52 protein-coding genes, 4 tRNA genes and 2 pseudogenes (1 of these 58 running past the window's edge) are annotated in these 57671 nt (G+C 54.4%); 54 read left to right on the top strand and 4 right to left on the bottom strand.

The window, feature by feature from the left end; genetic code table 11:
• The 24 genes from ACK8P7_RS08420 to ACK8P7_RS08305 all read left to right on the top strand — a co-directional run.
• Positions 1–52, top strand: the 3' end of a protein-coding gene (locus tag ACK8P7_RS08420; protein ID WP_410043767.1) for an IMP cyclohydrolase. The gene continues 677 nt to the left of window position 1, outside the view; only the last 52 of its 729 coding nucleotides appear in the window; its start codon lies beyond the left edge, outside the window; it ends in the stop codon at positions 50–52.
• 15 nt (positions 53–67) lie between these two features.
• A complete protein-coding gene (locus ACK8P7_RS08415) occupies positions 68–1252 on the top strand; it encodes a phosphoribosylaminoimidazolecarboxamide formyltransferase (RefSeq protein WP_410043766.1) in 1185 nt (394 codons plus the stop codon).
• Positions 1253–1322: 70 nt separating this feature from the next.
• Positions 1323–1925 carry a phosphoribosylglycinamide formyltransferase gene (gene purN, locus ACK8P7_RS08410; protein WP_410043765.1) on the top strand — a complete coding sequence of 201 codons (603 nt, stop codon included), beginning with the start codon at positions 1323–1325 and terminating at the stop codon, positions 1923–1925.
• Positions 1926–1928: 3 nt separating this feature from the next.
• Entirely contained in the window at positions 1929–3194 is a 1266-nt protein-coding gene (gene purD / locus ACK8P7_RS08405; protein WP_410043764.1) for a phosphoribosylamine--glycine ligase, read from the top strand.
• A 15-nt stretch (positions 3195–3209) separates the two neighbouring features.
• Complete coding sequence (locus tag ACK8P7_RS08400) at positions 3210–6962, top strand: phosphoribosylformylglycinamidine synthase (protein ID WP_410043763.1); 3753 nt, start codon at positions 3210–3212, stop codon at positions 6960–6962.
• Positions 6963–7455: 493 nt separating this feature from the next.
• Positions 7456–8145: an FMN-binding protein gene (locus tag ACK8P7_RS08395; RefSeq protein WP_410043762.1), complete on the top strand. Its 690-nt coding sequence runs from the start codon at positions 7456–7458 to the stop codon at positions 8143–8145.
• 304 nt (positions 8146–8449) lie between these two features.
• The gene (locus tag ACK8P7_RS08390) at positions 8450–9016 is read left to right on the top strand and encodes an RNA polymerase sigma factor (protein ID WP_410043761.1); all 567 of its coding nucleotides are present in this window, start codon (positions 8450–8452) and stop codon (positions 9014–9016) included.
• Positions 9010–10107: a hypothetical protein gene (locus ACK8P7_RS08385; protein WP_410043760.1), complete on the top strand. Its 1098-nt coding sequence runs from the start codon at positions 9010–9012 to the stop codon at positions 10105–10107. Before ACK8P7_RS08390 ends, ACK8P7_RS08385 begins: the two co-directional genes overlap by 7 nt.
• Before the next feature lie 34 nt (positions 10108–10141).
• Positions 10142–11257 carry a DUF4349 domain-containing protein gene (locus ACK8P7_RS08380; protein ID WP_410043759.1) on the top strand — a complete coding sequence of 372 codons (1116 nt, stop codon included), beginning with the start codon at positions 10142–10144 and terminating at the stop codon, positions 11255–11257.
• A 733-nt stretch (positions 11258–11990) separates the two neighbouring features.
• Positions 11991–13829, top strand: coding sequence for a glutamine--fructose-6-phosphate transaminase (isomerizing) (gene glmS, locus ACK8P7_RS08375; RefSeq protein WP_410043758.1), 1839 nt, complete (start codon positions 11991–11993; stop codon positions 13827–13829).
• 324 nt (positions 13830–14153) lie between these two features.
• Complete coding sequence (gene rsxC, locus ACK8P7_RS08370) at positions 14154–15542, top strand: electron transport complex subunit RsxC (protein WP_410043757.1); 1389 nt, start codon at positions 14154–14156, stop codon at positions 15540–15542.
• A complete protein-coding gene (locus ACK8P7_RS08365; RefSeq protein WP_410043756.1) occupies positions 15542–16495 on the top strand; it encodes an RnfABCDGE type electron transport complex subunit D in 954 nt (317 codons plus the stop codon). The genes rsxC and ACK8P7_RS08365 overlap by 1 nt, the downstream gene beginning before the upstream one ends.
• Positions 16492–17100, top strand: coding sequence for an FMN-binding protein (locus tag ACK8P7_RS08360; RefSeq protein WP_410043755.1), 609 nt, complete (start codon positions 16492–16494; stop codon positions 17098–17100). Before ACK8P7_RS08365 ends, ACK8P7_RS08360 begins: the two co-directional genes overlap by 4 nt.
• 13 nt (positions 17101–17113) lie before the next feature.
• Positions 17114–17803: an electron transport complex subunit RsxE gene (gene rsxE, locus ACK8P7_RS08355; RefSeq protein ID WP_410043754.1), complete on the top strand. Its 690-nt coding sequence runs from the start codon at positions 17114–17116 to the stop codon at positions 17801–17803.
• A 2-nt stretch (positions 17804–17805) separates the two neighbouring features.
• Positions 17806–18420 carry an electron transport complex protein RnfA gene (locus ACK8P7_RS08350; RefSeq protein WP_410043753.1) on the top strand — a complete coding sequence of 205 codons (615 nt, stop codon included), beginning with the start codon at positions 17806–17808 and terminating at the stop codon, positions 18418–18420.
• Positions 18421–18436: 16 nt separating this feature from the next.
• Positions 18437–19339, top strand: a complete 903-nt coding sequence (locus ACK8P7_RS08345) for an RnfABCDGE type electron transport complex subunit B (RefSeq protein WP_410043752.1) — start codon at positions 18437–18439, stop codon at positions 19337–19339.
• 263 nt (positions 19340–19602) lie between these two features.
• Complete coding sequence (locus ACK8P7_RS08340) at positions 19603–20163, top strand: hypothetical protein (RefSeq protein WP_410043751.1); 561 nt, start codon at positions 19603–19605, stop codon at positions 20161–20163.
• A 15-nt stretch (positions 20164–20178) separates the two neighbouring features.
• Positions 20179–20703: a hypothetical protein gene (locus ACK8P7_RS08335; protein WP_410043750.1), complete on the top strand. Its 525-nt coding sequence runs from the start codon at positions 20179–20181 to the stop codon at positions 20701–20703.
• 25 nt (positions 20704–20728) lie between these two features.
• Complete coding sequence (locus ACK8P7_RS08330) at positions 20729–22459, top strand: V-type ATP synthase subunit A (RefSeq protein ID WP_410043749.1); 1731 nt, start codon at positions 20729–20731, stop codon at positions 22457–22459.
• An 8-nt stretch (positions 22460–22467) separates the two neighbouring features.
• Complete coding sequence (locus tag ACK8P7_RS08325; protein ID WP_410043748.1) at positions 22468–23760, top strand: V-type ATP synthase subunit B; 1293 nt, start codon at positions 22468–22470, stop codon at positions 23758–23760.
• Between the two features lie 11 nt (positions 23761–23771).
• Positions 23772–24386, top strand: a complete 615-nt coding sequence (locus ACK8P7_RS08320) for a V-type ATP synthase subunit D (RefSeq protein WP_410043747.1) — start codon at positions 23772–23774, stop codon at positions 24384–24386.
• Positions 24383–26239 carry a V-type ATP synthase subunit I gene (locus ACK8P7_RS08315; protein ID WP_410043746.1) on the top strand — a complete coding sequence of 619 codons (1857 nt, stop codon included), beginning with the start codon at positions 24383–24385 and terminating at the stop codon, positions 26237–26239. Before ACK8P7_RS08320 ends, ACK8P7_RS08315 begins: the two co-directional genes overlap by 4 nt.
• Before the next feature lie 30 nt (positions 26240–26269).
• Positions 26270–26722, top strand: coding sequence for a V-type ATP synthase subunit K (locus ACK8P7_RS08310; protein ID WP_410043745.1), 453 nt, complete (start codon positions 26270–26272; stop codon positions 26720–26722).
• A 310-nt stretch (positions 26723–27032) separates the two neighbouring features.
• A complete protein-coding gene (locus tag ACK8P7_RS08305; protein WP_410043744.1) occupies positions 27033–29015 on the top strand; it encodes an LCP family protein in 1983 nt (660 codons plus the stop codon).
• Between the two features lie 208 nt (positions 29016–29223).
• Here ACK8P7_RS08305 and ACK8P7_RS08300 read toward each other — a convergent pair.
• Positions 29224–29311: transfer RNA gene (locus tag ACK8P7_RS08300), tRNA-Ser, on the bottom strand.
• Positions 29312–29354: 43 nt separating this feature from the next.
• Positions 29355–29440: transfer RNA gene (locus ACK8P7_RS08295), tRNA-Leu, on the bottom strand.
• A gap of 186 nt (positions 29441–29626) precedes the next feature.
• Here ACK8P7_RS08295 and ACK8P7_RS08290 point away from each other — a divergent pair.
• From ACK8P7_RS08290 to ispF, 20 genes and pseudogenes are all read left to right on the top strand, one after another.
• Positions 29627–29785: a hypothetical protein gene (locus tag ACK8P7_RS08290; RefSeq protein WP_410043743.1), complete on the top strand. Its 159-nt coding sequence runs from the start codon at positions 29627–29629 to the stop codon at positions 29783–29785.
• A gap of 26 nt (positions 29786–29811) precedes the next feature.
• Entirely contained in the window at positions 29812–30213 is a 402-nt protein-coding gene (locus tag ACK8P7_RS08285; RefSeq protein WP_410043742.1) for a NifB/NifX family molybdenum-iron cluster-binding protein, read from the top strand.
• Positions 30214–30539: 326 nt separating this feature from the next.
• Complete coding sequence (rbr, locus tag ACK8P7_RS08280) at positions 30540–31082, top strand: rubrerythrin (protein WP_410043741.1); 543 nt, start codon at positions 30540–30542, stop codon at positions 31080–31082.
• Positions 31083–31273: 191 nt separating this feature from the next.
• Complete coding sequence (locus ACK8P7_RS08275; protein ID WP_410043740.1) at positions 31274–31648, top strand: desulfoferrodoxin family protein; 375 nt, start codon at positions 31274–31276, stop codon at positions 31646–31648.
• Positions 31649–31780: 132 nt separating this feature from the next.
• Positions 31781–31984, top strand: coding sequence for a ferredoxin-thioredoxin reductase catalytic domain-containing protein (locus ACK8P7_RS08270; RefSeq protein ID WP_410043739.1), 204 nt, complete (start codon positions 31781–31783; stop codon positions 31982–31984).
• Between the two features lie 132 nt (positions 31985–32116).
• Positions 32117–32434 (top strand): thioredoxin, encoded by a 318-nt coding sequence (trxA, locus tag ACK8P7_RS08265; RefSeq protein ID WP_410043738.1) that lies wholly within the window; start codon positions 32117–32119, stop codon positions 32432–32434.
• 131 nt (positions 32435–32565) lie between these two features.
• On the top strand, positions 32566–33663 hold the full coding sequence (locus tag ACK8P7_RS08260; protein ID WP_410043737.1) for a GNAT family N-acetyltransferase: 1098 nt from the start codon (positions 32566–32568) through the stop codon (positions 33661–33663).
• 198 nt (positions 33664–33861) lie between these two features.
• Positions 33862–34971, top strand: coding sequence for an FAD:protein FMN transferase (locus ACK8P7_RS08255; protein WP_410043736.1), 1110 nt, complete (start codon positions 33862–33864; stop codon positions 34969–34971).
• A gap of 203 nt (positions 34972–35174) precedes the next feature.
• Positions 35175–35246: transfer RNA gene (locus tag ACK8P7_RS08250), tRNA-Gln, on the top strand.
• A gap of 162 nt (positions 35247–35408) precedes the next feature.
• On the top strand, positions 35409–36227 hold the full coding sequence (locus ACK8P7_RS08245; RefSeq protein ID WP_410043735.1) for a hypothetical protein: 819 nt from the start codon (positions 35409–35411) through the stop codon (positions 36225–36227).
• Between the two features lie 53 nt (positions 36228–36280).
• Complete coding sequence (mscL, locus tag ACK8P7_RS08240; protein ID WP_410043734.1) at positions 36281–36760, top strand: large conductance mechanosensitive channel protein MscL; 480 nt, start codon at positions 36281–36283, stop codon at positions 36758–36760.
• A 281-nt stretch (positions 36761–37041) separates the two neighbouring features.
• A complete protein-coding gene (locus ACK8P7_RS08235; protein WP_410043733.1) occupies positions 37042–38442 on the top strand; it encodes a cation diffusion facilitator family transporter in 1401 nt (466 codons plus the stop codon).
• 3 nt (positions 38443–38445) lie between these two features.
• Positions 38446–39177: an acyl-[acyl-carrier-protein] thioesterase gene (locus tag ACK8P7_RS08230; protein WP_410043732.1), complete on the top strand. Its 732-nt coding sequence runs from the start codon at positions 38446–38448 to the stop codon at positions 39175–39177.
• 104 nt (positions 39178–39281) lie between these two features.
• Entirely contained in the window at positions 39282–39932 is a 651-nt protein-coding gene (locus ACK8P7_RS08225) for a S1-like domain-containing RNA-binding protein (RefSeq protein WP_410043731.1), read from the top strand.
• Positions 39933–40096: 164 nt separating this feature from the next.
• The gene (locus ACK8P7_RS08220) at positions 40097–41209 is read left to right on the top strand and encodes an ABC transporter ATP-binding protein (protein WP_410043730.1); all 1113 of its coding nucleotides are present in this window, start codon (positions 40097–40099) and stop codon (positions 41207–41209) included.
• Positions 41210–41487: 278 nt separating this feature from the next.
• A complete protein-coding gene (locus ACK8P7_RS08215) occupies positions 41488–42579 on the top strand; it encodes a PucR family transcriptional regulator (protein ID WP_410043729.1) in 1092 nt (363 codons plus the stop codon).
• Between the two features lie 264 nt (positions 42580–42843).
• Positions 42844–43497 (top strand): annotated as a pseudogene (gene ftsE / locus ACK8P7_RS08210) (cell division ATP-binding protein FtsE); the annotation flags it as partial.
• Positions 43498–43742: 245 nt separating this feature from the next.
• Positions 43743–44651 carry a cell division protein FtsX gene (locus ACK8P7_RS08205; RefSeq protein WP_410043728.1) on the top strand — a complete coding sequence of 303 codons (909 nt, stop codon included), beginning with the start codon at positions 43743–43745 and terminating at the stop codon, positions 44649–44651.
• Between the two features lie 100 nt (positions 44652–44751).
• A complete protein-coding gene (locus ACK8P7_RS08200; protein ID WP_410043727.1) occupies positions 44752–46080 on the top strand; it encodes a murein hydrolase activator EnvC family protein in 1329 nt (442 codons plus the stop codon).
• Positions 46081–46091: 11 nt separating this feature from the next.
• Entirely contained in the window at positions 46092–46559 is a 468-nt protein-coding gene (gene ispF, locus ACK8P7_RS08195) for a 2-C-methyl-D-erythritol 2,4-cyclodiphosphate synthase (RefSeq protein ID WP_410043726.1), read from the top strand.
• A 62-nt stretch (positions 46560–46621) separates the two neighbouring features.
• Here the strand turns inward: ispF and ACK8P7_RS08190 are convergent, their stop codons facing one another.
• Positions 46622–47557, bottom strand: coding sequence for a diacylglycerol/lipid kinase family protein (locus ACK8P7_RS08190; RefSeq protein WP_410043725.1), 936 nt, complete (start codon positions 47555–47557; stop codon positions 46622–46624).
• 392 nt (positions 47558–47949) lie between these two features.
• Between ACK8P7_RS08190 and ACK8P7_RS08185 the strand changes: the two genes are divergently transcribed.
• The 9 genes from ACK8P7_RS08185 (at position 47950) to ACK8P7_RS08145 (ending at position 56029) form a co-directional block, all read left to right on the top strand.
• Entirely contained in the window at positions 47950–49395 is a 1446-nt protein-coding gene (locus ACK8P7_RS08185; protein ID WP_410043724.1) for a S1C family serine protease, read from the top strand.
• Positions 49396–49957: 562 nt separating this feature from the next.
• Complete coding sequence (gene cysS, locus ACK8P7_RS08180) at positions 49958–51367, top strand: cysteine--tRNA ligase (protein ID WP_410043723.1); 1410 nt, start codon at positions 49958–49960, stop codon at positions 51365–51367.
• Complete coding sequence (locus ACK8P7_RS08175) at positions 51367–51813, top strand: Mini-ribonuclease 3 (protein ID WP_410043722.1); 447 nt, start codon at positions 51367–51369, stop codon at positions 51811–51813. The genes cysS and ACK8P7_RS08175 overlap by 1 nt, the downstream gene beginning before the upstream one ends.
• Positions 51814–51978: 165 nt before the next feature.
• Positions 51979–52722 carry a 23S rRNA (guanosine(2251)-2'-O)-methyltransferase RlmB gene (rlmB, locus tag ACK8P7_RS08170; RefSeq protein ID WP_410043721.1) on the top strand — a complete coding sequence of 248 codons (744 nt, stop codon included), beginning with the start codon at positions 51979–51981 and terminating at the stop codon, positions 52720–52722.
• A gap of 109 nt (positions 52723–52831) precedes the next feature.
• Positions 52832–53809 (top strand): quinate/shikimate dehydrogenase, encoded by a 978-nt coding sequence (locus ACK8P7_RS08165; protein WP_410043720.1) that lies wholly within the window; start codon positions 52832–52834, stop codon positions 53807–53809.
• A gap of 213 nt (positions 53810–54022) precedes the next feature.
• Positions 54023–54095, top strand: a tRNA-Thr gene (locus ACK8P7_RS08160).
• Between the two features lie 586 nt (positions 54096–54681).
• Entirely contained in the window at positions 54682–54894 is a 213-nt protein-coding gene (locus tag ACK8P7_RS08155; protein ID WP_410043719.1) for a helix-turn-helix domain-containing protein, read from the top strand.
• A 2-nt stretch (positions 54895–54896) separates the two neighbouring features.
• Positions 54897–55136 (top strand): HipA N-terminal domain-containing protein, encoded by a 240-nt coding sequence (locus ACK8P7_RS08150; protein WP_410043718.1) that lies wholly within the window; start codon positions 54897–54899, stop codon positions 55134–55136.
• Between the two features lie 74 nt (positions 55137–55210).
• A complete protein-coding gene (locus ACK8P7_RS08145) occupies positions 55211–56029 on the top strand; it encodes an HAD-IIA family hydrolase (RefSeq protein WP_410043717.1) in 819 nt (272 codons plus the stop codon).
• Between the two features lie 157 nt (positions 56030–56186).
• Here the strand turns inward: ACK8P7_RS08145 and ACK8P7_RS08140 are convergent, their stop codons facing one another.
• On the bottom strand, positions 56187–57011 hold the full coding sequence (locus ACK8P7_RS08140; protein WP_410043716.1) for an AraC family transcriptional regulator: 825 nt from the start codon (positions 57009–57011) through the stop codon (positions 56187–56189).
• Between the two features lie 217 nt (positions 57012–57228).
• On the opposite strand from ACK8P7_RS08140, the pseudogene ACK8P7_RS08135 reads away from it, so the two are divergent.
• Positions 57229–57576, top strand: a pseudogene (locus ACK8P7_RS08135) (sulfatase-like hydrolase/transferase); the annotation flags it as partial.
• Positions 57577–57671 lie beyond the last annotated feature (95 nt).

Genomic DNA, 57671 nt, shown 5'->3' with positions numbered 1-57671 from the left:
CGGTAGCGTAACAAACAGAATGATTAACAAGTTCACAAAGGTGAACGCATAAGAGGAGAGGGCAGCGATGAAAGAGTTTGAATTAAAGTATGGTATGAACCCGAATCAGAAGCCGGCGAAGATCTACATGCACGACGGCTCTGATCTTCCGATCGAGATTCTGAATGGCCGTCCTGGCTATATCAACTTCCTCGACGCACTGAACAGCTGGCAGCTGGTTTCCGATCTCAAGGAAGCCACCGGCATGGTCGCCGCCGCATCCTTCAAGCACGTTTCTCCTTCCGGTGCCGCGATCGGACGGAAGCTTTCCGACAAGCTGAAGAAGGCCTGCTTCGTAGACGATATCGAAGGACTCGACGAGTCTCCGCTGGCCTGTGCGTATGCGAGAGCACGTGGTGTCGATCGTATGTCTTCTTACGGTGACTTCATCGCCCTGTCGGATACCTGTGATGCGACGACCGCACGCATCATCCACCGCGAAGTGTCGGATGGCGTCATTGCCCCAGGCTACACGGAGGAAGCGCTCGAGATCCTGAAGACGAAGAAGAAGGGAAACTACAATATCATCAAGATCGACCCGAGCTACCGCCCGGATCCGGTCGAGCACAAGCAGGTATTCGGTGTGACCTTCGAGCAGGGCCGCAACGAGTACAAGGTGACCGAGGAGGCCTTCGCAAACATCGTGAGTGCGAACAAGGAGCTCACCGAGGAGGCGCGTCTCAACATGACCATCGCCCTCATCACCATCAAGTACACGCAGTCCAACTCCGTAGCGTATGCAGAGGATGGTCAGGCCATCGGTGTCGGTGCCGGACAGCAGTCCAGAGTGCACTGCACACGTCTCGCAGGTGATAAGGCGGATCACTGGCACCTTCGTCAGACCGACCGCGTCCTGAACCTTCCGTTCAAGGAGGGCCTCCGTCGTGCCGATCGGGACAATGTCATCGACGTATACCTCTCCGAGGAGTGCGAGGATGTCCTGAAGGATGGCGCATGGCAGCAGTACTTCACCGAGCAGCCGGCTCCATTTACGAGAGCAGAGCAGAAGGCGTACCTCGCTACACTCACCGGAACGGCCCTCGGCTCCGACGCGTTCTTCCCGTTCGGTGACAATGTCGAGCGTGCACGGAAGTCCGGTGTCAGCTACATCGCAGAGCCGGGCGGATCCATCCGTGATGACAATGTCATCGAGACCGCGGATAAGTACGGTATGGTGCTGTGCTTCACCGGCATGCGTCTCTTCCACCATTAATCACATGGGGTGCGCCCGAAGGCGCATATAATGGCATTGTCTCCTTGTAGATTGAGAGGGATATATACAAATGAAGAATAAAACTAGAATTGCCGTGCTGGTCAGCGGCGGTGGTACCAACCTCCAGGCGCTGATCGATGCACAGCATCGTGGTGAGATCCCGGATGGCGAGATCGTCCTCGTCGTCGGCTCCCGTGAGGGGATCTATGCACTGGAACGTGCAGAGAAGGCCGGCATCGAGCATACCGTCGTGCATAAGGATGAGCCGAAGCTGATCGAAACCTTACAGTCCCACAGCATCGACCTCGTCATCCTGGCCGGCTATCTGACGATCCTGGGCCCGGATTTCATCCATGCGTATGCGGATCGCATCATCAACATCCATCCGTCCCTGATCCCGAGCTTCTGCGGCAAGGGCATGTACGGGCTTCGCCCGCATGAGGCCGCACTCGCCTACGGTGTGAAGGTGACCGGTGCAACCGTACATCTCGTAAACGAAATTCCGGATGGCGGACGTATCCTTCTCCAGAAGGCCGTCGCGATCGAGGAAGGCGATACGCCCGAGATCCTTCAGAAGCGCGTGATGGAGCAGGCGGAGTGGAAGCTTCTGCCGGCCGCAGCCGAGCTGATGAGTAAGGAAATCCGTGAACAGAAGCGTGAACAGGAGGCATAAACGATGAGAATTGGCGTCGTAGGTGGTGGCGGACGTGAGCATGCCATCATCAAAGCAATCAAGAAGAATCCTTCGGTCGAGAAGCTCTATGCGATCCCTGGCAACGGCGGTATCGCAAGAGACGCCGAGTGCGTACCAGAGATCAAGGCAACCGATGTCGAGGGCGTCGTAAAGTTCGCCGTCGAACAGAAGCTGGATTATGTGGTCGTCGCACCGGATGATCCGCTCGTTGCGGGCATGGTCGATGCACTCGAGGCAGCCGGCATCCCGGCCTTCGGACCGGAGGGCAAGGCAGCGATCATCGAGGGCTCGAAGGTATTCTCGAAGAACCTGATGAAGAAGTACCACATCCCGACCGCGGGCTATGAGGTATTCACCGATATTCATGCTGCAGAAGCATATGTCGAGACCTGCCCGATCCCGACCGTCATCAAGGCGGACGGACTCGCACTCGGAAAGGGTGTCATCATCGCGATGACCCGTGAAGAGGCGATCGAAGGCATCAAGACCATCATGGCAGAGCACAAGTTCGGCCACTCCGGCGACCAGATCGTCATCGAGGAGTACCTCGAGGGTCCGGAGGTCTCCGTCCTCAGCTTTACCGACGGTAACGTCGTCGTGCCGATGATCAGCTCCATGGATCACAAGCGTGCCAATGACAACGATGAGGGCCTCAATACCGGCGGTATGGGCACCATCGCACCGAACCCGTACTACACGAAGGAGATCGCCGCTGTCTGCATGGAGACCATCTTCAAGCCGACCATCGAAGCGATGAAGAGTGAGGGCCGCACCTTCAAGGGCTGCCTCTACTTCGGTCTCATGCTGACGAAGGATGGCCCGAAGGTTATCGAGTACAACTGCCGTTTCGGCGATCCGGAGGCGCAGGTCGTACTGCCGCTGCTGGATTCTGACCTGCTGACCATCATGCAGGCCGTCACCGAGGGCAGACTCGCGGATGTCGAAGTGAAGTGGAAGGATGAATCCGCCTGCTGTATCATCGAGGCATCCGGCGGATATCCGGTGGCGTACGAGTCCGGCTTCGAGATCACGGGTGTCGATCAGGTGGATCATGTCTACGTCGCAGGTGCAGACCTCCGCGATGGAAAGCTCTATACCCACGGCGGTCGTGTGCTCGGCGTCGTTGAGACCGCACCGACCCTGAAGGAGGCCATCGATAAGGCGTATGCAAGTGCAGCGAAGGTCAGCTTCGAAAAGATGCACATGCGGAAGGACATCGGACAGCGTGCACTGAAGGCACTGAGTTAAGGAGGATTACGATCCATGGTAAATAGAATTTATGTTGAGAAGAAGCAGGGTCTCCGCCACGAGGCACAGGGACTCCGCCATGATATCCGTCACATCCTTCTGATCAAGAACCTCACGGACGTACGGCTTCTGAACCGTTACGACGTCGAGGGACTGGACCAGGAGACCTTTGATAAGGCTGTACAGCTCGTCCTCAGCGAGCCGCAGCTCGATGATGTATCGACTGAGCTTCCGAAGCAGGACGGTGCGTATGTGTTTGCCGTCGAGTTCCTGCCGGGTCAGTTCGACCAGCGCGCAGACTCTGCCGCACAGTGTATCCAGATCCTCACCCAGGGTGAGCGCCCGAAGGTACGTTCCGCGAAGGTGTACCTCCTCTACGGAGAGCTCAGCGCGGATGAGATCGCAGAAATCAAGAAGTATGTCATCAACCCGGTAGAGTCGAGAGAGGCTTCCCTCGACACCTATGCGACCCTGGATGTAAAGTATGACATCCCGACCGAGGTCGAGACCCTCACGGGCTTCATCGATGCACCGAACGAGGAGCTCGATGCCTTCCGTCAGGAGAAGGGCCTCGCGATGGACCTCGACGATCTCGAGTTCTGCCGTGATTACTTCAAGTCCGAGCATCGTGATCCGAGCATCACGGAGATCCGCATGATCGATACCTACTGGTCCGATCACTGCCGTCATACCACCTTCCTGACCACGATCGATCATGTCGATTTCGCTGATCCGGCGCTCCAGAAGGCATGGGATCGTTACATCGCAGCCCGCAAGGAGCTGAACCGCACGAAGCCGATCAACCTCATGGATATCGGTACCCTCGCTGCGAAAGTTCTGAAGAAGGAAGGAAAGCTCCAGAAGCTCGATGAGTCGGAGGAGATCAATGCCTGCACCGTAAAGATCAAGGTCAATGTCGATGGCGAGGATCAGGACTGGCTCCTGCTCTTTAAGAACGAGACCCATAACCACCCGACCGAGATCGAGCCGTTCGGTGGTGCGGCCACCTGTATCGGTGGCGCGATCCGTGATCCGCTGTCCGGCAGAAGCTATGTATATCAGGCGATGCGTGTCACCGGTGCCGGCGATCCGACCGTACCGGTACAGGAGACCATGAAGGGCAAGCTGCCACAGCGTAAGCTCGTGACGACCGCGGCCAACGGTTACTCCAGCTATGGTAACCAGATCGGCCTCGCGACCGGTCTCGTCGATGAGATCTATCATCCGGGCTATGTCGCTAAGCGTATGGAGATCGGTGCCGTCGTCGCAGCCGCACCGGCAGAGAACGTACGCCGTGAGGTTCCGGCACCGGGTGATGTCGTCATCCTCCTCGGCGGTCGTACCGGCCGTGATGGTATCGGTGGCGCTACCGGATCCTCCAAGTCGCACAATGTGGAATCCCTCGAGAAGGACGGCGCAGAGGTGCAGAAGGGTAATGCACCTGAGGAGCGTAAGCTGCAGCGTCTCTTCCGTAATCCGGAGGCAAGTAAGCTGATCAAGCGCTGCAACGACTTCGGTGCTGGCGGTGTATCCGTCGCGATTGGTGAGCTCGCGGATGGTCTCGACATCAACCTCGATAAGGTTCCGAAGAAGTATGCCGGTCTCGATGGCACAGAGCTTGCGATCTCCGAGTCGCAGGAGCGTATGGCGGTCGTGGTCGCGCCGGAGGATATGGAGCGCTTCCTTGCGCTCGCACATGAGGAGAACCTCGAGGCGACCCACGTGGCAGACGTCACCGACACCAATCGTCTCGTCGCCCACTGGAACGGAAAGAATGTCATCGATCTTTCGAGAGACTTCCTGAACAGTAACGGTGCCGAGAAGCACATCAGCGTGACGACTGCGGCGGGCGAGCACATTGCCCGTGAGGTGAGGGGCAGCTTCGCCGAGAACTATGAGGCACTGGCCGAGGATCTCAACGTGGTCAGCAAGCGTGGTCTCAGCGAGCGCTTCGACTCCACCATCGGTGCAGGTACCGTGCTGATGCCGTTCGGCGGTAAGAATCAGCGTACACCGGTACAGGCGATGGCGGCGAAGATCTCCGTTGAAAAGGGTCATACCGATGACACATCCGTCATGGCCTATGGATATAACCCGTTTATCACTGAGAAGAACTGCTACAAGGGTGCGTACCTCGCCGTCGTTGAGTCTGCGGCGAAGCTGATTGCAACCGGCGCAGGCTTCGAGGATACCTACCTCACCTTCCAGGAGTACTTCGGTAAGCCGGGTCGTACGCCGGAGCGCTGGGGACAGCCACTCGAGGCACTGCTCGGTGCATTTAACGCACAGCTCGACCTCGGTATCGCTGCAATCGGTGGTAAGGACTCCATGTCTGGAACCTTCGAGAAGCTCGATGTTCCGCCTACGCTCGTTTCCTTCGCCATCACCACAGAGGATGCGAAGAACATCGTGAGCCCGGAGTACAAGGCAGCCGGTCATCCGGTGCTCTGGCTGAAGCCGCAGTACCGTGATGAGCTTCCGGTGAAGGAGTCCCTCCTCGCCCTGTTCGCGTACGTACATCAGCTCGTGCTCGACGGTAAGCTCGCGTCCATCTACACCCCGACCTACGGTGGTGCCGCCGAGGCGGTACTGAAGCAGTGCATGGGTAACGACATCGGCTTTGATTTCGCACCGAGCCTGAGTGTCGAGGACATCTTCGGCTATCAGTACGGCAGCTTCCTGCTGGAGCTCCGTGACGCAGCAGACCGTGACGCGATCTATAATGATCCGGCTGTGAAGGCAGCGAACATCATCGTGGCAGACCTCGGTGTCACCACGGACAATGCAGAGATCCGTTACAACGACGAGACCCTGAAGCTCAGTGATCTCGAGGCATCTTACGAGGATAAGCTTGAGAAGGTCTTCACCTGCAATATGAACCTCGAGAAGGACAGTGAGGAGAGTGCAGCAGATGTGACGATTCCGGATTATACCGAGAAGGAGTGGGTCGCTCCGGCCATCCAGGTGGAGAAGCCGCACGTCCTGATTCCGGTCTTCCCGGGCAACAACTGTGAGTATGATTCTGCGAAGGCCTGCGCCGACGCAGGACTCGATCCTGAGATCATCGTCGTACGCAATATGACGAAGCAGGACATCAGTGATTCCGTCGAGCAGGTTGCGAAGCGGATCGCCGAGTCCCAGATGATCTTCATCCCAGGTGGTTTCTCCGGTGGTGACGAGCCGGACGGCTCTGCGAAGTTCATCACCTCCTTCTTCCGAAATGAGGCAGTGAAGAACGCAACCATGGATATGCTGAACAAGCGGGATGGTCTCATGCTCGGTATCTGCAACGGCTTCCAGGCCCTCATCAAGCTCGGTCTCGTACCGTATGGTGAGATCCGTGATACCGATGAGCACTGTCCGACCCTGACCTTCAACACGATCGGACGCCACCAGTCGAAGATCGTCAACATCCGTGTCGCTTCGAACATGTCTCCGTGGCTTGCTGACACGGAGCCGGGCGACATCTACAGCGTACCGATCTCTCACGGCGAGGGCCGCTTCCTCTGTGAGCCGGCGCTTTTCCAGCAGCTCGTCGAGAACGGTCAGATCGCAACCCAGTACGTGGATCTCGAGGGTCATCCGACCATGGATATCCAGTACAACCCGAACGGCTCCTACTATGCGGTCGAGGGTATCACCTCGCCGGATGGTCGTGTCCTCGGTAAGATGGGTCACGCAGAGCGCTGGGGCAGCGGACTGTATAAGAACGTACCTGGTAACTATGATATGGGTCTCTTCCGTGCAGCGAAGGAGTACTTTAACTGATACGATGCCTGTATGGCGATCAGAGAGCGTCCCGAAAGGGACGCTCTTTATGTTGTTGTGAAGGACCACGGCGGGCTCCCTTATTTCATTTTAGATATAACTAAATGGCAGTAGACTTCGTGCGGAGCCATAACTATAATACCATTCATGGGCAAGGGCGTCTGGTTTTTCCAGACGCCCTTTTGCTATACCTAATCTTCGTTTACAATGTGATGCGTGCCGTCAAGGTACGTACCGGCGAGGAAGACTATGAGGACATTCAGGATGTCGAGTAAGCACGGTCATATCGGGGCGGTTCCCCGTTTGACATATATAACATAAGACAGATGTTTTATCCGCTGGAAGCGTCCCGTAAGGGGCGCTTTTTGCGTCATTATAGAAAGTATTGAAAAGCATCTCTGCTTGTTGCTGTTAACTACCTGTGTTATAATGTATGAATAGTTTGACAAAAGTGCCACTAGGGTTAATCGGCACGGATGAGGGGAAATAGGAAATGAAGAAGAATACAAATATGGTTTCACTGGTGGTTATCGGTGCAGGTATCATCGTTGCGATCGCAACGGGTATGCAGTCCAGAAATGCGAACGCGATTCCGGAGGGTTCGATCATCGCAAACGGAAGTGCACAGGGTATGGACGGACCGGTAAAGGTTGAGGTCGCGTTCTCTCCGGAAAAGATTTACCGTGTGACCGTGACCGAGGCGAATGAGACGCCGGATATCGGAACGAAGGCGATCGATGCACTGCCAGGTACTATCGTCGCGGAGAACAGTCTGAATGTGGATGCGGTTTCCGGTGCGACTATCACGTCTACAGCGATTAAGAACGCAGTAGCACAGGCGATCGCGGATGCGGATGTCGATCCGGCTACCTTCGGTTATGCCGGCGAAGCGGGCGCAGAGACCGAAGCTGCGGAGTCAGAGAGTGAAGCCAGCGCGGCAGAGTCCGAAACGGAGGGTACTGCTGATTCCGTACAGAAGGCGCATGACGCTGCGGCTGGTAAGGTAGAGGGTGCCGCCGGCTACCTGAACCGCTACAGTGCGGATGCTACCGTGGCTGTCGCGACAGAAAGCACTGCAGCCGATGCTGCAAGTACAGAGGGTGGATCTGTGCAGAAGGCACATGATGCTGCAGCTGGTAAGGTATCCGGTGCTGCCGGCTATCTCAACCGTTACAGCGCATAAATGTACATGAGTGATGATGAAAAGTCGTCGGGAGGTTTTCCCGGCGGCTTTTTTCATACTTTCGTAAGAATTCCGAGGATGATTTCAGATGCCTGATCAGATGGTATCGGGTAAAATGAATATAAAAAGTATGCATATAAGAAATGCCACTTGGGAAAGAACCGTGATCCGGTGGATCATGAACGCTCCGGGGACACCACCCATGGAAAGATGAAAAAATTCAGTATATTTTTATGAAATGTATGTGACGCCACTCTATGTACCCGGTGTATATAGGTGAAAGGACAGAAACAGAGGGCACAACATGAACGATCAGGATATCCTCGACCTCTACTTCGCGAGGTCGGAAAGCGCGATCAGCGCAACGAATGAGAAATACGGAAAGTACTGCCATACGGTCGCGATGAACATACTCTACAGTCACGAGGACAGTGAGGAGTGTGTAAACGATACCTGGCTCCGGGCCTGGGGTGCGATTCCACCGAAGCGTCCGGCCATGCTCCGGACCTTCCTCGGAAAGATCACCCGGAATCTGGCACTGAATCGCTGGGAGCATACCCATGCGGAGAAGCGTGGCCGGGGTGAACCCGCAGCGGCGCTCGATGAGCTCACAGAGTGCGTGGCAGATACCCGGGCGGGACAGCCGGATCAGCTTCCGGAACAGTTGACATTGACCGAATGTATCAACCGCTTTCTGGAACACCAGAAGCCGGAAAACAGGAAGCTTTTCGTCCGCCGCTACTGGTACCTTTCGGAAATCAAGGAAATCGCCGGTGACTATGGCTTTACGGAAAGTAAGGTCAAGATGACCCTGAGCCGCATGCGCGCACAGCTCATGGCTGAGTTAGAAAAGGAAGGCATCTCATGTTGACGAGAGAAGAAAAGGCGCGGCAGCTCCTGCACGCGATGACAGAGATCGAGGATCGCTATATCGCGGAGGCTGCCCCGGAAAATACAGAACATAGCGCGGCTTCGGAAGGGGCTGTGGAGACGGCGACGCTTGTGCAGATGAAGCACGCGGACGTCGAGAAGACGAAAATGGACGCACAGAAGGAAGCGGAGGCGCCAGCGAAAGCAGATATGCCGGACGAAGATCGTCATTCGGAGCCGAAGGTCCTCTATATGAAACCGCAGAAACGCTGGAAGCCGATGGGTATCATTGCGGCCGCTGCGGTTCTTGTAATCGGCTTCGGAGCATATATGAAGACAGAAAAAGCCAGCAACTCGATGGCACCGGTCGCGTTCGTCACCGGTGGAAGCGATATGGCGAGGGCTATCGATGGTGAGGACGAGAGCGCGGCCACCGGAGCTGATCAGGAGTCTGCAGGCGCAGCTGCGATGGAAAGGTCCGCGAGGATGGAAACCGGCGCAGATCCGGACGTCGCCGCAGCGGAAGGTGATCCGGAGATGGCAGCCGAAGCAGCGCCGTATGCGGATCAGGGCACGATGGAAGTGGATGGCAGTGCGCGGATGAAATCCTCAGTGACGGAAACCGGTGCCACACCGGAGGCAGCCTCCTCGGATGCGCAGGAGAGCATGCAGCTGGCGAACCCATGGAGTGACTTCGATTCACTGGAAGAGGCAGAAGCCGATGCACTACTCCAGATTGAACTCCCGGAAAGCTACCAGAATTTTGATCATCGTATTTACCGTTCGATGCATGGCGAGATGCTCGAAATTATCTATCAGGATGCCGACGGGCAGGAGGGCTTCCGTATCCGGAAGAGCCGTGGCTCCGAAGACATCAGCGGTGACTACACAAGCTACGCACAGGAGAAGACGCTGACCAGCGGCGGTCGCTCCGTCACGATCCGCGGAAACGGAGATACGATCTCCGTCGCCACCTGGAGCAATCACAGCTTGAACCTCAGCTACGCCATCTGTGTAGCGGAAGACCAGCACTTCACGGAAGATGATATCCGAAGCCTCGTAGAAGCCATCGATCCAGCGATCTGGAAATAAGAAAAACACATGGCCATACAGAAAGGAGCTGACCATGAAAAGAAAGAGTGATACCACCATAATGAAACGGAAGCGCCTGAACAACACCAGCGTGCGCCTGCTGGCGCTCGCTGCTGCCGGCCTTCTGCTGGTGTCCGGCCTCACGGCCTGTGGTGCCAGTGCCAGTAAAAGCGCTTATGTAAGTGAGACGATGGCAGCTGCCAGCGGTGGCATGTATAACGAAGCCTCAGCAGAAGAGGCCGTCGCCGACTACGACAGCGCAGCGAATATGAAAATGAACAGCGTTTCGCTGCAGGAACGCGGCGATACCGGCACAGACAGCACCGGCGCCGACGGTTCGGTCGATACCACGAAGATCCCGGATTCCCGTAAGCTCATCCGAAACGTCGACCTCAGCTTCGAGACTACCGATTTCGATACCTTCGTACAGGATATTCAGAGTAAGACGACCGCACTTGGCGGCTACATCGAGTCCAGCGATGTAAGCGGTAACGCCTATACCGACCGTCGCCGCAGCGCCTACTTCACCCTGCGCATCCCGAAGCCACAGGTCGACAGCTTCCTGAGCTTCGCTGAGGGAGAAGCCAATCTCACAAGAAAGTACGAGTATACCCAGGACATCACCCTCCAGTATCATGACACCGAATCTAGGAAGAAGGCCCTCCAGGCAGAATATGACCGACTGCTTCAGCTCATGGCGAAGGCCGAATCCGTCGACGCCGTCATCGCCATCGAACAACGCCTGTCGGAGATCCGCTACCAGCTCGACAGCTTCGAATCCGACCTCCGCCGCTACGATAACCAGGTCGATTACTCCACGGTCACGGTCGATGTCAGCGAAACCACCGTCCTCACCGCCTCGGAAAAGAGCGGCTTCTGGAGCCGTGTACAGGCAAACCTCGAATCGAACCTCGAAGACCTCGGTGACGCCGTCACCAGCTTCCTCATCTGGTTCCTGGCGAGCATCCCGGTACTCCTCGTCCTCGCGATCCTCTTTTTCATTATTTACCGCATCGTGAAGGCCATCCGCAGCCGCAGGAAAACCAGAAAATCTGAAAAAGTAAACCCGAACATAGCGGACAAGGTTGCTCCACCAGTAAATTCATCTGAAGAAAGCATTGATCACGAAAACCGAAGGACCGATAACTGAATCGCAGTACTACGAGGTCGGTGTTACTGTTCAAGCGTAGTTAAGTCAAGACGTGGCTCGGCGGACGGCAGCCGGAAGCCATACGAAGAGACCGTGTGAAATCAAGCCGGGTCCCCTTAGCGGCACTTGGTACATTTTCCTTAGCACCCTCTGCAACGCTGAGTTTTCATGAAGAAAACTCAGCGATTGCAGAGGGCCTAGTGCCGCTTAGGGTCCCCGGCTTAGATTTCACCGGTCTCGTAGTACTGTGTTTTCGGCTGTTGTCCGCCGAGCCACGTCTGAACAGTACTGTGTTTCTGTTGCCGTTCTCCGGGGTATGGGCACCGGGCATGATTGCACACCGCCTTGCCGCAGACCTCATTTTGTGCTATAGTTTGCGGCAAATGGATCCTTCCGTCTGGAGACCGGTGATCCATTAGCGCCAGGACCGTAAAGGTCGACGAGGATGACAGTCATCGAAAGACTCGGCGGATGCTGTCACGGAGTAGTGATCGTAAGAGGAAAAAGAAAAAGCGGAATCAACACCGTAACAGAAGTTTCCCCACACTGAACAACACCCATACATCCACAGGGCATGCACGCTGCATGCCCCTGTTCTGTACCCACCGCAGCGGCACTGCATGCTATGCGGGCAGCAGAAACACCCGGCAGACCTCCCGGTGATGCCCGCCCTGCTTTCCTGTGCAGAACGCCCGTCGGATGCATGCGTCTGATCAGTGAGAGGAGATTTTTTATGTGTGGAATTGTAGGATATGTAGGACAGCAGCAGGCAGCACCAATTCTTCTGAACGGCCTTTCGAAGCTCGAGTACAGAGGCTATGACTCAGCCGGCATCGCCGTGCGGAACGAGCAGGGCGAGATCGAGGTCGTGAAGGCAAAGGGACGCCTGAAGAATCTGATGGAGAAGACGAACGACGGCAAGGCGATGAAGGGCACCACCGGCATCGGCCACACCCGCTGGGCGACCCATGGCGAGCCATCCGAGACCAACGCCCACCCGCATATGAGCTTTCATCATAAGGTGGTCGCGGTTCACAACGGCATCATCGAAAACTTCCAGGAAATCAAGGATAAGCTCCTGAAGAAGGGCTATCAGTTCTACAGCCAGACCGATACCGAGGTCGCCGTCAACCTCGTGGACTACTACTATGAAAAGTACGGACAGGGACCGATCGACGCGATCGCACGGGCAATGATGCGGATCCGCGGCTCCTATGCCCTCGAATTCATGTTCATGGACTGCCCGGGGGAGATCTACGTCGCCCGGAAGGACGCACCGATGATCATCGGCGTCGAAGAGGGCGAGACCTATGTCGCCTCCGATGTACCGGCGATTCTCAAGTACTGCAAGAACGTGTACTACATCGACAATTCCGAGATCGCGAAGCTTACCGCCGGAAAGGCAGAGTTCTTCAATCTCGATCAGGAGCCGGTCGAAAAGGAGCTCGTCGAGATCAAGATGGATGCGCAGGCCGCCGAAAAGGGTGGCTTCGAGCATTTCATGATGAAGGAGATCTATGAGCAGCCGAAGGCTGTCCGTGATACGATCACTTCCGTCGTAAAGGATGGTCACATCGATCTGTCCCCCGTCGGCCTCAGTGATGAGGAGATCCAGAAGATTTCGCAGATTTACATCGTCGCGTGTGGCTCTGCCTACCATGTCGGTGTCGTGACACAGTACGTGATGGAGGGCCTCGCCCGGATCCCGGTGCGTGTCGAGCTCGCGTCCGAGTTCCGTTACCGAAACCCGATCCTCGATCCGAACGGCCTCGTAATCATCATCAGCCAGTCCGGTGAGACGGCCGATTCGCTGGCCGCACTTCGTGAAGCGAAGGCACGCGGCATCCGGACCCTCGGCATCGTCAATGTCGTCGGTTCCTCCATCGCACGCGAGGCGGATAACGTGTTCTATACCCTCGCCGGACCGGAGATCGCCGTAGCGACCACGAAGGCATACTCTACCCAGCTCATCGCCGGTTACACCCTCGCCATCGAATTTGCGAAGGTACGGGGCGAGCTCGAGGAGGCGCGCTATGCGGAGCTCATCACAGAGCTTGGAACACTGCCGGAGAAGATCGAGCGCATCCTGCTCGATAAGGAGCGTATCCAGTGGTTCGCCGCGAAGCAGGCCAATGCCAAGGACGTGTTCTTCATCGGCCGTGGCATCGACTATGCGATCGGACTCGAGGGCTCGCTCAAGCTGAAGGAGATCAGCTATATCCACTCTGAGGCCTATGCGGCCGGTGAGCTGAAGCACGGCACCATCTCCCTGATCGAGAAGGGCATCCTGGTGGTCGGCATCCTGACCCAGCCGGAGCTCTTCGAAAAGACCGTGTCGAACATGGTCGAAGTGAAATCCCGTGGCGGTTACCTCATGGGCCTCACAAGCTATGGAAACTACAGCATCGAGGATACCGCAGACTTCACCGTCTACGTACCATCGACGGACCCGTACTTCGCGACCAGCCTCGCCGTCGTACCGCTCCAGCTGCTCGCCTACTATGTGAGCGTCGCCAAGGGCCTCGACGTCGATAAACCGAGAAACCTCGCGAAATCCGTCACCGTGGAGTGAGCTGAGCCGAAGCACGGTCCCGTCTCACCATCGGATTTCAAGAACCGAGCGCTCGGAATCCGCATGCGTGCAGTTCCGCTGCTTCGCATGCAGAAGAAAGCAGCGGTAAATCTTTAAGAAAAAGTCACCAGACCGGAGAAAAACTCCGAGTTGGTGACTTTTTCCAGATATTGACAAATTTTTGTTCATTATGTCATTATTTTAACAAATTTTTTGTTAAAAACATGCACAAAAAGGCGTACATTCGAAGAAAATTCGTTGTCGAGCCTCGCGAATTTGATATAATATATCAGTCTATGATTTTATTTTAGGAGGTATGTGAACATGGGTGTTACCACTTTTAAAGGTGGCGTCCATCCCTATGACGGCAAGGATCTCGCCAAGGATCAGGCGATCGTCGAGCTGAAGCCACAGGGACTCATGGTCTATCCGCTTTCTCAGCATATCGGTGCACCGGCGAAGCCGGTTGTAGCGAAGGGGGATCGTGTCCTCGTCGGACAGAAGATCGCTGAGGCTGGTGGATTTATTTCCGCACCTGTCATCTGCTCTGTATCAGGTACTGTAAAGAGTATCGAGAAGAAGCTGACGGCCGGCGGAGCCATGGTAGACGCAATTGTAGTAGAGAACGACCAGCAGTATGAAGCGATCGAGGGTTTCGGTCAGGCGAGAGACTATACGAAGCTCACGCGTGACGAGATCGTGAATATCGTAAAGGAAGCCGGTATCGTCGGACTGGGCGGAGCAGGATTCCCTACCTCCGTGAAGCTGGCACCGAAGAACATCGATAAGATCGATTATTTCCTCGTAAACGGTGCCGAGTGTGAGCCTTACCTCACCTCCGACTATCGCATCATGCTCGAGGAGCCGGAGAAGATCATCGGCGGCCTCAAGGTCATCCTTTCGATTTTCCCGAACGCGAAGGGCGTAATCGGTATCGAGGACAACAAGCCAGAGGCTGTCCGCACGATGACGGAAGCCGCAAAGGGAGAGTCCAACATCGAGGTTGTGTCACTGAAGACCAAGTATCCGCAGGGTGGTGAGCGCCAGCTGATCTATGCGATCACGGGTCGTAAGATCAACTCCGGTATGCTTCCGGCAGACGCAGGCTGCGTCGTGGACAATGCTGCCACCATGCTCGCCATCTATGAGGCCGTTTGTGAATCGAAGCCGCTCGTTTCGAGAATCCTCACCGTCACCGGTGATGCGATGGCAAAGCCGGGCAACTTCCGCGTGCCGACCGGTATGAACTACCAGGAGATCGTGGATCAGGCCGGTGGCTTCAAGACCGAACCGGAGAAGATCGTCTGCGGTGGACCGATGATGGGTATTCCGCTCTTTAAGCTGGATATCCCGGTAGCGAAGAACTCGAGCTCCATCCTGGCATTCGCACATGATCAGGTTTCCCATGAGCCGACCACAGCCTGCATCGGCTGCGGCCGCTGTGTTTCCGCATGCCCGGAGAACCTCATGCCGACCATGATGTTCAAGGCTGCACTGAAGAAGGATACCGCCCGCTTCACAGCGCTCGAGGGCATGGAGTGTCTCGAGTGTGGTGCCTGCGCATATGTATGCCCGGCGAAGCGTCCGCTCACCCAGGGCTTCAAGGAGATGAAGCGCCGTGTCGGTGCGGAGCGTAGAGCTGCCGCTGCAAAGGCAAAGGCAGAAGCAGAGGCGAAAGCCGCTGAGAAGAAAGCGGAGGAGGTACAGAAATAATGAGTAAACTTTTAAATCTTTCCTCAAATCCGCATATTCGTGACAACGTAACGACTGCGGAAATCATGCGCGATGTCTTCATCGCCCTGATTCCGACGACCCTGTACGGTATCATCCAGTGGGGCTTCAACGCTGCACTCGTATGTATCCTGACGGTCGCTGCTGCTGTAATTTCCGAGCTTGTGTATGAGAAGTGCATGAAGCTGCCGATCACCATCAAGGACTGGTCCGCTGCAGTTACAGGTCTCATCCTCGCACTCAACTGCCCGCCGAATATCCCGGCATGGATTCCATGCCTCGGTGCTGTCTTTGCCATCATCATCGTAAAGCAGCTCTATGGCGGCCTCGGTAAGAACTTCATGAACCCGGCACTCGCTGCCAGATGCTTCCTGCTGATTTCCTTCGCAGGTAAGATGACCAGCTTCACCGGTGTCGGCGCAGATGCACTTTCCGGTGCAACCCCGCTTGCCTTCATGAAGACAAATCCAGACGCGATTGCAAAGATCGACCTCGGTGCTGCCTTCCTCGGACGTATCCCTGGAACCATCGGTGAGGTTTCGAAGCTCTGCGTACTGATCGGTGCAGCCTACCTCATCATCCGTAAGGTGATTTCTCCGAAGATCCCGCTGATCTACATCGGAACCGTTGCCGTATTCACGTTGCTTTTCGGTGGTCACGGCTTCGACCTTTACTATCTCGCCTGTGAGCTCTGCGCCGGTGGACTGATCTTCGGTGCATTCTTCATGGCGACGGACTATGTTACATCCCCGATCACCCCGCTCGGCCAGATCATCTTCGCGATTATGCTTGGTATCCTGACCGGACTGTTCCGTCTCTTCGGCGGCTCCGCAGAGGGTGTTTCCTATGCCATCATCATCTGCAACATCCTCGTGCCGATGATCAATGTGCATACCGTACCGAAGGCTTTCGGAAAGGAGGGCGCTAAGAAATGAAGAAGGATTCATTTATGAAGGACGCGCTTGTCCTTTCACTGATTACACTGATTTCCGGCTGCTGCCTCGGTGGTGCCTACGGCCTGACGAAGCAGAAGATCTATGAGATCAATATGGCTTCCACCATCGCATCCTACAAGCAGGTTATGCCGGCAGAGGAGTACGATGATGAAACCTATGCAGATGCCCTCACCACCGCACAGAGCGATGGAAAGATCGCAGCCGATAATGGCGGCGCTTCCCTGATTTCTGTCGTCGCTGCGAAGGATGCATCCGGTGCAGAAACCGGCTACATCGTCAAGGGCTCAGCCGCTGGTTACGGTGGAAGTGTCATCGTCGTCGTCGGTGTCGATGCAGACCTCAAGGTAACCGGTATTTCCTTCCCGGAAACACTTCCGGAGACGGCAGGTCTCGGTCAGAAGGCTACAGAGCCTGCATTCTATGAGCAGTTTGCCGGCAAGGGCACGAAGCTCTCTGTAAAGAAGGGCGGCGGTGCCGGTGAGGATGAAATCGATGCAATTTCAGGTGCAACCATCACCTCGACCGCGGTTACGAACACGGTCAATGCCGCTACTGAATTTGTTCAGGATTACATCCTTAAGTGAAGGAGGATAGAAGATGAATAAATATGTAGAAAGAATTTATAACGGTATCGTTAAAGAAAATCCTACCTTCATCATGATGCTTGGTATGTGTCCTACGCTGGCAACCACCACGAGTGCGACCAACGCGATCGGCATGGGTCTTTCCACGACCGCCGTACTGGTCATGTCCAACATGCTCATTTCCGCTATTCGTAAGGTGATTCCTGGTCGTATGCGTCTTCCGAGTGAGATCGTCGTCGTTGCATCGCTCGTAACCGTCGTACAGCTCCTCATGCAGGCCTATACGCCGGATGTTTACAGCGCGCTCGGTATCTATATCCCGCTGATCGTCGTAAACTGTATCATCCTCGGACGTGCAGAGTCCTTTGCGCTGTTCAATACGCCGATCCTGTCCTTCTTCGATGGACTCGGAATGGGTCTCGGCTTCACCTTCGCACTCGTTGCGCTCGGTGCATTCCGTGAGATCCTCGGTGCAGGCTCCATCTTCGGCTTCCAGATCATCCCGGATGATTTCCATATCGGTATGATGGTTCTGGCTCCGGGTGCGTTCCTGGTGCTCGCTTTCCTTACCGCGATCCAGAACAAGCTGGGCCTTCCGTCTGCAACCAACGGCGGACAGGAGTCAAACGAATTTGTAACCTCCGGCGATGTGTTCGGTGCATATAACCAGAGCACAGATGCCGCTGACGTGAAGGAGGCATGAGTATGGTAGATCTTCTGTTAATTGCAATTAAATATTCTCTTGTTTCCAACGTCGTTCTGTCTCAGTTCCTCGGAATCTGTGCCTTCCTCGGTGTATCGAAGAAGTCCTCCGCTTCCAAAGGTATGGGCGCTGCCGTTATCTTCGTTACGGTACTGGCATCGATCGTTTCCCACCTGATCTATGTGGGCATCATGAGCGCAAGCTCCCCGATCTGTAAGGCACTGGGCATCAAGGATGGTCTCGATTTCCTGAACACCATCGTCTTCATCCTGCTCATCGCCGCACTCGTGCAGCTGGTTGAGATGTTCATGAAGAAGAACATGAAGAGCCTCTATGATGCGCTCGGTGTTTACCTTCCGCTGATCACCACGAACTGCGCCGTACTCGGTGTTGCACTGAACAACGTAAGCTATGGCTTCAACATGATCGAGTGTATCGTATACGCACTCGGCATCGGTATCGGCTTCGCCCTCGCCATTCTCCTCCTTTCTTATGTTCGTGAGAATGTGCTCGAGGATAACAAGGACATCCCGCGTTCCTTCCAGGGCGCACCGATCGTTCTTCTGACGGCGTGCCTGATGTCCATGGCATTCTTCGGATTCCAGGGTCTGATCTGATAGGAGGGTAGAGAAAATGGTATTATTTGTCGTTGTTGCTGCCATCCTGGTCGGAGCTGTCGGTTTAGTCATCGGCATCTTCCTGGGCGTGGCTTCCGAGAAGTTTAAGGTTGAAGTAGATGAGCGTGAAGCGAAGGTCAGAGACTGTCTGCCAGGTAACAACTGCGGTGCCTGCGGATTCCCGGGCTGTGATGGCTGTGCGAAGGCCATCGCAAGCGGTGAAGCTGCCGTCACCCAGTGTCCGGTTGGTGGTGCTGCGGTCGCTGAGAAGATCGCTGAGGTGATGGGTGTCAAGGCGGAGCCGATCGACGAGTCCAGCAAGATGGTCGCGTTCGTACGCTGCCAGGGTGACTGCTCGAAGGCGAAGCAGGCATACCACTATTCCGGTATCGCAGACTGTTCCGATCTTGCGGTCGTACCAAACGGTTCCGAGAAAGAGTGTGCATTCAGCTGCTGTGGTTACGGTACCTGCGTGAAGGCCTGTGCATTCGATGCGATCCACATCGTAAACGGTGTCGCTGTCGTCGATAAGGAGAAGTGTGTGGCCTGTGGTGCCTGCATGAAGGCCTGCCCGAAGCACATCATCGATCTCGTTCCGTATAAGAAGAAGCATAACGTTGCCTGCCAGAACCATCTGAAGGGCAAGGCGGTCAAGGATGCCTGCGCGACCGGATGTATCGCCTGCGGTATGTGCGAGCGTAACTGTCCGTTCGATGGTATCCATATCGTGAATGATCTTGCAGTGATGAACGAGAACTGTAAGGACTGCGGTATCTGTGCCCAGAAGTGTCCGACCGGTGCCATCACTGGTAAGCGCCCGGTGGTCAAGAAGCCGGCTGCTCCGACCGCTCCGAAGGCTGCAGAGACTGCACCGACGCCGAAGGCCGCTGAAACAGAGGCTACGAAGCCAGAAGCATAAATATGTATAGAAGAGAGTCTGTGTCTTTTATGACACAGGCTCTTTTTTGTATGTATTAAATAGACATGCTGTATGATAAGATACAAGATGTTGATCCTATCGAAGTTCAGGTACTATAGTTTCCGAAAATAGATAGTAAAAAAGGAAGAAATCTCCGAAATATTAAAATCACATAAAGAATCTTTACTAATAAATTTTTAACAATTATAATTATCTGAATTGGGATTACCAAAATATTAACATTGCATACAAGGAGGAGGCCTATGGAATTACAGATTCAGGATCTGGTTACATCGATTCGCAAAGAGGGTGTCGATGCAGCAAACGCTGAAGCTGACTCTATCATTGCGGAAGCCCGTAAAAAAGCAGACGCAATTATTTCCGATGCAAAGGCAGAAGCTGCTGCTGCGAAAGCAGGCGCAGAAAAGGAAATCGGAGTCATGAAGGAAAGTGCCGCTGTCAGTGCAGAGCAGGCAAAGCGTGACGCCATGCTCTCGTTTAAGACGGAGGTTCAGAAGGAATACGAGAAGCTTCTGAAGAACGATATCCGCAAGGAACTGCCCGGTGCCGCGCTGGGTAAGCTGATTCGTGCCGCACTGGCGGGCGAGGATGTGGCGCAGTACAGCGCAGAGGTCGCTGCTGTATCCGATGAGCTGAAGGCAGAGCTCGCCGACGAGGTTCGAAACGGCCTCGAGATCAAGCCGACCAGAGGCGTCAATGCCGGTTTCCGTCTGACAGCCAAGGATGGATCAGGATACTTCGACTGTACCGATGATGCGATCGCAGAGATGATGATGCCGTACTTCAGAAACCTTGAAATCTGATAGGAGGTACTGCTCATGGCTTCGCATTATTATTATCTGATATCGAGCCTGCCGGAACTCCGGAGTGACGGAGATATGCCACTCAGCTATCAGGAATTTCTTGATTTATGTGAATCCACCGTCAGCCGTGGCACGTATAAGCTCTTATCGGAGCTCACACTGAACTCGGCGGAGGGCCCGCTCGTAAAGGAGTGGAACCAGGTGTACGGTGCGATGACGAAGGAGCTGAATTATCAGCGTAGCATGAAGCTCGGAAAGAGCTATCCTGCACCTTCCACGAAGGATTACGTGACGGCACAGGTCGTCGGCTCCGCACTTACCGCGAAGAATCCTCTGGAGGCAGAGCAGATCATGCTGGATTTCTCATTCCAGCAGCTGGATCAGCTGGTAGGTCTTCATATGTTTGATGACTATGTACTGTTCGGCTATGCGCTGAAGCTGAAGCTGCTCGAACGTCAGAGAAGCTTCGAACACGAGAAGGGTCAGGCCGAGTTCCGCCGCCTGCTCCGTGTCGTGCAGCAGCGCGTTTACAGTTTGTAACAAGTAGAAATATCGGGAGACATATATGGAAACAATAACAGGACATGTAACTGGCATTAACAGTAACATGGCGAATGTAAGCTTCGACGGTGCCGTCCGTAAGAACGAGGTAGGCTATATCCTCGTCGACGGAAAGCGCCTGAAGGGTGAGGTCATTCGTATCAATAACGGAATCGCCAGTATGCAGATTTATGAGATGTCAAATGGCATCAAGGTCGGTGATCCGGTCGAGTTTACCGGTGAGCTGATGAGTGTTGATCTGGGTCCGGGACTTCTGACACAGATCTATGATGGACTTCAGAACCCGCTTCCGGAGCTTGCAGAGCAGTGTGGCTTCTTCCTGCAGAGAGGTGTATACCTCGACGCGATCCCGGATAAGGACTGGGAATTCACACCGAGCGTAAAGGCAGGGGACAGCGTTGTGGCCGGTGATACCATCGGAACCGTTCCGGAGGGTATCTTCACCCACCATATCATGGTTCCGTTCACCCTGAAGGGGGATGACTGGACCGTAAAGTCCATCAAGGAAAAGGGAACGTATAATGTAAGTGCCACCATCTGCGTCATCGAGAACAGCCTCGGTGAGCAGAAGGAGCTCAGCATGGTGATCACGCAGCCGATCAAGCAGCCGATCAAGTGCTACGCAGAGAGACTTCGTCCGGATGAGCCGCTGATCATGCAGCTTCGTTGTGTCGATACCTTCCTGCCGATCGCAAAGGGCGGTACCTTCTGCGTACCTGGTCCGTTCGGCGCAGGCAAGACCGTTCTTCAGCACATGGAGGCGAAGAACGGAGAATCTGATATCGTAATCGTCGCTGCCTGCGGAGAGCGTGCCGGTGAGGTCGTTGAAATCCTGAAGGAATTCCCGGAGCTGGATGATCCGCGTACCGGTCGTTCCCTGATGGAGAGAACCATCATCATCTGTAATACCTCTTCGATGCCGGTTGCCGCACGAGAAGCATCCTGCTATACCGCAGTAACCCTCGCAGAGTATTATCGTCAGATGGGTCTCAATGTTCTTCTTCTGGCAGACTCTACCTCCCGCTGGGCCCAGGCCATGCGAGAGATGAGTGGACGTCTCGAGGAGATTCCGGGTGAGGAAGCCTTCCCTGCATACCTTGAGTCCACCATCGCCGCCTTCTATGAGCGTGCCGGTAAGGTCCGTCTGAAGGATGGCTCCATCGGTTCAGTCACCATCGGCGGTACGGTATCCCCGGCCGGCGGTAACTTCGATGAGCCGGTAACACAGGCAACCCTGAAGGTCGTCGGCGCTTTCCACGGACTGAGCCGTGAGCGTTCCGATGCACGTAAGTACCCGGCGATCAATCCGACGGAATCCTGGTCGAAGTATACCGGCATCATCCCGATGGATCGTGTAGAAGAGAGCCGCAGTATTCTGAAGAGAAGTATCGAAATCAACCAGATGATGAAGGTCGTCGGTGAGGAAGGTACGACGGCAGAAGATTACATCACCTATCAGAAGGGTGAGCTTCTCGATGCCGTTTACCTCCAGCAGAACTCCTTCGATCCGATCGATGCGGCCGACTCTCCGGAGAGACAGCGTGTCGAGTTCGATCTTCTTTACGATGCACTGATGCAGCAGTACGACCTCGAGGACAAGGATGAGATTCGTTCCTTCTTTAACCAGCTGAGACAGGAGTTCCTGGACTGGCACGGAACCGAATTTAATTCAGACGCTTTTGAAGCACAGAAGAATAAGATCGCTGATTTCTATAAATCAAAGGCAATCGCTTAGGAGGTCTTATGCAAAAAGTATATACAAAAATTGAGTCGATCGTCGGTAACGTCGTTACCGTCCGTGCAGAGGGCATCCGAAACGGAGACCTCGCACTGGTCGGTGACAGTTACGCGAATGTAATCAAGCTGGATAAGGATCTCGTATCCCTCCAGGTATTTGCCGGTGCACAGGGTGTCAGCACGAACGACCCGGTGCGTTTCCTCGGCAGACCGATGCAGGTTTCCTTCTCCGAGCATCTGCTCGGCCGTATCTTTAACGGTGCCGGTGTACCGAGAGATAACGGTCCTGCCCTGACCGAAAACATGGTCGATATCGGCGGACCATCCTTCAACCCGGCGAAGCGAGTAATTCCGAAGCACATGATCCGTACGGGTATCCCGATGATCGATGTGTTTAACACCCTCGTCGAGAGCCAGAAGCTCCCGATCTTCTCCATCTCCGGAGAGCCGTATAACCAGCTGCTTGCGCGTATCGCACTGCAGGCAGAGGTTGATGTCATCGTGCTCGGCGGTATGGGCCTCAAGTATGACGACTACCTGACCTTCCGTGACACCCTCGAAAAGGGCGGCGCGATGAGTCACACCGTCATGTTCATTCATACCGCAGCGGATCCTACCGTAGAGAGTACGCTGGTTCCGGATATGTCCCTCGCTGTCGCAGAGCAGTTCGCCCTCGAGGGCAAGAAGGTACTCGTACTTCTCACGGATATGACGAGCTACTGCGATGCACAGAAGGAGCTCGCGATCACCATGGAGCAGGTACCTTCGAACCGAGGTTACCCGGGCGATCTCTACAGTATGCTCGCATCCCGTTACGAGAAGGCCGTGGATATCGATGGCGCAGGTTCCATCACGATTCTCGGTGTAACCACGATGCCTGGTGATGATGTCACTCACCCGGTACCAGATAACACCGGCTACATCACCGAGGGTCAGTTCTATCTTCGAAATGGACACATCGAGCCGTTCGGTTCCCTGTCCAGACTAAAGCAGAACGTCAACGGCAGCACCCGTGACGACCACCGTGCACTGATGGATGGTATGATCAAGCTCTATGCACAGTACAAGGAGAGTCTGGAGAAGAAGTCCATGGGCTTCGCGATGAGCTCCTGGGATGATAAGCTCCTCAAGTATGGTCAGCTCTTCGAATCGAAGCTGATGGACCTCAGTGTAAACATTCCTCTCGAGAAGGCACTGGATCTCGGCTGGGAAATCCTCGCGGAGTGCTTCGAGCCGAACGAGACCGGTCTGAAGACCAGCCTGATCAAGGAGAGATGGCCGAAGAAGCTGGATGAGTAAAGGAGCAGTCAATGGCGATCAAACTCACGAAAAATGAACAGAAAGTGCAGAAAGATCACCTGAAAGAGTATCAGCGTTACCTGCCGACCCTGCAGCTGAAAAAGCAGCAGCTGCAGTCCGTCATCATGCAGGTGAAGGACGATCTGGCCGCGAAGGAAGTGGAGCGGGAGCAGATGATCGGCGATCTCGATGACTGGGTAGCTGTATTCTCAGAGAACACGCTGTTTGATACAGAGAAACAGCTGGACACTCTGGTACAGCCGGACAAGGTGATCTCCGGTATCGAAAATGTCGCCGGTGTGAAGATCCCGGCCTTCAAGGAGCTGACCTTCAAGGACATCTCCTATAACGTGGATGATTACCCTTTATGGGTGGACACTGCACTGATCAAGCTGCGTGAGATCGCGCGTCTGGATGCGCTGGTTTCAACCCTTCGCAAGCAGGTGGAGCTTCTGGAAAAGGAACTTCGTTCCACATCCCAGCGTGTAAACCTCTTCGAGAAGGTCAAGATACCGGAGGCTAAGGAAAACATCCGTATCATCGGTGTTTACCTCGGTGATCAGCAGACAGCCGCTGTCGTACGCGGCAAGATCGCAAAGAAAAAACTGGTGGAGGCAGGACGATGATAGAAAAAATGAAAATGGTTCACGTCGTGACCACCGCTGAACATAAAGATGACATGCTGGAGGGGCTCCGTTCCCTGGGACTTCTCCATCTGGCAGAGCAGAAGCAGGCGAGTCAGGCTGCGAGTGAGCGCTTCACTGAGCTCGCGCGTGTCTCCTCGAAGCTTCAGGAGTATCTGCCGGAAAGCAAGGATACAAAGAAAGACGCTGCAGGCGAAGCACCGGCACTTCTTTCGGACGAGGCGTTCGAGCAGCTGTACCAGGAGGTTCGGAACGCACTCGCGAAGAAGGATCAGCTGACACAGCAGATCACCGCCGACATCACAGAGATGGAACGCATCGAACCATGGGGACAGTTCTCACCGAAGGATGTCCGCGAGCTTCAGAAGCTCGGCTACGACCTCCATTTCTACCGTGTGGATAAGGATGTATGCGCAGCGATCATGGCAGACGAGAGCCTCCGGGTTCTTCGTCTCGCATCGGTCGATAAGGCAGACACCATCGCCGTGATCGGTACACTCCCGATGAGCTATAACGCGAGTGAATTCACGCTTCCGGAAAAGGGACTCGCCGAGCTGCAGCAGGATATCGCGGATTGCCAGCAGGCACAGGCAGCCTGTGATGCGCTCCTTCAAAAGGCGGCGCTTCATGAAAACAGCTTCCATCAGAAGCTGCTCGACGCGCAGAACGCAGAGGAGTACTCCTCCGCAAGCGAAACCGCGGAAGGCGATACACAGCTCGTATGGCTGTCCGGTTACATCCCGGAGATCTATCTCGACCGGTTCAAGGAAGGTGCCCGCGAGAATCACTGGGCATACGCGATCGACGAAGTTTCCACTGAGGATGAGCACATCCCGACGAAGCTTCGCTACAACAAGGTCAGCAAGCTGATCAAGCCGCTCTATGATATGCTGGGCATCCTGCCTGGATACTATGAGACGGATATCTCACTCTGGTTCCTGCTGTTCTTCGCACTGTTCTTCGCGATGATCATCGGAGACGGTGGCTACGGCCTCCTGTTCCTGATCGGCACCATCGTGATGATCAAGAAGAGCGGAAAAATCGACACCGCGAGCTTCCTGCTCCTGGTACTGTCGACCTCAACCGTGATCTGGGGTGCCATCACCGGTACCTGGTTCGGTATGGAATCTGCGATGAAGGTTCCGTTCCTCCGCGCACTGGTTCTGCCGGGCTTTGCGAACTATCCGCAGTACTTCGATGTACCGGCCGCACTGCAGCAGAACAACATGATGAAGTTCTCCTTCACCATCGGTGCAATGCAGATGGAGCTCGGAAGCCTCCTCGCCGTCAAAAAGAAGATGGAAGAGAAGGATCTCAGCTTCCTGTCCGATATCGGATGGTTATTTACCATCTGTGGCATGTACCTTCTGGCACTCTACCTCGTATTACACGAGCAGCTTCCGCTGACACCGGTCGTTGCAGCGGTGGCGATCGGCTTCGTACTGGTTCTCTTTACGAACGGCATGGCACCGGGCAAGAGCATCGGCGCAGGTATCGCTTCGAGCTTAGGCGGAGCATTTACCGTCTTCCTGAACACGATCAGCTGCTTCGGTAATATCATGAGCTACATCCGACTCTTCGCCGTAGGCATGGCGGGACTCGCGATCGCTCAGAGCTTTAACAACATGGCCGCAGGTCTTGCACATGGACCTTTGATGATTGCTGCCGTCGTGATCGTACTGATCGGACACGTCATCAATATCGTTATGTGTATTCTCTCTGTCGTTGTACATGGTGTACGTCTGAACGTGCTCGAGTTCTCCGGACAGGTAGGACTGGAGTGGACCGGTATCGCGTACAACCCGTTCAGATTAAACGATAAAATTAAACAGTAAGCTTTTCAGATAAGCAAAAAGGAGATTATTATGAATATCGCTTTTATTGGTATGGCAGCAGCACTTGGTCTCTCTGCATTAGGTTCCGCATTTGGTACCGGTATCGCCGGTCAGTCCGCTGTAGGCGCATGGAAGAAGTGCTATGCACAGGGTAAGCAGGCACCGTTCATCATGACGGCATTTGCCGGCGCACCGCTGACACAGACCATCTACGGTTTCCTTCTGATGAACTTCATCGCGAGTGCGTACAATGCAGGCACCATCGATCCTGCACTGTCCCTCGGTGTCGGTATCTTCGGTGGTATCGCGATCGGCTTCTCCGCTATGTTCCAGGGCAAGGTAGCCGCTGCTTCTGCGGATGCACTCGGTGCAACCGGTAAGGGTACTGCGAACTACTTCGTCGTGATCGGTGTCGCTGAGACCGTCGCCGTGTTCGCACTGGTATTCTGCATGCTGCTTCTCAACACAGCAACCATCGCATAAAGCACAACAGAACAGGTTCTGATGAGGCCATCGGCATCCGCCGATGGCCTTTTTTTATGACAGTTCAGTTCCCGGAAGCTGCACCACGACATTCTTTATTAATTTCTAATGACAATCGAGTGAATATCCTTTGTTTCTAAGTTAAGCTCTGTTATAATGCCGTCGGAACAAGGTATCGTCAGGTAGGTTATCCTCTAAAGAGAAACTGACGACTATCTCGATGATAAATTAAGCAAAAGAAGAAAACCCGGAACAGCGGGAGAAAGGATCATCGCTTCTGTCTATGGGACAGTGCAGATGATGCATGCATATGAATAATCAGGATTTCGAACATCAGAATCATCAGGACGGGCTTGAGGTGCCGAATATCGCGCCGCGTCGTGAGGGTGGTGCGCGTCCGCCTCGGCGGACAGCGCCGTCTCGTGCAGCACAGCAGCGGATGGAGGAGCTTCGCTACCGGACGAGTCGTGTCGAGGCGAGCTTCGAGGAGGATGAGGACAGCGCATATGCGGATGCGGCAGCTTCTTCGATGAGCGGCGCAGGGCAGACGCATCGCACGGACGGTGCATATGACCGTACGGCGGAGCGGACAAATGCGCAGGGACGTCGTATGGACGATGCGATGGTTGCAGGTGTGCAGGGCAGACGGAACGGTCATCCGCGGATGAGCGACGAAATGTCAGCGAACGCGCCGAGACAGCGTGTCGGAGATATGCGGATGAATCATGATGTGTCGAACACCGCGCAGGGCCTGCGTGCGAATGCTTCTGCCGGGGCCGGTAACGCGCCGCGGCGGGCACGCGGGAGGAAAAGGGCGAACTGGGGCCGTCGTGTGATGGCCGGTATCCTCGTGCTGGTCGTCATCATTGGCGGCTTCTTCGGCTGCAGTGCCGTGAAATCGCTCGGTCAGTCGACGTACTGGACGGTGGCGGTGTTTGGTGTCGATTCGCGTGACGGAAATCTCGGTGCGGGGGCGCTCAGTGATGTTATCATGCTCGCGAGCATCAACCGAAAGACGGGGGATGTCAACCTCACGTCGGTTTACCGCGATACGTATCTTCAGATCGATGACGAGGGAAAGTACCATAAGATCAACGAGGCGTACTTCAAGGGTGGTCCGAAGCAGGCCATCGCAACGCTGAACCGGAACTTCGATCTCGACATCGATGATTATGTGACCTTCAACTGGAAGGCGGTCGCCGAGGGCCTCAATGTGCTCGGTGGCGTCGATCTCGATATCAGCGATAAAGAATTTGCGTATATCAATGCGTTCATCACGGAGACGGTGCAGGGTACGGGGCTCGGCTCCGTGCAGCTCGAGCACAGCGGCATGAACCATCTCGATGGTGTACAGGCCGTCGCGTATGCGCGTCTTCGTCTCATGGATACCGATTTCAACCGTACGGCGCGTCAGCGGAAGGTGCTGGAGCTCGCGATGCAGAAGGCGAAGGCAGCCAGCAAGAAGACGCTGGTGGCGACGGCGATGGAGGTCATGCCAGATATCCAGACGAGTATCGGCGCGGACGATATCCTGGATATCGCGAAGACCGTGAAGAAGTATACTATTCAGAACGCTGTCGGCTTCCCGTTCTCACGTGATACCACAAACGTCGGAAAGATGAATGTCGTCGTGCCGGCGACGCTCGTATCGAACGTAGCGCAGCTGCACCCGTTCCTGTATGGCGATGATGCGACCGGCTACACACCGAGTGCGAAGGTGCAGGAGATCTCCGCGCACATCCAGAAGAAGACCGGCATCGGGGAGCTGCCGAATGCAGACATCCCGAAGATCGGTGGCGGCACCGGTGTGACGAAGGCAGCAGAGGCAGCCGCGAACAGCGGTGACAGCGGAAAGTCCGGAAACAGTGGTCAGAATCCGGCTGCGGCTGTGGAAACGCCGGCACCGGAAACCGCCGCGGCAGCAGAGAGCGAATCTGCGCTTGAATCCACCGAAGTGACTGCGAACGACCAGACGACGGAAGAAGAGAGCACCATCGAGGAGCTTTCGAAGGGCGAGGAATCGAAGAAGGACGAGCATTCGAACGAGCCGGAGGCTTCTGATAAGAACACCTCGTTCGGAAACGGTGGTTCAAATGGCAACTCGGATACGAATGTGTCTTCGGATAAGCATACTTCCTCCGGAAAAGCGGACAGCTCTGATCAGAACGATTCGTCTGATCGACATAACGGTGGCACATCCGTAAAGGAAACGGAAAATGCCGGCCCGGAGGTCGGACCGGTCGCGCCGCCACAGACGACGGAAGCGGGGCCGATCGCAGAAACCGCCGCGTGATTCGCAGTAACAGCTCAGCCGGGTGAGGAAATCACCCGGCTGATGCTATAGTTTTAATCAAACTGTACACGCAAGGATCATTTTAAAAATTATGTATACGAATATCTCTGCAAAAACCAAAAAACGGCCTTTATGTGTATATTCCGACGCAAAAAAGCCTGAAACCGATGGAATCCTTCATTCCATCGGTTTCAGGCTTTTCATTGAGCGGAGATGCAGGGATTTGAACCCTGGCGCCGTTTAACCGGCCTAGCGCATTTCGAGTGCGCCCCCTTCGGCCACTTGGGTACATCTCCATTTTATAACACTAGAGGATGGATCTCTCGAACCATCCTCTAATGCCGGTAGTCGGGGTCGAACCGACACGACCATCACTGGTCACAGGATTTTAAGTCCTGAGCGTCTGCCTATTCCGCCATACCGGCAGGACCAAATTATAATACACAAAAACAGCGTGCTTGTCAATATTCGATTCGCGGATTGACTTTTCCCTTCTGATTGCGCATAATCGGTATATACCGGAAATAAAGGAGGATACAGCGATGCCGAGATCGCCATGATGCCGTCGAATCTGCAGTGCGCCCAGGGTGGAGCGATTCTGCCCATGCAATGTGGCAGAGAGCGCTCCGATTCTGCTGACGCTCGATGAGTACGAGGTCATCCGTCTCGTGGATCTCAAGCAGGCCAGGATGACATCAGCGAAACGCCAGATGTTGGAAGCGAATGCGGCAGCGCGGGTAAATCCGGCACTTGCTGTACCTCTGGTTTAACCAGTGATCATAAAGGAAATATCATCATGAGAATTGCAGTAACCTATGAAAACGGACAGATTTTCCAGCACTTCGGACATACCGCACAGTTTAAGATCTACGATGTCGCAAACGGCGAAATCGTTCGTGCAGAAGTAGTGGATACGAACGGCAGTGGCCACGGCGCACTGGCAGGCTTCCTGATGCAGCTCGGTGTCGATGCACTGATCTGTGGCGGCATCGGTGGTGGTGCACAAATGGCACTCGCCGAGGTCGGTATCCGTCTTTTCGGTGGGGTCAGCGGGGACGCAGATGCAGCGGTCAATGCACTCATCGCTGGAAATCTCGGCTATAACCCGGATGTGCACTGTAACCACCATGATCACGAGCACGGCGAGGGCGAACACAGCTGTGGCAGTCACGGCTGCGGCAATCACGGCTGCCACTGATGCCGATCTCGCAAGCTAAGAGAACACAGAGCGTTTGCAGATAAGCGCGTATCCGAAGCGTAAGCCGTAATTGGGAATGCACATACGCAAAAACTGTATAGGCGGTAAGTTGCAGTACTGCAAATTGCGGCGTATGAATAGTCCCCTTGTCAAGGACACAAGAGATTTTAGTTGCCCCTATTTTCAGACAGCTATGAATCTGAACACGCTGTTTAATAATGAGCCATGAATTCGAAAGTTTTTATAAACTCTGAGGCCGGCCTGCGCCGGCCTTTTGCGAAGCTGGTATAATGATGATATGATTAAAGCACGAAAGGAGATATGTGATGGAAAAGAATAAGTATGCAGGCACACAAACCGAGAAGAATCTGATGGAGGCATTCGCCGGCGAATCGCAGGCACGCAATAAGTACACCTACTTCGCTTCGAAGGCGAAGAAGGACGGCTACGAGCAGATCGCTGCGCTGTTCCTGAAGACGGCGGACAACGAGAAGGAACATGCGAAGCTGTGGTTCAAGGAGCTGAACGGCATCGGGGATACCGCTGAGAACCTGAAGGCAGCCGCCGAGGGTGAGAACTACGAGTGGACCGATATGTATGAGGGCTTCGCGAAGACCGCAGAGGAAGAGGGCTTCCCTGAGCTCGCTCACCGCTTCCGCCTCGTAGCCGCGATTGAAAAGCATCACGAGGAGCGCTATCGCGCACTGCTGCATAACGTCGAGATGGCCGAGGTCTTCGCGAAGAGCGAGGTCAAGGTCTGGGAGTGCCGCAACTGCGGACACATCGTCATCGGCGAGAAGGCCCCGGAGGTCTGCCCGACCTGCAACCACCCGCAGAGCTATTTCGAGGTGCACGCAGAGAACTATTGATCCGCTATGTTTCATAGCACTGTACGTTTATCCGGGCGAACACTGGCAGAATGTGACCTCATCGAAGGATGAACGCACACGACGGTGAGTACAGAAGAGCATCGCCATAAGCATAAACGTACACGACGGTGGGAGCAGAAGACCATCGCCATGATCATAAACTCAACACTACGAAGAAAGGAGATCGTAACATGGAGCAGAAGTATTATATTTGTAAGCATTGTGGAAACATCGTCTTAAAAGCAAAGGACAGCGGCGTCCCGGTGGTCTGCTGCGGCGAGCCGATGACGGAGCTCATCGCCGGCACCAGTGACGGTGCACGGGAGAAGCATGTTCCGGTATGGAGCGTAGAGAACGGGATCGTGCATGTACAGGTCGGCTCTGTGGAGCATCCGATGCTGCCGGAGCACTACATCGAGTGGATCTCCGTCTTTACGAAGCAGGGCTATCAGCATAAGGAACTGCATCCGGGCGAGAAGCCGGTCGCAGACTTCGCACTCTGTGCGGGCGACGAGGTGGAGGCGGTCTACGCCTACTGTAACCTCCACAGCCTCTGGAAGGCTTAACGAAATCGCAGCCGAAACGCCATCGTAAGCCTCCGAAAGAGCCAGCGAAGCTACACATCCGGTGCCTTCACGGCACCGGATGTTTTTCCATAAGCACCCGCCATCATCCAGCAGAAAGACGAGGTGAGAAACATGAAAATAGAACTGAATCTGGATCAGGATGTGGTGAATACCGTCCGTGAAGGTCTGAAGCGCACTGGTGGCTACTGTCCATGCCGCCTCGAGCGTACGGAAGAGACGAAGTGCATGTGTAAGGAATTTAAGGACCAGATCGCCGACCCAAACTATGAGGGTTTCTGTCACTGCATGCTGTACTACAAATCACTGAAGGACTGAGTGCGCGATGCGTCGAGCAGCCAGGCGCTCTCCGTCCAGTGACGAACGATCCGGCTGACAGCATTGGCGAAACACATAAACGACCACGCCCGCCACATCCACCGGCAGGGCCGAAAAGAGAAAGGAGCCTGTATGGCTGAGCTTAAAATCACTGCAACAAATTTCGAAACCGAAGTGCTTCACTCTACGAAGCCGGTGCTGATCGACTTCTACGCGGACTGGTGCGGACCGTGCAAGATGCTGTCTCCGATCGTGCATGAGATCGCCGAGGAGTATGCGGATACGCTGAAGGTAGGAAAGGTCAATGTCGACGAGCAAATGGATCTCGCGATGCGCTTCAATGTTTCCAGCATCCCGATGCTGGCGCTGATTCAGGACGGAAAGATGATCGACCAGTCGATCGGCTACTGCCCGAAGGAAGACATCCTCGCGATGCTGAAGAAGCTCTGAGTTGCGACATGCCTCACTTCATCGAAGAAACGACGTACTGCAGATCAGAAAAAGAGAAAGAAGGTCATCGCACAGGCGGTGGCCTTTTTTTGCGTCTATGCTATAATACTGTCAATTATCGGAGGTGAACTATGGAATTCAGAACCTATAAAAACCGCATCGTGCTGGTGGATGACGAAGAGCAGGCACTGGCAGAGATCGATTTCCCGGCGATGGAAGAGGAGCCGGGGACGGTCGAAATCACCCATACCTATGTCGATGAGAGTCTGCGTGGTCGGGGGCTCGCCGGGAAGCTCATGGCGCGGCTCATCACCTACCTCGAGCGAAATCAGCTGAAAGCATATCCGAGCTGCAGCTACGCCGTGGACTGGTTCGCGAAGCACAGCGAAGCCGCGCATCTTCTGAGCCCATCCTACATGCCGACCGACACAGCCCAGCAGCCCGTGCTGGACATGCCCGAACGGACGCAGCCGTCCATGTCCACCGGCTCCACGCTGAACGCCACGACCATCACGATCCCGGTGGCTGACACCGCATCTTCCACGGCAGACATGGCCTCTTCCGGCAGCACACGGCCTTCCACACCGCGCGCTGCTTCTGATTTCGCGGCAGAGCCGTCCACCGGACGACCAGGCAGCGTACGAAACCGCCATGCGAATCCACTTCCGAACCAGGAAGAGAAAGAAGAGGACGCCTATTTCCGTGACACAGCATACGGCGACGAAGAGGAGGATGGCCCAGTCGATGGCGGCATCCGCGACCGCATGCTCATGGGCGTGAACCGTGTCCTGCAGCTCTTCTCTGTGGCCGCACTGATCCTCCTGTATCTTCTCATGGTCGTACCGGCGCTCGAAAACCTGAACGCCCTCGGCCCGATCGAGTCGATGATCACGGACCACAATGTCGCCGAAATCACCTTCATCTCGGTTTTCGCGAGCATCACGCTGTTCAGCCTGATCTCCCTCTTCTGGATGCTCTCCAGAAAGAAATATGTGCGCTACGGCACGCTGGAAACGATTGATACCGGTCGCGGCATGACCGCCTTCATCCTCCTGCTCCTCGTGGAGGTGATCGCCCTGCTCCTGAGCCCGATCATGGAATCTGCGCAGCCCGTCATCGTGGGCCTTGCCATCGCCTCCACCCGCCTCGTCGTGAACCGCGCGATGATCCTCATGGCCGGCGGCGTCGGCCTCGTCCTCTCCGTGATTCGGAAGATCATCCGGCATTGACAGAAGGCGCCCGCATCCCTATACTGAATGCTCGGCTCTAAGCTGCAGCAGAGGCCAATGTCTCCAGCTGCCCACGATCCGAAAGAGAGCGGCAGTGAAACGCATACAGCCCCTCCTGCGTACACGTAACAGTGCCGGCAGGGAGCGGCCCCCTGCCGGCACCGTTACGCCTACATCCTTTGAAAGAGAGAACATCGATTGAGAAACATAAAACTGAAGCAAATGCTGGCGCTTCTCTGCGCCGGCCTCACACTGGCCTGCAGCCTGCCGGGCTGCAGCCGCGCGACGAAGCTCGAGCGCTACAACAAGCAGTTCCTGGATGTCTTCGACACCGTCTCGATGGAGATCGGCTTCGAGAAGAGTGAAGCGGATTTCCAGAAGTGTTATGAGAGCTCCCACGCACAGCTCCTGAAGGAGCATAGGCTCTACGACATCTATAACGACTACGAGGGCATCAACAACCTGAAAACCGTCAATGACAACGCCGGCATTCAGCCGGTAAAGGTCGATCCGGATCTCCTTTCCCTCATAAAATGGGGCAAGGAGGTCTACACCCTCACCGATGGCAGGGTCAATATCGCCTACGGCGCAGTGCTGCATCTCTGGCATGACAAGCGGGAAGCCGGGATCGAAGATCCGGCACACGCTGAGCTGCCGGATCAGGCCGCACTGGAGGAAGCCGTGAAGCATACAAACATCGAGGATGTCATCATCGACGACGCAGCCGGCACTATCTACCTGAAGGACCCGGAGATGAGCCTGGACGTCGGCGGCATCGGCAAGGGATATGCGACGGAAAATGCTGCAAAGCTGATTCAGAACGAGGGTTCGGAAAACTTCCTCCTGAACCTCGGCGGTAATGTGCGTGCGATCGGTATCAAAGGCGATGGCGCGAAGTGGGTCTGCCCGGTGGAGAGTCCGGAATACCGCGACAGCCAGACCGGCGACCAGTACGCGATCGTCTGCTACCTCGATGGCCGCTCCCTCGTCACCTCCGGTGATTATGAGCGCTATTTCGTCGTGAACGGTCAGCGCTATCATCACATCATCGATCCGGATACCCTGTATCCGGCGAAGTATCATCGCAGTGTATCAATTCTGACCGAGGATTCCGGCCTCGCCGACGCTCTGTCGACCGCGCTCTTTATGATGCCGGTCGAGGATGGCAAGGCACTGATCCAGTCCATCCGCGAGGGCAGCAGTCCCCTCGGTGCTGACTTCCGGGTCGAGGACCTCGAAGCTATGTGGATCGACGCAGACGGGCACCAGGAGTACACGGATGGCTTCCTGAACTATACGAAAGCATAAGTGTTCAGCTAAGGGGACCCGGAGGGGCGGCAACGGAGGCACAATACTCCGAGACCGGTAAAATCTAAGCCGGGGACCCTGGCTGAACTATACCTCCTACGGGCCCCTCCGGGGCCCCGAAAAATTTTAAAATTAGTTGTTGACAAATGTTTTAAAGTCAGGTACTATATACGAGTCGCTTGAAGCGAGCGACACAAACACATAGCGCTGTCGCCAAGTGGTAAGGCAACGGATTCTGATTCCGTCATTCCCAGGTTCGAATCCTGGTAGCGCTGCGAAAGATCCCAGAACTTTGGTTATCAAGGTCTTGGGATTTTTTTGTAAGAAAAAGAACTGAATATGTTCCTTGCCATCTGTCCTCTGAAAAGCTAACATAAGAGTATACGAAAAAGTGGGACGAGCCCACAAAAATACATGGACGCCATGGAGGAAAAAGTATGAAATTACGTAAGTTAAGCGCAATCATGATGGCCGCTGTTGTCGCGACCTCGACACCAGCCGGTGCCGTACTCGGTCAGATCACAGCCTATGCATCCAAGAAGGATGACGATGAAGAGTATGATTATTCTTGTGAAGGCGCAGAATGGGATGTACAGGAGGACGCCAACGGCAAGATTCACATCTATGCCACTTGGGATGCTTCCGATGACAGTTCTAAAGCAACAATCAAGGTTCGTCGTAATGATGGCGGTACAGGTATTTCCATAACAACCAATACAAAAATCGGTTCCGTAGATATAACTCCAAAGATTAAGGCCTATGGAAAAACCGGCGATTACACCTTTAAAATCACAGCAAGTAAAAAGAGTACTGGTGAAACCTCTGTTTCCACATCCGAGTCTGATTTCCTCGAGATCGATTCCGATATGATGAAGAAGCTTTCTTCCACCGCTGCAACCAACAGTGGTGTAAATACAAATAACACACCTGGTTCTTCCATCCCGACACCGGGCACTGCAGGCACACCGGGTACCCCGGGTACCCCGGGCACACCGAGTGCAGGTCCTAGCGGCACCAGCGCACCGGCAACTCAGTCGACCAGCACCAGCGGTGACTTCCTCACGAACGGTGTCATCACCGACTGGGGCATCGGCCACGTTTACCTCGTAAACGGCGCACCGGTCTTCAGCAAGTGGATCGTGGATTCCGGCAAGCTCTACCACATCGGTGCAAACGGCTTCATGGATAAGAACCTGATTTTCTCGGACTACACCGGCACACACTATGTCGGCGCAGACGGCGCACTGATATACTGATCTTAGAACTGTAAACCACGTTGAAACCGTCCTTCCGGACGCAGGGGGAAAATATGAAGCGTTTTATACAGGAGTTTAAGGAGTTTGCCATCAAGGGCAACATGGTCGATCTGGCGGTCGGCATGATCATCGGCTCGGCCTTCACCTCACTTGTGAAGTCCGTCGTCGACAATCTCTTCATGCCGATCCTGTCCATCTTCACCGGAAAGCTGGATTTCACCAACATGTTCATCCCGCTCGCCGGACAGACCACGAAGATCTACAGCGAGGCGGTCGAGCAGGGCGCAGTATTCGCGTATGGTGCCTTCCTCACCGAGCTGATTTCCTTCCTCGTGATGGCACTGGTGGTCTTCCTCTTCGTGAAGGAGATCAACCACCTGCGGAAGCCGAAGGCGGAGCCGACACCAGCTGCTCCGACCACGAAGATCTGCCCGTACTGCATGTCGGAGATCGACGTGAAGGCGACCCGCTGCCCGCATTGCACCTCGAAGCTGGAGGGCTTTCAGATCGATCCGGCAGAGCTGAACAGCTAAACGTCGAAGATGTTACTGTTCAAACGTAGTTAAGTCAAGGCGTGGCTCGGCGGAACAGTACGAAGATTACCCGATTGACCGTGCCACAGATAATTCACTTGACGAAACACCTGTGAGCGTTTATGATTCTAAAACGCTCACAGGTGTTTTATGTATCCTGAGGCCCGCTGAAGGGCAGCAGTGCACAGATCCGTGTCGTGCGATCGCACAGCGCCGGGTGAGCACAGGGCGGTGACATCAGCCGTAACAAGAGTCTGTTGGATGAGTTAACAGAGGCGAATATGAACGAACATACTGAACGAACGAAAATATCTGAGAGAGCAGGTCTGACGGGAATCGTATGCAACCTGCTCCTTTTTGTATTTAAAATTTCCATCGGCATCATCATCAACTCCGTGTCGATCATGGCCGATGGCTTTAACAACCTGTCCGACGCCGGCAGCTCCGCGATCTCCGTGGTCGGCTCGAAGATGGCCGGAAAGAAAGCCGACGAGGATCACCCCTTCGGGCACGGGCGCATCGAGTACATCGCGGCCTTCATCGTCTCGATCCTGGTACTGAACGTCGGCCTCAGCTCCCTGCAGGATTCCTTTCAGAAGATCCTGCATCCGGAGATAATGCACTACAGCATCTATGCCGCCGTGATCCTGCTCGTTTCCATGCTGGCGAAGCTCGGCCTCGCGCTGTTCTACCGTCGCGTCGCAGAGAAAATCGACTCGAACATCTACCGTGCGTCGAGCCAGGATGCCTTCATGGATATCCTCACGACCGCGACGACCTTCGCGTCCCTCCTGATTTTCCATTTCTTCGACCGGAACATCGATGCCTATGTCGGCCTCCTCGTCTCCCTGATCGTCCTCTGGAACGGTGTCGGCATCGCACGGGAGACCCTGGCACCGCTGATCGGCGACTCCATCGATCCGGAGCTCTTTTATACCATCATCGATTTCGTCGAGCGCTATCCGGGCATCCTCGGAAGTCATGACCTGATCGTCCATAACTACGGTCCGAACCAGTACATGGCCACCATCCATGCCGAGGTGGACGGCCGCAGCGACATCGAAAGCGCCCATGACCTCATCGACCGGATCGAGCATGACTGCGAAACACAGCTCGGCGTCCACCTGGTGATTCACATGGACCCGATTCATAACGACGATGAGACCCGCTTTTACAGGGCAATGCTGGCGAACATCCTCGCCGAGCTCTCCCCGGAGAGCAGCTTCCACGATTTCCGTATCCGGCACAGCTCCGACGTCGCGCAGCTCGTAAAAGAGAAGCATACGAAGCACAGCTTCGTCGCGGGCAGCAACGGTGCGCAGACGCAGAAGCTCATCTACCTGGTGTTCGATCTCATCACACCATGGAACCTGACGAAGGAAGAAGAAAACCAGCTCCTGCACGGCATCCAGAACCGGATGCAGATCGAGAATCCGGATGTGCGCTGCATCATCCAGCTCGATAAGCCGTACATGCACACGCACTCCGCCGAGGAGGACGCCGAAGCACGGGCACGTGCTACGGAGGATCTCGAACACACAGAGCAGCCAGAGGGCACAGAACATAAGCAGTCAGGTGCCGTCGGCACTGGCGGCACAGACGCAGTCCAGCCACATGATGGCTGCACTGCAGGCACAGACGAAGCGAAGACAGTTCCATACAACAGCACAGAAGGAGAGTAACGCATGTACGAATTTAACGAGCGGGTCCGCTATTCCGAGACAGACGAGCATGAGCAGGCGACGATACTTTCGGTCGTGAATTACCTGCAGGACTGCAGTACCTTCCACTCGACGGAGGTCGGCCTCACGGTCGATTATCTGCGGGAGATGAAGCGCGCCTGGCTGCTTAGCTACTGGGACATCTATATCGAGCGCATGCCGAAGCTCTGTGAGCGCCTCACGATCGGCACCTGCCCGCATGCCTTCCGCGGCGTGCTGGCACACCGTAACTTCTGGATCAAGGACGAAGCCGGTGCCTACATCCTGCGCGCCGACAGCCTCTGGTTCTGCTATGACACCGAGCGTATGCGTCCTGCGAAAATCACCGAGGATATGCTGACGCCGTTCGGCGAGATGCGGGATGTGCTGGCGCTCCCGGCCAGCGAGCGAAAGATCACGGAACCGGAAGTGCTCACGGAAGCCGCACCGATCCTCGTGCAGCCGCATCACATCGACAGTAATCATCACGTCAACAACGCACAGTACATCGCGATCGCCGACGAGGTGCTCACCGAGGCAGCCGGTGGAAAAGAGCGTTTTCACGCTGGTCGCATCCGCGCAGAGTATCGTAAGGCGGCCGTGCTCGGGGATACAATGCTTCCGAAATATGGATCGTCACCAGACGGCGGGCTGATCGTCAGCCTCCAGAGCCCTGCCGGCGAGGTCTACTGTAATGTAGAGTTTATCCGCAGCTGAACGGGCGGTATGCCGATGGAGACATTGGCCTGAAATACAGTATAAAAAAAGGGCGTACCGCGGCATGCGGACAGCCTGTACGTAATAGAAAGAAGAGGAAAAACATGATTCAATTAGGAAAGATCCAGACACTGAAGATCGCGCGAGAGAAGGACTTCGGTGTGTACCTCGCAGACAGTGAGGGTGCTTCGGTGCTGCTTCCGAAGAAGCAGGTGCCGGCAGGGAAGACGATCGGAGATGAGCTCTCCGTGTTTGTGTACAAGGATTCGAGTGACCGTCTGATTGCGACGACCCGAAAGCCGCTCATGCAGGTCGGCGATATCGCGAAGGTGCTCGTAAAGGATGTGACGAAGATCGGTGCGTTCGTGGACATCGGACTCGAGCGTGATGTGCTTCTGCCATACCACGAGATGCGCCACGAGATTAAGGCCGGCGACCAGGTCGAGGTCTATCTGTACGTCGATCACAGCCAGCGTCTCGCCGCCACGATGTATACAAAGAAGCACGAAGAGGCGACGGTTATACAGAATGATCAAATTAAGACCTATCATTATGAGCGAAATGCCGATGAGGTTCTCGCGATCCTGACGGAAAAGTTCGAAGGACATGTACCTTACACCGATAAAACTGTTCAACCTGACGAAATTATGCGGGATTTCGGCATGTCAAAGGCCGCTTTCAAGCGTGCTGTGGGCAAATTGCTGAAAGAAGGAAGAATTAAAATCACGAAGACCTCGATCTTTTGTGTATATTGACCGTTTTAAAAAATCGCTCGACAGTTTGTATAAATTCAACCGGTCTTTTCTAGGAACAAATGCCGTTGAGAAAACGTTTCCACAAGTGTACGATGAGTACAGTTGAAAAAGGCTTGGGGAACCTGATCACTAAACGTTTGTGCCCTATAGGAGAAGAAAAAATTATGGCAAGTGTTGAGCTTAAGAATGTAACCAAGAAGTATCCGAACGGCTTCGTCGCTGTTAAGGATTTCAACCTCGATATCAAGGATAAGGAATTCATCATTTTCGTCGGACCATCTGGCTGTGGTAAGTCAACCACCCTTCGAATGATTGCAGGTCTCGAGGATATCTCGAGCGGTGACCTGATCATCGACGGCAAGAGAGTAAATGACGTCGAGCCGAAGGACAGAGATATCGCGATGGTATTCCAGAACTACGCTCTGTATCCTCATATGACCGTATATGACAACATGGCATTCGGTCTGAAGCTTCGTAAGGTTCCGAAGGCAGAGATCGATCAGAAGGTGCATGAGGCTGCGAGAATCCTCGATCTCGAGCATCTCCTCGACAGAAAGCCGAAGGCTCTTTCCGGTGGACAGAGACAGCGTGTAGCGATGGGACGTGCGATCGTTCGTAGACCGAAGGTATTCCTCATGGATGAGCCGCTCAGTAACCTCGATGCGAAGCTGAGAGCACAGATGCGTGTAGAGATCGCAAAGCTCCACAAGTCCCTCGAGACCACCATCATCTACGTAACACATGACCAGACCGAGGCGATGACACTGGGTACCAGAATCGTCGTTATGAAGGATGGTATCATCCAGCAGGTAGATACACCGGAGAACCTCTACGATACACCGTGCAACAAGTTCGTTGCAGGTTTCATCGGATCTCCGCAGATGAACATGATCGACGCAGAGTGCAAGGCCGAGGGTAATGATGTAACCCTTACCTTCGCAGGCCACACCATCACCCTCGACGCTGCCAAGGCTGCCAAGCTGAAGGACGGCGGATACATCGGTAAGACCGTCATCCTCGGCATCCGTCCGGAGCATCTGCACGATGAGGCAGATTTCGTAGCTGCTCACCCGAAGCAGACCGTACAGGCTGAGATCAAGGTATACGAGATGCTCGGTGCAGAGACCCTTCTCTACTTCGACCTCGCCGATGCAGGCTGGGTTGCAAGAGTAAACCCGAAGACCGCTGCTCGTACCGGTTCTACCGTTACCTTCGCACTCGATGAGGCGAAGATCCACGTTTTCGATAAGGAAACAGAGCAGACCATCACAAACTAAAAGAATCACAGCGCACCCGGTGGGAGATCCACCGGGTGTTTTTTCGTTCATCGTATCATTTTATACAGCCATGCATGGAAAAGAGGCCGAAAGAGGCTGAAAAATGACGGAAACGCTCAGGGAGGGCGGGGCGGCACTGCCTGAACGCTTACAAAATGACGGAAAATGACAGTCATCAGGTCGATACAATGATTGATTTTAGAAATCGAATCTAGTAAAATATCAATAATTATGGAGTACTAGTCGTATCTAGTCGTTAAGTGCAGAAGGAGTAGAGAATGATTTCAAATCAGGTTTTACAGAGCACGATTGATTCTCTCAAGAGTATTACAAGAGTTGATATCGCCATTGCGGACATTGATGGAAAGGTGCTTGCATCGACCTTTACCGATAACCAGTATACAGAATCTATGGTTTCGTCCTTTGCGGAATCACAGGCAGACAGCCAGGCCGTGGGCGGATATCAGTTTTTTAAGATCTTCGACGAGCACCAGCTCGAGTATGTGCTGATCGCGATGGGCGACAGCGACGACGTGTACATGGTCGGCAAGCTCGCCGCCTTCCAGATCCAGACCCTGCTGGTTGCATATAAGGAGAAGTTCGATAAGGACAACTTCATCAAGAACCTCCTGCTCGACAACCTGCTTCTGGTCGACATCTATAACCGTGCGAAGAAGCTGCATATCGATGTCAGCGTGAAGCGCGTGGTCTACATCATCGAAACCAAGAAGAGCACCAGCGATTCCGGCGCCCTCGAGGCACTGAAGACACTGTTCGCTGCAAAGACTCACGATTTCGTCACTGCGGTCGATGAGAAAAATGTCATCGTCGTAAAGGAAGTGAAGCCGACCGAGACCTCAGATGAGCTCCACCATGTAGCCGAGACGATCCTCGATATGCTCGAGACCGAGGCGATGATCGATGCCCGTGTCAGCTACGGTACCGTAGTGAACGAGATCAAGGATGTTTCGAAGTCCTACAAGGAAGCGAAGATGGCCCTCGAGGTCGGTAAGATCTTCTATGCAGAGCGGAACATCATCGCCTACAACCGTCTCGGTATCGGCCGTCTGATCTATCAGCTGCCACTGCCACTGTGCAAGATGTTTATCCGCGAGATCTTCACGACCGTCTCTCCGGACGAGTTCGACGAGGAGACCCTGACCACGATCAACAAGTTCTTCGAGAACAACCTGAACGTTTCCGAGACCTCCCGTCAGCTGTATATCCACAGAAACACCCTGGTATACCGTCTCGATAAGCTGCAGCGCTCCACCGGTCTGGACCTTCGTGTATTTGATGACGCGATTACCTTCAAGATCGCACTCATGGTTGTAAAGTACATGAAGTATATGGAGACCATCGACTATTAATTCTTCGAGTCTTCGATCCATCGACGCTTCACTCAGCGTCCGGAGACAGCCCTGTCTCTGAAAAAATCTTAAGATTATTGACATGAATTAGCCGGTCCATGGTGTATACACCACGGACCGGTTTTTGCTATTATTTTATATAGTGCGGCATCGTCTTCCGGAAGCCCCCTTGCGTTGTTTCTGAAGGCAACCCGGACGCAAGGTGCATCGAGCCCTTGCGCGATATACGATGTGCAACACCCCACCAAAGGACCTTCTATAAGAATGATTGAAATCAAAAACGTTTCCAAAAGCTATAAAAACGGCGTTGAGGCCCTCCGAAATGTCAGTCTCACCATCGCGGATGGCGAGTTCTGCTTCATCGTCGGGCGCAGCGGCTCTGGTAAATCCACGCTCGTCCGCCTCCTCACGAAGGAGCTCGAGCCGACGGAGGGCGAGATCACCGTCAACGGGCTCGCCCTGCAGCACATGAAGCGACGTCTCGTCCCGAAGTACCGTCGCCGTCTCGGTGTCGTCTTCCAGGACTTCCGGCTCCTCGAGGACCGTTCCGTCTATGAGAACGTCGGCTTCGCCGAGCTGATCGCCGGTAAATCCACCCCGGAAATCCGCGCAGATGTCGCGGAGATGCTCGAACGCGTCGGTCTCAGCGAGAAGCACGATGCCTATCCGCGCGAGCTCAGCGGTGGCGAGCAGCAGCGTACCGCCATCGCCCGCGCACTGATCAACCGTCCGGAGATTCTGATCGCAGATGAGCCGACCGGCAACCTCGACCACGAGAACGCCGTCAGCATCATGAAGCTGCTCGAGCGCATCCACGCGCAGGGCACCACGGTCATCGTTATCACGCACGACCTCGAGCTCGTCCGTATGATGAACAAGCGCACCGTTCACATGGCCGACGGCGAGATCATCTCGGATTCCGCTGCAGAAGAGGCGAGCGAGTCTGTCGCTTCTGCAGAAGCAGAGAAGGCTGTCCCGGAGATGCAACGTCGTCGATCACGCAAACGATCGACAGCGGAGGAAAGTATGTCGGAAGAGACCGCGTCCATCCGTGAAAACGTGTCGGAGCTCAGTTCTGAAACAGTTTCCACGGAACGCCCGCGCGGTCTCGGTGGCAGCCACCGCCCGCGTCATGTCAGCCGGAGAAAGGGAGGTGACGTCAGATGAAAGCGAACGCCATCGGTTACTGTATCCATTCCGGATTCAAAAACATACTGCATAACAAGCTGTTTTCCGCCGCCTCCACGGCGACGATCGCGGCCTGCATCTTCCTGTTCTGTCTGTTCTTCGCGATCGTGACGAACGTACAGCACATCGCGAAAACCGCAGAAACCACCGTCGGCATCACCGTCTTCTTTACCGATGACGCAAGTTCTGAGGAGGTCAATGCTGTCGGCGAGGCCATCGCGGCGCGTCCGGAAGTGAAGAGCTCCCACTATACCTCTGCCGAGGAGGCCTGGGAAACGTTTAAGAGCGATTACTTCGATAACAACGAGCTGCTCGCAGAGGCATTCGCCGAGGACAACCCGCTCGCGAACTCCCAAAGCTACGAGATCTTCCTCAACAACATCCAGGATCAGCAGAGCATCGTGGACTGGCTTCACAGCTTCCCGGTCGTCCGTCAGGTGAATTACTCGAACGCAGCCGTCACGGGACTGAGCTCGCTGAACCGCATCATCTCGCTGCTCAGCGCCGTGATCATCGCGGTACTGCTGGCGGTGTCGGTCTTCCTGATCAGCAACACGATCTCCGTCGCGGCACAGTTCCGTCGACGCGAGAACATGATCATGAAGATGATCGGCGCGACGAACCTCATGATCCGCCTGCCGTTCCTCGTCGAGGGTGTGATGCTCGGCCTCGTCGGTGCATTGATCCCGCTCGCCGGCATCTACTTCATCTATGAAAAGGCTGTCCACTATGTCACAAGCCACTTTGTCTCGATCTCGACGCTGTTCCAGCCTATTCCGATCAGCACCATCTATCCGCAGATGGTCGCAGTCGCGCTGGGCCTCGGTGTCGGTGTCGGCTTCGTCGTCTCCTTCGTGACGATCCGAAAGTCGCTCCGGGTATAATGCAAGGCGGCGCGAAGCCTCGTCGATGCATCGAGGTCTGGAAGACGACCCGCGACATGATGATGCGAAGGACGAAGGCATCAGCCGAAAGAAAGAAGACATGAGAAAAAAGAAATCAGCGAAACTGAATATGCTTGCGGCGGCGCTCGTGCTGTCCCTCTGCTGCACGGCGAAGCCGAACCTCGCGGCGGAGACGGAGAAGAAGCAGATCGCGTCGGCGCAGAAAACGATCGACGCGAATCAGGCGGCCATCGATGCACTGAAGGAAGAGCAGGCGAAGGTGAACGATACCATCAGCGGGCTCAAGGACCGGAAGGCAGATACCGCGAGCTACATCAAAGCACTCGACCAGAGCATGACGGAGCTCACGAACGAGGTGAACGAGCTCAATGCTTCCATCGCGCAGAAGCAGCTGGACATCCAGTTCACGCAGGGGCAGCTCGCCGAGGCGGCGCAGACCGAGTCGGACCAGTATGCCAGCATGAAGCTGCGCATCCGCTTCATGTACGAGAAGGGTGATACGAGCTTCATCGACATGATCCTGAATTCCGAAAGCTGGGCTGATCTCCTCAACAAGGCAGAGTACATCGCGAAGATCACGGAGTATGACCGGCAGAAGCTGGACGAGTTTGCGGCGACGAAGCAGTTTATCACGAACACGAATCTGCAGCTCGAGGCGGAGCAGGCACAGCTGGTGACGATGCAGGCATCCGCGAGCGCGAAGCAGCAGAGCGTGGCGACCCTGCTCGCACAGAAGAACCAGGAGCTCGCCGCCTATAATCAGAAGATCCGCTCGGCGCAGTCGACGGCGAACCAGCAGCAGGGTGAGATCAATGCACTCTACGCGGACATCGAGGAGCAGGAGAGCACGATCGCCGCGATGGAGAAGGAAATCAAACGGCAGGAAGAGGAGGCACGGAAGAAGGCCGAAGCCGAGGCGAAGGCGAAGGAAGAGGCGGCCCGGAAGGCGGCCGTCGCTGCCGGTAAGGATCCGGATTCGGTCGAGAAGGTGAAGTCGGACTACACGACGCGAACGATGAGTGGCGGATTCACCTGGCCGGTTCCGTCGGGAGGCCGCATCAGCAGTACCTTCGGCTCCCGTGAAGCGCCGACCGAGGGTGCCAGCACCTATCATAAGGGCATCGACATCGCGGCATCCAGTGGCTCGAAGGTCGTGGCGGCCGCCGGCGGTGAGGTCGTGATCGCAACCTACTCTGCCTCGGCCGGAAACTACGTGATGATCAACCATGGCAGCGGTGTGTATACCGTCTACATGCACATGGCAAACCTCGGTGTCTCCGAGGGGCAGGAAGTCAAGCAGGGCGAGAGCATCGGCTCCGTCGGCTCCACCGGCTACTCAACCGGACCACATCTCCACTTCGGCATCCGTGAAAACGGAAGCTATGTGGATCCACAGAATTTTATGTAATGGAGGTTTTTATGAGAATCGGAACAGGATATGATGTACATAAACTGGTCGAGGGACGTGCACTGATCCTCGGCGGCGTGACCATCCCGTATGAGCGTGGTCTCGACGGTCACAGTGATGCGGATGTTATCGTGCATGCCATCATGGATGCACTGCTCGGTGCAGCCGCCCTCGGTGATATCGGGCAGCACTTCCCGGATACGGATCCGCGCTATAAGGGCGCTGATTCCGTACAGCTGCTTCATGAGGTCGGCCTCATCCTCGCCGCTCATGGCTACAGCATCGAGAACATCGACTCTACTATCATCGCGCAGCGTCCGAAGCTGATGAGCTATCTCCCGGAGATGCGTATGAATGTCGCGAAGGCCCTGAACCTTTCCGTCGACCAGGTGTCCATCAAGGCCACCACGGAGGAGCATCTCGGCTTCACCGGTCGTGGCGAAGGCATCAGCGCACAGGCCGTCGCACTGCTGATTTAAGTTTCCGTCAGAAGACCCGGAGGGCTGGCCCTCCGGGTCTTCTGACGAAAGTGTATATCCGCTCAGAGCCGCAGCCGCAGCTTCTTCGGAATGCAGGTCAGCGTATAGTCCGTCTGCTCACCGATCGACTCACCATCCACATGCACCGGAAGTGCCCGATCCGTATGGATCACGGCCTCACGGCAGCGGTAGAGATGCACACCGGTATGGGTGACATGCTTTCCGAAGATGCTCGCCAGCATAATCAGGAGCAGCCGCCACTTATACTTCGTGCTCACGATACAGATATCGAGGTAACCATCCGCGCCGTCGGCCTTCGGGCAGACCATATAGCCACCATCGAAGGGATGTACATGCGCCGAGATGAACAGGATGTTGTTGAACTCGTGGCGCTTATCGCCATCGAGGATCACATAGCCATGACTCGGACGCGCATGGATCAGCTCCCGCACGAAGATATGGAAATAGCTCACCCGCCGTCGCTGGAAGAACGGCTTTTTCGTGTCGGCCGCACCGTCATACCCCTCGGCATACAGCGCCGGAAAGAGCGCCGCATCGAAGCCGATCCCGGAGCTCACCGCGAAGCGGCGATTCATGGTCGCACAGTTCAGCACACCATAATCGAGCAGCAGCTCATCCGATGGATTCCGGAGACGCTTCAGCTGCGCGCGCAGTGTATAGCGCTTCCGATAGCAGCGCGCGATGTCGTTATCCGTTTTCGTCGGAATATAGGCGACGGACACACGGTCACCGTCCATGTGCAGTCCATCCACGACCTCGTTCAGCGTACCCTCGCCACCGATCACGGTGATCGTCCGCTTCTCCGGACAGCGCTCGGACAGCTGCTGTGCGTAGCGGCGCGCATCGCCGGCCTTCTCCGTAAGATATACCTCGTAGTTCTCCGTATTATGTGTCCGTTTTAAATATTTGAGTACCTTATCCCAGATTTTTCGTCCGCGGCCACCTGAGGCCTCCGGATTGATGATGAAATAATACATACTTCCTCCGAAGCTTTATATGAAAAAATTATAGCATTTTTCAGTCGCTTCATCTCTAAAAAGACTATAAACTGCCCCTTCGAATCCCTTCGAAATTCTATGCTTCACCTGTGAAAATCTTCGCTTCAGAATACCTTCTATATCGACTGTACACGAGCGCGTTTTTCACAAATTCTCCAAATCTAAGACACAAATTCAACACAGAAATCACGTATCATACTCGATGTAAACAGAAAGATAGCTGATGTGCATGAGCATCATCCGTGATCGTCGAAGCGGCGGTCGGCAGCAGAACGCAGAAGGTCTGTTGCGATCGCAGTCCGGCTTTACCAGATCACGATGAATGAACATATACGATCGATCAGGAACTACACTTTCTCAGGAGGTTCATGATGAAAAAAGTAGCAGGAATCGTTTTAGGTGCTGTATTGTTCGGTGCCGTCGCCGGTGCATCCATGGTCGGGGTCAATGTCGCCGCCCAGAAGGCCGGCATCGCTTACCAGAGTGACAGTGGCGCCCAGGCCGTCACACCGGAGACCACCGCCGCCGCGACCCAGGCTGCCGCGGAAACACAGGCGGCAGGCACAGCGGGCAGTGGTACCGCTCCGGCATCCACGCTTGGCTATGGCTCCGTCAGTGAGGTCGCGAAGAACGCGATGCCGTCGGTTGTCGCCATCACCAATATGATGAAGTATCAGGCGAACGGCTTCTCCCTGTTCGGGAACTACCAGAATTATGAGACCGAGGTACCGGCGAGTGGTTCCGGCGTCATCGTCGGAAAGAATGATACCGAGCTTCTGATCGTCACCAACAACCATGTGGTCGCTGATTCGAGCTCCCTCTCCGTCACCTTCTGTGATAACGAGAGTGTCGATGCTGAAATCAAGGGTACCGATGCCTCCGCGGATCTCGCCGTGGTCGCTGTAAAGCTTTCCGATATTCCTCAGGCGACGATGGATGCGCTGAAGGTCATCAGCATTGGCAACAGCGATGACATACAGGTCGGCGATCAGGTCGTGGCGATCGGTAACGCACTGGGCTACGGTCAGTCCGTCACCACCGGTATCATCTCCGCGAAGGACAGAGATGTACAGACCAGTGAGAGCAGCGAGTCTGGACTTCTCCAGACGGATGCCGCCATCAACCCGGGCAACTCCGGCGGCGCACTCCTCAACATGCAGGGCGAGCTGATCGGCATCAACGTCGCGAAGTACAGTGATACCGATGTCGAGGGTATGGGCTACTCCATCCCATCCGCGAAGGCGAAGAAGGTCATCGACTCACTGTCCACACTGACTACACGTCAGGCCGTTCCGGAGGATGAGCGTGGTTACCTCGGCATCCAGGTCAAGAACATCGATGCGCAGACCGCACAGACCTTCGACATGCCGCAGGGCGTCTTCATCTATAAGTTCACTGAGGGCTCCAATGCTGAGAACAGTGGCCTCCAGGAGAAGGATATCATCACCGCACTGGATGGTCAGGGCGTCAACACCTTCGACGATCTCTCGAACCTTCTTTCGAAGTATAAGGCCGGCGAGACTGTCAAGGTCACCGTCAAGCGTCCGAACGGCAGCCAGTATGACGAGGTAACCGTCGACGTCACCCTGGGCTCCTCCGAGACCTCGAACACCAACAAGAAGTCCGGCACACAGAGTCAGCAGAACCAGGGCTCCGCAAACGACCCGTTCTCTCAGAACGGCGGCAGCAGTTCGAACGGTAATGGCTCAAACGGCAACGGCTCGGACGGCAGCCAGGGCTCGAACGGCTCCGGCAGCAGCGACCAGGAGCAGCTGTGGCAGCAGTTCCAGCAGTTCTTCAACCAGTATCAGCGCTAATCCATGAGAGGGCCGTCCAAAGGACGGAGCGGCGCATGGATGCCCTAGTGGCGAACGTATTCAGAGCCTTGCCTATGGCAAGGCTTCTTTGCTAATCCATGAGAGGGCCGTCCAAAGGACGGAGCGGCGCATGGATGCCCTAGTGGCGAACGTATTCAGAGCCTTGCCTATGGCAAGGCTTCTTTGCTAATCCATGAGAGGGCCGTCCAAAGGACGGAGCGGCGCATGGATGCCCTAGTGGCGAACGTATTCAGAGCCTTGCCTATGGCAAGGCTTCTTTGCTAATCCATGAGAGGGCCGTCCAAAGGACGGAGCGGCGCATGGATGCCCTAGTGGCGAACGTATTCAGAGCCTTGCCTATGGCAAGGCTTCTTTGTTACTCCATGAGAGGGGCGTCCGGCAGGGCCTCATTGTCATTGACGCGCGCGTCTTTAAGCCTTAAAATAGTTTTATATGACCCTATGAGAAGCGATGATGTAGCGCCAGAAGCATTGGCGAACGCAGGATGTGCCGTCATAGAAATTTTACCGGGCGGGCAGAAATCATGGGCAGAGGAGATACTATGAAGATTTTTAATACGATGTCCCGCATGAAGGAAGAGTTTAAGCCGATCGAGGAGGGCAAGATCCGTATGTATGTCTGTGGACCGACGGTCTACAACTTCATCCATATCGGTAACGCGCGTCCGATGATCGTGTTTGATACCTTCCGTCGCTATATGGAGTATCAGGGCTATAAGGTGACCTATGTGTCGAACTATACCGATGTCGACGACAAGATCATCAAGGAGTCCATCGAAGAGGGCGTGAGCTGCGGCGAGATCACGAAGAAGTACATCGCCGAGGTCGAGAAGGACATGGATGCGATGAACATCGAGCCGGCGAGCGCACACCCGAAGGCGACCGAGGAGATCCAGGGCATGATCGATCTGATCAAGACCCTGATCGAGGGCGGTAATGCTTATGTCGCTGCCGATGGTACCGTTTATTTCGATACGACCTCCTTCCGCGGCTACGGAAAGCTGAGTCACAAGAACATCGATGAGCTGCAGTCCGGTTTCCGTGATCTGAAGGTGTCCGGTGAGGAGGGCAAGCGTACCTCGACCGATTTCGTACTCTGGAAGCCGAAGAAGGACGGCGAGCCGTACTGGGAGTCTCCATGGTGCGAGGGTCGTCCGGGCTGGCACACCGAGTGCTGCGTCATGGCTCCGAAGTACTGCGGCGGACGTCTCGACATCCATGCCGGTGGTGAGGACCTCATCTTCCCGCACCACGAGAACGAGATCGCACAGTATGAGAGTGCACACCACGAGACCTTCTCGAACTACTGGATGCACAACGGATTCATCAATATCAACAACCAGAAGATGAGTAAGTCCCTCGGTAACTTCTTTACCGTCCGTGACATCACTGCGCAGTATGATCCGATGGTGCTCCGCTTCTACATGCTGAGCGCCCACTACCGTAATCCGCTGAACTTCAGTAAGGAGCTCATGGATGCTGCGAAGACCTCCCTCGACCGTATCTACACGGCGCTGGATCGTCTGCGTGAGCTGAGTGCGAAGGCACAGGGCGATGCGATGACGGAGAAGGAGCTGGAGGATCAGAAGGCGGTCGATCAGCTGCAGGAAACCTTCAACAGCAAGATGGACGATGATCTGAACACCGCAGATGCGATCACGGCGATCTTCGAGCTCGTTCGTGTGGCGAACATCACGGCGACCGAGGAGAGCACGAAGGCATACGTGGACTATGTGCTTGCGAAACTCGAGCTTCTCATGGGTGTCCTGGGCATTCGTACGGAGCTCAAGAAGGATGATCTCGACAGTGAGGTCGAGAAGCTGATCGAGGAGCGTCAGGCAGCACGTAAGGCGAAGGACTTCGCCCGGGCGGATGAAATCCGTGACCAGCTGCTCGCCATGGGTATCGTTCTCAAGGATACCAGAGAAGGCGTGAAGTGGAGTCGTGCCTGATGGATTACGAGATTTTCAAGCTCTATAAGGAAAAGCTGAATCTGAAAGCGGTGGATGTCCAGACGACTTCACCGCTTATTCTCGCGTACATCGGCGACTGTCTCTATGACCTCGCCGTGCGGGAGTATGTGGTGTCGAACTTCCCGGGTGTGGTCAATGCTGTCAACCAGAAGAAGACGACCTTCGTCTGTGCACATGCGCAGTCGGAGATCATGGGCTTTCTCATCGGACAGGGCGTGCTGACGGACGAGGAGATGTCCGTCTACCGTCGTGGCCGCAATCAGAAGTCTGCAACGCACAGCAAGAACAGCTCCATCCAGGAGTACCGCCGCGCGACAGGCTTCGAGGCGCTGATCGGATACCTGTATCTGACGGAGCAGTACGAGCGCATGATCGATCTGGAGGCGAGAGGCATCACCCACCTGCAGGCGCTGGAGGACCGCTAAGGCGAGATCCGGCACGAGCCGGCGGCAGAAGCAGAAAAAGAATAAGCCGGTTGAAAAACTGCGTTTTTTCGGTTCAAACATCACATCCTGTATCGGAGACCGTCTCCGATGTGTACCGGCTCTCGGAGTCGGCCATGGATGTGAGCATAGGAGAAGGATCTAAGCATGAGAGACGAAGAATTTACACTGATCGGACGAAATCCGGTCATCGAAGCATTTCGTGCGGGCAAGGCGATCGATCGTCTGTTCGTACAGGACGGGCTCCACGACGGCCCGATTTCCACGATTTTACGTGAGGCGAAGAAGGCCGGTGTGAAGCCGGAATTCGTGAAGAAGGAGCGCCTCGATGAGATCGCCGGACAGGGGGCGAGCCACCAGGGTGTAGCGGCCTACCTTGCGGCATTCCACTACAGCAGCGTGCAGGAGATGCTCGACGCTGCCCGTGAGAAGAACGAGGATCCGTTCCTCTTCATCCTCGACGGCATCGAGGATCCGCATAACCTCGGCGCGATGATCCGTACGGCGAATCTCGCCGGCGCCCATGGGGTCATCATCCGCGAGCGGCGCGCCGTCGGGCTGACCTCGACCGTGGCGAAGAGCTCGGCCGGCGCGCTGGAGCATACCCGTGTGGCGAAGGTTACCAACATCGGCCAGACCATCGAGGAGCTGAAGAAGGAGGGCATATGGTTCGTCTGTGCGGATATGGACGGCGAGCTCATGTATAAGCTGAATCTGAAGGGTGCGATCGGACTCGTCATCGGGAACGAGGGCGAGGGCGTTTCCCGCCTCGTGAAGGAGAAGTGCGATATGGTCGCCTCCATCCCGATGAAGGGCGACATCGACTCTCTGAACGCATCCGTCGCGTGCGGCGTGCTCGCGTACGAAATCGTACGGCAGCGACTGAACTGACGGCATGTGGGCTGATGTAAACATTGGCCACATATAATCGTATAGGAAGAAAATGGCAGGGAATCGCAGGCGGGACGCCGGGTTCCCTGTTCTGGATGATGGAGGAAATATGGAAATTTCAGGACGCACGAAAATGATCTGTCTGCTCGGCAGCCCGGTGGCGCACAGCATGTCCCCGGCGATGCACAACGAGGCCTTCGCGGAGCTCGGGCTCGACTACCGTTACCTCGCCTTCGATGTGAAAGAGGGGGAGCTCGCCGGCGTGATGGACAGCTTCCGGAGGATGGGCGTGCGCGGCTTCAACCTCACGATGCCGCTGAAGACGGAGGCCGTCGCGCTCTGTGACCGGCTGAGTCCGGCAGCAGAGATCGCCGGTTCAGTCAATACCGTTGTCCTCGAGGACGATGGCACGGCGACGGGACATACCACGGACGGTATCGGCTTCACGGAGTCGGCACGTCAGGAAGGCGTCGATTTCCGCGGACAGAAGGTGACGCTGCTCGGTACCGGTGGGGCCGGGATCGCCATCCTCGTGCAGCTCGCGCTCGATGGTGCCCGCGAGGTAGCGGTCTTCGAGCGCGCCACCAGCCGCTTCCACGATCGGACCGCCCGTGTCGTCGCCGAGCTGAACGAACGTACCCACTGCCATGTCACGGTCTATGACTATGAGGATGCTGTGATGCAGCAGCAGATCGCGGAGTCCTGTCTCCTCATCAACGCGACGAATGTCGGCATGGCACCGCATACCGATGCCTGCATCATCCAGGATCCGTCCTGGCTTACGCAGCGGGCGAGGGTAGCCTGCGGTGATGCGCAGACCTCGGATGCGTCTGCTGCCCAGGGAGAGGCCCCGACAGCCGATACGACTGCCGCACAGGAGAAGGTGCAGACAGTGGCACCGCTGGTCGTCGCCGACGTCATCTATAATCCGCGGAAGACGAAGCTCCTCGAGATGGCTGAGGCCTGCGGCCTCAAGTCCTTCAACGGCATCAACATGCTGCTGTACCAGGGCGCAGCCGCCTTCGAGCTCTGGACCGGCGAGAGGATGCCAACGGAGAAGATCAAGGCGAAGTTTTTCTCGGAATAATTCACAGCTTAACTGGCCCTCATATCGGCTTCGGCTCAGAGCACGCAGGGAACGCCCTGCACAACGCAGATAAGCGCCGTATCCGTATATCTGCGCCGTGCCGTTATGTGCAAAATAATGTCCACATAAACTTTTTACAAAAAAAGTAAATTCGTGGTTGACAGAGCAGGGTCTCCATGATAAAGTATAGAAGTTCTCGAGAGGGAACGGAATGCTGGCATAGCACAGTCGGTAGTGCGTCGCATTGGTAGTGCGGAGGTCACCGGTCCGATTCCGGTTGCCAGCTTTCTTTATAGGGTGAGAAATCACTTGGAAGAGAGCCCGGAAATGACGTAAATACGTTGTTTCTGGGTTCTTTCTGTATGTTCATCCATCGATGTTACATAACCGTGTATGCACAGTGAATGAACGTTTACAGCATGAAAAATTGGGGCGAAAGTGCAAATATTGTGGGGCGAGATTTTTTAATGACGGAGTGAAGGTGAACTATGCGAAGTTCCAAGACGTGCTGGCGAAGATAAAGTGACGAAACCATATATAAGAGGAGTCTTTGAACATGGCAGAGAGCTGGGTTCCTCTGCACCGGAATACACAGTTCTAGGCGATGATCTGACGGTCAAGTTTACTGGTTATAGTTCACTCGTGTACTGATCCGGCAGGGGACCGGAGGGGACGGCAACCTGCTGACGGAATGGTGCGAATAATGATGATGTATATCGCTTGACTACGCCGTACGGCTAATTATATAATTCATTTGTGATAAATTAGCCGTACGGCTCATTATTTATAAATGCAAGTATAATTTAGCCGTACGAACCAAATAACCAAACTCAACTTTAAAATAAGCCGTACGGCAGAATCGAGGCAACCTTATGAAGCTTTATGATTCAAGCGATTTCGGACTTGCGATTCGTAATCGTCGAAAAGAACTTCACTATACGCAGAGTACTCTTGCTGAGTTAACCGGCTTCAGTATAAGCTATATTTCTGATCTGGAGCGTGGCAAACCTACGGCAGAGCTTGAAAAAGCAATACACCTTGCAAACATTTTAGGCATGGACATCATTGCCGAGAAACGAGGATAGCCATGTTTAATCTTACTGTTATGATGGAAATATGCGGGATCAGCACCTGTGTCGGGCACATTACCGGTACAGATTCTTCTAATTCTTTTTTTTCGTATGACGATATCTATTTATCGACACCTGACTGTCGCCCCATATCGATCAGTCTACCGCTCGAGAAAAAGCGTTTCAGTCCCGAAGAGACGAAATGTTTCTTCGAGGGATTACTGCCAGAAGGTTTTACACGCAGATGTGTCGCATGAATCCTTGATGGTATAATTAAAAAAATGAAGTCATTACTACTGGTGTGATTCACCATATAGGAGGAGACAGTGTTATGGAACGACTTTCTGGAATAGACTTTACTGCAATCAAGGGCTTTATTTGCGATATGGATGGTGTGATCTACCACGGGAATCAAATCCTACCAGGTGTCAGAGAATTTATTCAGTGGTTGCAGGAGGAGCATAAGGAGTATTTATTTCTCACAAATAATAGTGGCTACACTCGACGAGAACTGAACCAGAAGTTAGCGCGTATGGGACTCGATGTACCAGAAGAGCATTTTTATACGAGTGCTTTAGCGACGGCAGCATTTTTAAAGCAGCAGGCACCGGGCTGTTCTGTGTTTGCTATTGGCGAAGCAGGACTTTTGAATGCACTTTATGATGCGGGGGTGACGATGAATGACGTTAATCCGGATTACGTTGTTGTAGGAGAAGGGCGAGCATATTCACTCGATACATTAACTAAAGCAACAAATCTTGTTCTTAATGGTGCAAAGCTGATTGGCGCAAACTCGGATGTGTCAGGACCAATTGAAAATGGAATTGCCCCTGCGTGCGGTGCTTTAGTAGCCCCGATTGAGATGGCTACCGGTAAAAAAGCCTATTTTTGCGGAAAGCCGAATCCATTAATGATGAGGACAGGACTGCGCTTGCTTGGGTGCCATTCTGCAGAAGCCGTGATGATTGGCGATCGTATGGATACAGACGTCATTTCTGGCATGGAAAGTGGTATGTCAACTGTACTTGTTCTTTCTGGCGTATCTACTCGTGATACACTTGATACCTATGCTTATCGTCCAAGCATTGTGCTGAATGGTGTTGGTGATATTCCGAAATTGGCAGAGAAGAACTGTGCAAAGACAGAATAACCTCTTTAAATCATAGATAAAATATAAAAATCGGATGTCTGAACGGTAAAAAAATCGCCGTCAGACATCTGATTTTATATTATACACAGCCTCAATCTTTGACTGTGCTTCGTGTTAAAAATACAGTCCATCTGTAAGTGAATAATTTAGAGAGTACCTATGACTTTGGTGGTTGTTGAAGAAACCATTCCGGCGTATTTGCGTTTCCAACTTTTTGATAGAACATCTGAGGGGCAATTCCAGTGTGTTTTTTAAATACTCTGCTGAAATACAGCGGATCATCGAATCCTACTAATCGAGCTATGGTTGAAATACTCATGGAATTTGAAAGCAGAAACTCCTTTGCTTTTTCAATACGTTGCGTATTAAGGTACTGAACCGGAGAAACACCCATACGCTTACGAAAAGTGTGCGAGAAGTAGCTTTTGCTTAGTTTACAGTAATCTGCCATCGTAGATAAAGTCCAGTTATCAGCATATTTAGAATTCAGCTCTAAAAGCAGGCGGTCGATGGAAAAATTGTTTTCGTAAGGCTTTGAGAGAGAACAGAATGAGCGACTGATGGAACAGAGCAAAAGGCAGAAATCATGTAGAATGATATCTTCATACTGTGGCTTTTTTAACTGCAGTTCATTAATGATATCCTGGAACAGTAGCTTCAAGTATTGGTTTTCTCCGATGTAGCAATTGCGTATATCATATTTCTTCAGAAGCTCTTCGCATTGATTACCTGTAAAATGAATCCAGTATATTTCAGGCTTTTCTTTTGCAAAGTATGAATAGAATTGAGGTACTGTTGGTCGATACAGCACAATATTTCCAGCCGCAAGGGTTATCCAGTGATGATCTATGAAATAATGGCCCTCTCCCCGGAATACATATATTATCTGATAATCCAGACGTCCTTTCTCCCGATTACAGAAATAGTCCTGAGTCTGGAAAATCTGTTTTCCACAGCAATTCACCATAAGAGGAATATCCATATTACAAAAGCCAAGCTGAGTTCGCTCATTTCGAAAGTGCCCACTTATATTTATCATTATCATCAAGCTCCTTTGTTATCCTGTTAGTACCAGTATATCGTGTGAAAGCAGGAAAATCCATATGAAAAGTAATTATGTAAATGGCTATACGAAGTCATATGAAATACTATGGAGCCACATAGATGTAGTGAATCTATCAGGGAGGAGGCAAAAGTCGTTGAAAAAGCAGGTTGTTTTATTAATGACAGATACAACAAGAAAAGACATGGTCGGCTGCTATGGAAATCGAAAGATGAGTACGCCTAACTTAGATGCTTTAGCTAATGAAGGTATTCGCTATGAAAATGCCTATACTTGTCAGCCGGTGTGTGGACCAGCAAGAAGCGCTATTTTTACAGGAACATTTCCGCATTCTAACGGGATGGTGACAAATGGCGTTCCGCTAGGAGCAAACGTTAAAACGATTGGGCAGAGATTATCGGATCATGGTATTAAGTGTGGCTATGTTGGAAAGTGGCATCTGGATGGAGGCGACTATTTTGGACACGGTTGTGCGCCAGAAGGAGACCAGCTATGAAAAGTCAAGCATAGATTAGCAGAAAATTATCTTTTTTATCAGTGGCTATAAAAGGGTAACTCTAACAGAGCTCCCCAAAGGGT

It is taken from the genome of Oribacterium sp. P9 (assembly GCF_046365365.1).
GTDB lineage: Bacteria > Bacillota > Clostridia > Lachnospirales > Lachnospiraceae > Oribacterium.
The sequence above is the reverse complement of the archived record's forward strand: the minus strand, read 5'-3'. Positions and strand labels throughout refer to the sequence as shown.

Excerpts from the sequence above, each read along its gene's own strand:
- ACK8P7_RS08415 (WP_410043766.1), top strand. The coding sequence starts at position 68 with ATGAAAGAGTTTGAATTAAAGTATGGTATGAACCCGAATCAGAAGCCG.
- purN (WP_410043765.1), top strand. The coding sequence starts at position 1,323 with ATGAAGAATAAAACTAGAATTGCCGTGCTGGTCAGCGGCGGTGGTACC.
- purD (WP_410043764.1), top strand. The coding sequence starts at position 1,929 with ATGAGAATTGGCGTCGTAGGTGGTGGCGGACGTGAGCATGCCATCATC.
- ACK8P7_RS08400 (WP_410043763.1), top strand. The coding sequence starts at position 3,210 with ATGGTAAATAGAATTTATGTTGAGAAGAAGCAGGGTCTCCGCCACGAG.
- ACK8P7_RS08395 (WP_410043762.1), top strand. The coding sequence starts at position 7,456 with ATGAAGAAGAATACAAATATGGTTTCACTGGTGGTTATCGGTGCAGGT.
- ACK8P7_RS08390 (WP_410043761.1), top strand. The coding sequence starts at position 8,450 with ATGAACGATCAGGATATCCTCGACCTCTACTTCGCGAGGTCGGAAAGC.
- ACK8P7_RS08385 (WP_410043760.1), top strand. The coding sequence starts at position 9,010 with ATGTTGACGAGAGAAGAAAAGGCGCGGCAGCTCCTGCACGCGATGACA.
- ACK8P7_RS08380 (WP_410043759.1), top strand. The coding sequence starts at position 10,142 with ATGAAAAGAAAGAGTGATACCACCATAATGAAACGGAAGCGCCTGAAC.
- glmS (WP_410043758.1), top strand. The coding sequence starts at position 11,991 with ATGTGTGGAATTGTAGGATATGTAGGACAGCAGCAGGCAGCACCAATT.
- rsxC (WP_410043757.1), top strand. The coding sequence starts at position 14,154 with ATGGGTGTTACCACTTTTAAAGGTGGCGTCCATCCCTATGACGGCAAG.
- ACK8P7_RS08365 (WP_410043756.1), top strand. The coding sequence starts at position 15,542 with ATGAGTAAACTTTTAAATCTTTCCTCAAATCCGCATATTCGTGACAAC.
- ACK8P7_RS08360 (WP_410043755.1), top strand. The coding sequence starts at position 16,492 with ATGAAGAAGGATTCATTTATGAAGGACGCGCTTGTCCTTTCACTGATT.
- rsxE (WP_410043754.1), top strand. The coding sequence starts at position 17,114 with ATGAATAAATATGTAGAAAGAATTTATAACGGTATCGTTAAAGAAAAT.
- ACK8P7_RS08350 (WP_410043753.1), top strand. The coding sequence starts at position 17,806 with ATGGTAGATCTTCTGTTAATTGCAATTAAATATTCTCTTGTTTCCAAC.
- ACK8P7_RS08345 (WP_410043752.1), top strand. The coding sequence starts at position 18,437 with ATGGTATTATTTGTCGTTGTTGCTGCCATCCTGGTCGGAGCTGTCGGT.
- ACK8P7_RS08340 (WP_410043751.1), top strand. The coding sequence starts at position 19,603 with ATGGAATTACAGATTCAGGATCTGGTTACATCGATTCGCAAAGAGGGT.
- ACK8P7_RS08335 (WP_410043750.1), top strand. The coding sequence starts at position 20,179 with ATGGCTTCGCATTATTATTATCTGATATCGAGCCTGCCGGAACTCCGG.
- ACK8P7_RS08330 (WP_410043749.1), top strand. The coding sequence starts at position 20,729 with ATGGAAACAATAACAGGACATGTAACTGGCATTAACAGTAACATGGCG.
- ACK8P7_RS08325 (WP_410043748.1), top strand. The coding sequence starts at position 22,468 with ATGCAAAAAGTATATACAAAAATTGAGTCGATCGTCGGTAACGTCGTT.
- ACK8P7_RS08320 (WP_410043747.1), top strand. The coding sequence starts at position 23,772 with ATGGCGATCAAACTCACGAAAAATGAACAGAAAGTGCAGAAAGATCAC.
- ACK8P7_RS08315 (WP_410043746.1), top strand. The coding sequence starts at position 24,383 with ATGATAGAAAAAATGAAAATGGTTCACGTCGTGACCACCGCTGAACAT.
- ACK8P7_RS08310 (WP_410043745.1), top strand. The coding sequence starts at position 26,270 with ATGAATATCGCTTTTATTGGTATGGCAGCAGCACTTGGTCTCTCTGCA.
- ACK8P7_RS08305 (WP_410043744.1), top strand. The coding sequence starts at position 27,033 with ATGAATAATCAGGATTTCGAACATCAGAATCATCAGGACGGGCTTGAG.
- ACK8P7_RS08285 (WP_410043742.1), top strand. The coding sequence starts at position 29,812 with ATGAGAATTGCAGTAACCTATGAAAACGGACAGATTTTCCAGCACTTC.
- rbr (WP_410043741.1), top strand. The coding sequence starts at position 30,540 with ATGGAAAAGAATAAGTATGCAGGCACACAAACCGAGAAGAATCTGATG.
- ACK8P7_RS08275 (WP_410043740.1), top strand. The coding sequence starts at position 31,274 with ATGGAGCAGAAGTATTATATTTGTAAGCATTGTGGAAACATCGTCTTA.
- ACK8P7_RS08270 (WP_410043739.1), top strand. The coding sequence starts at position 31,781 with ATGAAAATAGAACTGAATCTGGATCAGGATGTGGTGAATACCGTCCGT.
- trxA (WP_410043738.1), top strand. The coding sequence starts at position 32,117 with ATGGCTGAGCTTAAAATCACTGCAACAAATTTCGAAACCGAAGTGCTT.
- ACK8P7_RS08260 (WP_410043737.1), top strand. The coding sequence starts at position 32,566 with ATGGAATTCAGAACCTATAAAAACCGCATCGTGCTGGTGGATGACGAA.
- ACK8P7_RS08245 (WP_410043735.1), top strand. The coding sequence starts at position 35,409 with ATGAAATTACGTAAGTTAAGCGCAATCATGATGGCCGCTGTTGTCGCG.
- mscL (WP_410043734.1), top strand. The coding sequence starts at position 36,281 with ATGAAGCGTTTTATACAGGAGTTTAAGGAGTTTGCCATCAAGGGCAAC.
- ACK8P7_RS08235 (WP_410043733.1), top strand. The coding sequence starts at position 37,042 with ATGAACGAACATACTGAACGAACGAAAATATCTGAGAGAGCAGGTCTG.
- ACK8P7_RS08230 (WP_410043732.1), top strand. The coding sequence starts at position 38,446 with ATGTACGAATTTAACGAGCGGGTCCGCTATTCCGAGACAGACGAGCAT.
- ACK8P7_RS08225 (WP_410043731.1), top strand. The coding sequence starts at position 39,282 with ATGATTCAATTAGGAAAGATCCAGACACTGAAGATCGCGCGAGAGAAG.
- ACK8P7_RS08220 (WP_410043730.1), top strand. The coding sequence starts at position 40,097 with ATGGCAAGTGTTGAGCTTAAGAATGTAACCAAGAAGTATCCGAACGGC.
- ACK8P7_RS08215 (WP_410043729.1), top strand. The coding sequence starts at position 41,488 with ATGATTTCAAATCAGGTTTTACAGAGCACGATTGATTCTCTCAAGAGT.
- ACK8P7_RS08205 (WP_410043728.1), top strand. The coding sequence starts at position 43,743 with ATGAAAGCGAACGCCATCGGTTACTGTATCCATTCCGGATTCAAAAAC.
- ACK8P7_RS08200 (WP_410043727.1), top strand. The coding sequence starts at position 44,752 with ATGAGAAAAAAGAAATCAGCGAAACTGAATATGCTTGCGGCGGCGCTC.
- ispF (WP_410043726.1), top strand. The coding sequence starts at position 46,092 with ATGAGAATCGGAACAGGATATGATGTACATAAACTGGTCGAGGGACGT.
- ACK8P7_RS08190 (WP_410043725.1), bottom strand. The coding sequence starts at position 47,557 with ATGTATTATTTCATCATCAATCCGGAGGCCTCAGGTGGCCGCGGACGA.
- ACK8P7_RS08185 (WP_410043724.1), top strand. The coding sequence starts at position 47,950 with ATGAAAAAAGTAGCAGGAATCGTTTTAGGTGCTGTATTGTTCGGTGCC.
- cysS (WP_410043723.1), top strand. The coding sequence starts at position 49,958 with ATGAAGATTTTTAATACGATGTCCCGCATGAAGGAAGAGTTTAAGCCG.
- ACK8P7_RS08175 (WP_410043722.1), top strand. The coding sequence starts at position 51,367 with ATGGATTACGAGATTTTCAAGCTCTATAAGGAAAAGCTGAATCTGAAA.
- rlmB (WP_410043721.1), top strand. The coding sequence starts at position 51,979 with ATGAGAGACGAAGAATTTACACTGATCGGACGAAATCCGGTCATCGAA.
- ACK8P7_RS08165 (WP_410043720.1), top strand. The coding sequence starts at position 52,832 with ATGGAAATTTCAGGACGCACGAAAATGATCTGTCTGCTCGGCAGCCCG.
- ACK8P7_RS08155 (WP_410043719.1), top strand. The coding sequence starts at position 54,682 with ATGAAGCTTTATGATTCAAGCGATTTCGGACTTGCGATTCGTAATCGT.
- ACK8P7_RS08150 (WP_410043718.1), top strand. The coding sequence starts at position 54,897 with ATGTTTAATCTTACTGTTATGATGGAAATATGCGGGATCAGCACCTGT.
- ACK8P7_RS08145 (WP_410043717.1), top strand. The coding sequence starts at position 55,211 with ATGGAACGACTTTCTGGAATAGACTTTACTGCAATCAAGGGCTTTATT.
- ACK8P7_RS08140 (WP_410043716.1), bottom strand. The coding sequence starts at position 57,011 with ATGGATATTCCTCTTATGGTGAATTGCTGTGGAAAACAGATTTTCCAG.